A 57,671-nucleotide genomic window follows, 5' to 3' on the forward strand; every position below is an offset into this window, starting at 1 on the left:
TTGGTCTATATGAAGGATAAAATCTAGTATAAATTCCATTCTTTTATAGTTGATTTTTTGTAAAAAAGGAAATGATGGGGTATAATACGGACATAATTTGTCCAGAAAAAGAGGTAAAAGAATGGTTAAATGAGTATACGCCCTAGAGTATAGATATAATATCTATATGTTTGTTTGGTAATGTTTGTATAAAGAAAAGCTTTTTGTTATTGTCTTTGGGTTGTTGAGCAATCAAACTACTTAAAGTCAGAATTGCTAAAGTGGAGGCATTAAATCTCAGTATTTTAGGAGAGGAGAGCCCTCGGTATGACAATGAACTTCCTGGCAGACCTTTGTTAATGTTGTAACTGTAGTTCTTATTGAACTCTTTTTTGCATGAAGAGTGATTCGCGTTGCAATCCTGATGAGTGGTAGATTCTGATATCTGATGATTGGATTGATTGTATGATAAAGATGTGTCCATACTTCCCATTTCCGTTTGGAACTCTTGCAGTTCTTTATTAAAGACGGAATGGAGTACAGATATTAGAAAGATACCTAATAACATACAAAATATGTACTTCATCATAATGGTTACAAATGTAGAAACAATTTTTATGAGAAATATATATAAAAGCAAAATTAATAGTTATATGTAATATCATTGTATTTTAATAAAGGAATGACATGCATAAATCTTTTTTTGTCAAACAGTTAGGCTATTTGGTAACTATGTAGTATTTTTGTACCAAATTTTAAAGAATAGATAAAGATGGAATTGCCTAAAGACCCGATGATGTTGTTTAGTGTCATTAATATGAAACTACGTGATTGTTATTCTTCACTTGATGAACTTTGTGAAGATATGCAAGTGGATAAGACTGAACTTGTTAATGCATTAAAGGCTGTAGGATTTGAATATAGTCAGGAATATAATAAGTTTTGGTAATTTTATATTGGAGTTACTGAGTTGACACTAAATAATAGTCTATTTGATGAATATTTTGACAGATAATTATCATTTATAAGTTAATGTCCACTTTCTTAGATAGATATTGTATTAGAAGATAATTACAACTTTCTCTTCATATTTATGTCCCCATGGTGTTCATCAGAAACGATGGGGAGCTTTATAATAAGGCTCTATAAGTTAATAAATACAAAAGACTTTCTTTCAGATTTAACTTCGGCTTCTTTCTTCGTTCTAATCTAACAAAGCCCAGATGAACAGATGATAAACGAAAATAAGATCCGGGAAGCTTGTGCCTCCAATCGCGATAAAGGATTCAAGTTGCTAATGGATAACTTTCAGGAACCGATATATTATTATATCCGACGGATAGTAGTATCTCATGAAGATGCTGAGGATATACTACAGGAAGTCTTTATAAGAGTATTCCGTTACTTGGATCACTTTCGTAATGAAAGCTCATTGAGTACATGGATTTACAAGATTGCTACCAATGAATGTCTTCGTTTTCTTAATGCTCGCAAGGAAGGAGTGATTTCAGCGGAAGAAATACAAGAAGAACTGATTGGTAAATTGAAAGCCTCTGATTATGTAGATTATGAAAATGAATTGGCAGTAAAGTTTCAGGAGGCCATCTTAAGTTTACCGGAAAAGCAACGGCTTGTTTTCAACTTACGTTATTATGACGAATTGGAATATGAAGAAATTGCACGCATTCTAGGTAGTAAGGTGGAAACACTCAAGGTGAATTATCACTATGCAAAAGATAAAATAAAGGAATATATAATAAATAGATGATATCATGGATAAAGATTTTGACTTTGACAATATTGGTAAGCAGACTCCATATCATACTTCTGATAATTTCTTTGAGGAAGTTCAGCAGAAAGTCATGAAACAAACCGGCATTGTACGACGTCGGAAAAGACGTCGCTTGCAAATGGTTGTAGCTACAACATTTGCTGCAGCAGCTGTGTTGGCAGGATTGTTGTTTGTTCCATCATTCCTTCCTGTGGATTCTCCATTGTCAGATACAAATGTATTAGCTATTGATAATGTAACTCTTTCTATCGATCCGGTAGATAACTGGATTAAGAATCTTTCAGATGAGGAGTTGGAAGAGCTCGTCAGCTTCTCTGAGAATGATATATTTTTAAATTAAGTAAGTGAATCAATTAAAAAGTTAGAATTATGAAAAAATTTATGTATGTAGTATTAGCTATGCTGTTAATAGGAAGTCAACTTTCTCTCTCTGCGCAGAATAAAGACAACCAAGAGAAGAAACAACGTCCTACGCCTGAACAAATGATACAGATACAGACCAACCAAATGGTAAGAGCACTGATGCTGGATGATGCCACAGCTGCAAAATTTACTCCTATATATCAGAAATATGTGAAAGAACTGCGTGAATGTCGCATGATGAACATTAAACCTAGAGTGAAGAAAGATGCAACTCAAGATGCTGAGGCTAATAAAACTCCGAAGCCTGCAATGACTGATGCAGATATTGCAAAAATGTTGAAAGACCAATTTACGCAGAGTCGTAAGATGCTAGATATCCGCGAGAAATATTACAATGAATTTAGCAAAATACTTTCTCAGAAGCAGATATTGAAAATATATCAGCAGGAAAAGAGTAATGCAAGTAAATTCAAAAAAGAATTTGATCGTAGAAAAGGGCAGAAATCGGGACAAAAAACCGGTCAAGGAAATCGTCAGAAGCAACAAAAACAGCATGTTCAACGTCATTTACAGAAATAGGTTATTAGGTTTATTATAAATTACTTCTACTAGATCAACACAAGGTGAGCATAGGCAGACATATCTATTCTTTTCAGTTTTGTTTGATTACTATTTATGTGATATTACTGAATAGCGTGGATGTTCATGCTCAGTCCGGTAGGGAGAGTTTTGCCGGACGAGTGGTTGATACAGAAACACAACAACCGGTATCGTTTGCTACGGTCCGGTTGTTGTCATTTTCGGATAGTACGATGCTGGTAGGTGGTGCTACTGATGATAAAGGAATATTTAAACTGACTCCTTTCGAACACAAAACTACAAATGATTCAAAAGAGAAGGTAGATTCTCTGTTTCTACACGTTTCTTTTGTAGGATATAAAACCATTTATCGTACTATCCCTATTTCTTCTAAAATTTCAGTTTCCAATTTAGGGGATATTCATTTGTATCCCGAAGGGTTTATGTTGGGGGAAGCTGTGATTGTCGGACAAGCACCTATGGCTATAACCGAGGGTGATACAACTGTCTTTAACGCGTCTGCCTATCGCACTCCTGAAGGATCGATGTTGGAAGAACTGGTGAAACAACTACCAGGTGCGGAGATAGACGAGGATGGTAAGGTGCTGATTAATGGAAAAGAGGTGAAGAAGTTTCTGGTAGATGGTAAAGAATTCTTTTTCGATGATCCGCAAGCTGCACTCAAAAATCTGCCTGTTGAAATGATAGAGAAGCTGAAAGCCTATGAGCAGAAGTCTGACTTAGCACGTTTGACTGGAATAGATGATGGTGAGGAAGAAATGATTCTCGATCTCTCTGTGAAGAAGAATATGAAACAAGGTTGGAGAGAAAACTTCATGGCAGGAGTGGGGAGTAAGGATCGCTATGAGGTGGCTAACACACTAAACCGTTTTCGTGATAATTCTCAACTGACCATTATCGGAAATTTAAATAATACGAATAATCAAGGTTTTTCGGAACTTCAGAAAGAATCATCCAGTTCTAGTGGTAATGTTCGTGGTAAGAATGGTTTGACCACTTCCCGTTCATTAGGAGTCAATACTACTTATAACTGGAAGAATGTCGAGCTTCGATCAAATATCCAATATATGGGAACGGACCGCTCAGAGGATAGTCGGACGACTATAGATAATTTTCTTCGCCAAGATAAATCAATTACAAATGGTACGAATAGCTCCTATACGAAAAATCATAACTTGGTTGCCAATGCTTATATGGAATGGAAGATAGATACAGTTACCACTTTGATCTTTCGTCCACAATACAATTTCGCCAAGAACAACAGAGAGAATGTAGGTACTCAGGAAGGATGGGGAAATGATGTCTTATTGAATAAAAAAGAATCATCCGGAAGCACCAACAGTTCCCGTTATAATGTGGCAATGATGTTGCAGCTTAGCCGTAAACTCAGTCGTCAGGGAAGAAATATTGCTTTAAAGATAGATTATGGAACCAATGCTTCATCTACTGGTAGAAGAAATCTCTCTACTACACGATATTTTAAAAATAATACAAAAAAGATTCAGAATCAAAAGATAGAAGATGAGGCAGACGGATATAATTATCGATTACAGATGGTTTATGTGGAACCGTTGCTGTGGCTGCATTTTCTTCAATTCCGTTATAGTTATCAATATAAGGTGAACAATTCTGATCGTTTTGTCTACAACTGGGATAAGGAATTAGAAGATTTCACTCCCGATTATGATGAGGATGCGAGTAACTGTTTTGAGAATCAATATAGTAATCATTTGTTAAATCTCTCCGTACGTACCAATCGTAAGAGGTACGATTATAATGTTGGAGCAGATGTAGAGCCACAGAAGTCAGCCAGTCATTCTATTTTGAAGGATGCTCCGGAGAATCAGTTGGAAAGATCAGTCATCAATTTCTCTCCTACTGTTAATTTCCGCTATAAGTTCTCTAAGCGTACTCGTTTGCAGATTGTATATAGAGGAAAAAGTCGTCAGCCTAGTGTTCGTGATCTTCAACCGGTAGTCGATCAGACAAACCCTTTATATATACGTGTTGGAAATCCATCGTTAAAGCCTTCTTACACAAACACGCTTACGATGAGTTTTAATTCCTATAATACGAAAACCCGTCGCAATATGGCTGCTGTTCTTTTGGCAGAAAATACAATGAATAGTGTAACCAATCAGGTGACTTATGACGATGAAACAGGAGTACGGACTACAACCCCCGTCAATATGAATGGAAATTGGCGTGTTTCAGGATCTTTTTCTCTTAATAATCCTTTTAAGAATCGTATTTGGATCTTCCGTAACAATTCTAATTTCCAGTTTAGAAACCAGAATAGCTATACAACGATTAATAAAGAAGCACCTGTAAAAAGCTCCGTACAGCATCTCATGCTGCGAGAACGTTTGCAACTAACCTATCGTACCAAACAAATAGAAGTTTCTGCCAATGCCGGAATACGTTATAATAATTCTTATAATAATGTACGAGAGATGCGGACGGAAACTTATGATTATCAGATGGGGACTACTATGCAGCTCTATTTACCCTGGAATATGGAACTTTATAGTGACCTGAGTTATTTCATACGTGAAGGTTATGGTTACGAAGGACTTGCCCGAGAAAACTATATATGGAATTGTCAATTGACTAAAGCATTCCTGAAAAAGAAACAACTCCTGCTTCGTTTTAAAATCTATGATATTCTCCATCAGAATACTTCCCAGATACGTACGATTACTGCTACGTCTATCCGTGATGCAGATTATAATGCCTTAGGTTCTTACTTTATCGTGCATGCTATAGTACGTTTGAATCTGATGGGTAGGTAGATAGATTTTTCATCTTTTTAATTTAATGTAGAGTAATCGTTGTAGTAAACTCATCTAAAAAATAACTTTTCTCTGAAAACTTCGCTAGGTTTTGATTGTTCTATGTGTCACACGTATTATGTGATTTATCTATGTCGTGTGTGCTGAATAATGAAAAATATGCCGGATGTTTCAATATATAAAACAATTGAAAGATAATAAAAACTGGCGCGACATGAAACTGAAGTTGATTGATGCGCGACTTTACTTTGTCAGTATCTTTGTGGGACTACTGACAGGGCTTATTGCTGCACCTTATCACTATCTACTTCAATTATTCTTTGATTTCCGTCACGATTTCTTTGATTCTCATCCTAAATGGTATTGGTATATTCCTCTTTTCCTGATCATGTGGGGAATACTTATTTTTGTATCCTGGCTGGTGAGAAAAATGCCTTTGATCACAGGTGGAGGCATTCCTCAGACTCGTGGAGTAATTAACGGACGTGTTTCTTACAAACATCCTTTTATTGAATTGGTTTCTAAGTTTGTAGGAGGTATTCTTGCATTAAGTACCGGATTATCATTAGGGCGTGAAGGCCCCTCTGTACAGATCGGTTCTTATGTAGGATGTCTGGTTTCTAAATGGGGACATGTATTGGCAGGTGAACGTAAACAGTTATTAGCTGCCGGTGCAGGTGCCGGATTGGCTGCTGCTTTTTCTGCACCATTAGCCTCTTCGTTATTAGTTATTGAATCTATCGAACGATTTGATGCTCCTAAAACAGCTATTACTACTTTGTTGGCAGGAGTTGTGGCAGGAGGTGTAGCCAGTTGGATGTTTCCAATGAATGCCTATGCACATATAGATGCGATAGTACCGGCTTTGACATTCTGGGGACAAGTGAAGCTTTTCTTGTTGTTGGCTGCTGTTATTTCTATTGCCGGAAAATTATTCTCCTTAGTGACACTCTACTTTAAACGCATATATCCGGCTATCAAACATCCTGTCTATATGAAGATGTTATACCTTCTTTTTATCGCTTATTTAATTTCGATGACTGAAGTCAATTTGACAGGAGGAGGCGAACAGTTTCTACTTTCACAGGCGATGAATCCAGATACACAGATCTTATGGATTACGAGTATGATGATATTACATCTGGTCTTTAGCGTCTTATCTTTTTCTTCCGGTCTGCCCGGTGGAAACTTTATTCCGACATTAGTAACCGGAGGACTCATTGGACAGATTATAGCTCTTATTTTAGTACGCTATGGATTCATCAATTACGAGCATATAAGCTATATAATGCTGATTTGTATGTCCGCTTTTCTGGTTGCCGTCATTCGTACTCCACTGACTGCTATTGTATTGATTACTGAGATTACCAGTCATCTGGAAGTTTTTTACCCTTCAATAGTAGTGGGTGGGCTAACCTACTATTTTACTGAAATGTTGCAAATCAAACCTTTCAATGTGACGCTATATGATGATATGATTCATTCTCCCGTATTTCAGGCAGAAGCCCGTTATACTTTGTCTGTAGAGGTTATGAGTGGTTCTTATTTGGATGGGAAACTTGTTGATGAACTCCGTTTGCCGGAGCGATGCATCATTATCAATATTCATCGTGACCGAAAAAACTGGTCTCCTAAAGCACAGCGATTAATGCCGGGTGATCAGGTACAGATAGAAATGGATGCGCAAGATATAGAGAAACTTTATGAACCGCTAGTCAGTATGGCAAATATTTATTAGTGACTATATTTTTATAGTTATAATTTGAAGAGATTATTATGAATACACTTTGAACTTACATTCAACTCATTACTTGATACACTTGATCTTTAAATAGATACTACTAATAAACCTGCTTTTTAATCAATCTTCAAACCAAAATGCTTCCTCTACATCTTTAATATATTTCTCAATATTCTTATTTCCCTTTTTAGTAACCAAGAATGAGACAGTCAGATGTTCTCCCCATTTTGTCATCATCAAGTCCATCTTATGTGTATATTTCCCCATATATACGGATTTCTTGCTTTTAATGGGATAGGTAATCACGTATTGTGCGTTAAACGTTTCCTTCGCCTTTTCCAGTGGCCACATGGTTATTTTCTTTTTAATCTCTTGTATTTCTTCCTCTGTTATTTCTTTAAATGACATTGGGGTTACATTTAGCTTCTCCCTGAGCCTGCCAAACATATTTGTTGGCAATCTATCGATAGACTTGTTTGGTTTCATTCCCTTTCCTTTTATTATAGGTCTATCTCCACTACATTTGATAAACAATATACATTCTCCATCTTCATGTATCCACTGGGAGGCTATTATACCGCCTGCTGTCCACAATAACTCTTTTGGATTTGGAGGAGTAAAAAGGTTAAATGTTTCAGAGATAATGTATTGTGGAAGCACCTTGTAGGTTAAACCTATGCACTTCGTCTGCCTATCTAGTTCTCCTTTCTCCATATCAGAATCTTTAGGAGCAGGGTTACGTACTTCACCATTTAATATTTTTAGAATATTTTGCTTTGCAAAGTCACTCCTCATGTGGTAACGCGGAGTATTATATTTAAGATATAATCCATCTGACGTGATTGTATCTTTTTGTCCGTAAACAGGGATTAAGTATACAATGATGCATATCATTGATAATAATCTTCTTATATTATTCATGTTTATACATTGTTTTATGCGACCTTTTTGTGGCAAATCAATCTTCAAACCAAAATGCTTCCTCTACATCTTTAATATATTTCTCAATATTTTTATTTCCTTTTTTAGTAACTAAGAATGAGACAGTCAGATGTTCTCCCCATTTTGTCATCATCAAGTCCATCTTATGTGTATATTTCCCCATATATACGGATTTTTTGCTTTTAATGGGATAGGTAATCACGTATTGTGCGTTAAACGTTTCCTTCGCCTTTTCCGGTGGCCACATGTTTATTTTCTTTTTAATCTCTTGTATTTCTTCCTCTGTTATTTCTTTAAATGACATTGGGGTTACATTTAGCCTCTCCCTGAGCCTGCCAAACACATTTGTTGGCAATCTATCGATAGACTTGTTTGGTTTCATTCCCTTTCCTTTTATTATAGGTCTATCTCCACTACATTTGATAAATAATATACATTCTCCATCTTCATGTATCCATTGGGAGATTATTATACTACATGCCGTCCACAATAATTCTCTTGGATTTAACGGAGGTTCATTAAGATAAAAGGTTTCAGAAATAATATACTGCGGAAGCGCCTTGTAGGTTAAACCTATGAGTTTTGTCATTCGAGATAGTTCCCCTTTCTCCATATCAGAATCTTTAGGAGCAGGGTTACGTATTTCACCATTTAATATTTTTAGAATATTTTGCTTTGCAAAGTCACTCATGTGGTAACGTGGAGTATTATATTTAAGATATAATCCATCTGACGTGATTGTATCTTTTTGTCCGTAAACAGGGGCTAAGTATACAATGATGCATATCATTGATAATAATCTTTTTATATTATTCATGTTTATACATTTTTTTATGCGACCTTTTTGTTTCAAATCAATCTTCAAACCAAAAGCTTTTTCTACATCTTTGATATATTTTTCAATATTCTTATTTCCCTTTTAGTAACCAAGAATGAGACAGTCAGTCTTTCTCCCCATTTTATCATCATTAAGTCTAGTTTATGTATATATTTACCCATATATATGGATTTTTTGCTTTTAATGGGATAGGTAATCACATATTGTGCGTTAACCGTTTCCTTTGCCTTTTCCGGTGACCACATGTTTATTTTCTTTTTAATTTTTTGCATTTCCTTTTCTGTTGGATAATAGGTCAGGAAGGGACCTATTTTTAAGACATGCTTTATGTAGTTGAAATGAGCTTTTGGCAAATCGTTGATAGCCTTGTTGGGGCTTGGTGTAATTCCCCCACATTTTAAAAATAGTATGCATTCATCATCTTTGTGTATCCATTGGGAAGTTATTGCATTTCCTACTGTCTTAAGCAACTCTAATGGATTTGGTGGATAGCGAAGGCCAAATTGTTCAGAAATAATATACTGTGGGAGATGTTTGTAAGTTAAACCTATACGTTTTGTTTCTCTATCTAATTCTCCTCTTATCATATCTGAATCATTGGGAATAGAAACTTGGATGTCTTTATTCTTTATCAATTCTTTTATAGTTGGTTTAACACCACTTACTCGATAACATGCAGAATTATATTTCAGATATAATCCATCTGCTGTTAGTGTATCTCTTTGTCCGTATGCAGGAATTAAGTATGCGATGATGCATATTATTGATAATAATCTTCTTCTTATATTATTCATAACTTTAGAAAATGTTAAATTTTTATTGTATAGGACATTGGTGCTACGGATATAATTAACTTGTTATAAGATTACTTATATATAATACTTGTATCCAAAACTAAGAGCATCCAAGCTTCTAGTTGTAATAAATGCTTTTTTATTTATTAAATTAGCCATAGTAACTACTACTGCTTCCATAGTTACTGCTTCCATAGTTACTGCTACTATTGCTTCCATCACTACTGTTACCAACAGTAAAAGATTCTATCCAAGCGTCTTTCGGAACATTATATATCGCCTTTTGTTGCGGGTCATAAACCTGTATTGTTGGAATACCGTTTTTATCCCAAAAATCTTTTTGGTATATCGCTACATGCGTTGTACTTCCTACTATCAGCCCTGGAACTTTTTGGGATCAAACTGAACAACTAAATATTGTGTCTTACTATCTGTATAACTTGTATCACTACTATTATTGTAGTTATTATTAATATATTCTCTCATCTGATTAGTATCCAATCCTACACCATCTTTTCTTTTATTCAGATCCACGCCAGAACCAAAATAAGCTTCAGCATAGCTATTGGCATCAGATTCAGAGTAAGAACTACCACCACTCTCTATATATGCGATACATCTCCAAAAGCAGTCGTTACTATATCCTCCGACAATACTTCTTAAAAGCTCTCCATCAATAACCGACATTTCAGCCTGTATCAAATCAAAATCCAACCTTCTTAGTTTTCTTTCTTTTTTCATAATATTGATTTTTTAGCTCCAAAAACATTACCAGACACTTATGTCCGGCTTATTTTCAGTTGTTTATAGTTAACTTTATAAATGTTTTTATAATCGTGTTCAGTAAGTATCTTATTTGCCTATGCTCTATCCTGTAGCGATACTTCTAATTAAAATCTTCTGAAACCACGATAAACAAAGCATTTCGAAGAACGAAGTTTATCTTTTTGGTTATCTCTTGATGATAACAATAAACAAATGTAAACATTCTTTTTGAAATATCGTCAATCTGTTTGTGTGTTTAAAAACATAGTCTGAAAATTTCTTTTCTAGTTTAAAAGGGATATTTTTGCAATAAAAAAGATCATACAATGAAATTAATATCTTTTCCTCACGAATATCAGATGGATGCCAAGGATTGAGGACCGGCTTGTTTAAAAATTATTGTAAAGTATTACGGCAAATACTACTCCTTACAATATCTGCGTGATTTATGCGGCATTACTCGTGAAGGCGTTTCATTTCACGACATTAGCTATGCAACCGATAAAATCGGGCTGCGATCGATATCCGTCACCGCTTCTATTGATGAATTCCTTTTTAAGTTACCCCTTCCTTGTATTGCCCATTGGAATGATGACCATTTTATTGTTGTATATAAAACTTCAAAGACTAAAATATATGTTTCCGACCCAGCCAAAGGTCTGATTTCATATACCCACGATGAATTCAAAGCTAAATGGTATAAAAAAGATAAAACAGTTGGTATGCTGATGGCTTTGACTCCGATGGCGAATTTTCATCAGATAGAAGCCCATGAAAAGATCGAAAGATTCAAAAGTTTTGAAAACCTTCTAGGTTACTTTACTCCTTACAAAAAAGCTTTCGGAATTTTCTTTCTCATCATGCTTATTGCTACCATCCTGCAAACTTTTCTTTCTTTTATATCTAAAACGGTAACTGACACCGAAATTTGAACTCGAGACATTAATTTTGTCTACATGATATTAGCGGCTAATATTGCATTGATTGAGCATCGCCCTGTCCAATGTTTTTCGGGATTGGACACAAAGCAGTAACAATACCTAACTTGTATTAGGGATATACCTGATGACTAAAATAGCATGGTTGAGAAGCGTTTATTCAACGCTTCTCAACCATGCTATTTCTTCCTTCCATTTTGTTTCGTCCGGTGTTTCAAGTATAAGTGGCATATTATCGAATCTCGGATCTTTCATCAATTTCTCAAAGAATGGTTTACCAATCAGACCTTCGCCGATGCTGTCATGACGGTCTACATGAGTACCCAATCCTTTTTTTGAATCATTCAGGTGCATACCACGAAGATAATTAAAACCTACTACCTTATCAAATTCATCGAAAACTTTATCATAATCGGTCAGAAAGTCATATCCTGCGGTAAAAGTATGGCATGTATCCAGACAGATTCCGACGCGGCTTTTATCTTCTACATGGTCAATGATATACTTTAATTGCCAGAATTCATTTCCTAGATTACTGCCTTGACCAGCTGTGTTTTCAATAACAGCAGTTACTCCCTTGGTTTTTGCCAAGGCTAAATTGATACTTTCCGCAATACGTGATAAGCAGTCTTCTACAGAGATTTTTTTGAGATCACTGCCGGGATGAAAATTGAGTAATTTCAATCCGAGTTGTTCGCAACGTTGCATCTCGTCCAGAAAAGCTGCGCGGCTTTTCTCTAATCCTTCTTCTTCGGGATGTCCCAGATTGATGAGGTAGCTGTCATGTGGGAGGATATACTCCGGTTGGAAACCGAATTTTTCACAATTTTCTTTGAAAAGTCGGATACTTTCTTCAGTTAAAGGCTTACTCACCCATTGACGCTGGTTTTTTGTGAATAAGGCAAAAGCATTTGCTCCTATCTCATGTGCATTGATCGGAGCGAATTCCACACCACCGGACGCGCTGACATGCGCTCCTATTTTTTTATTTCCTATCATTTTTTTATCAATTAAGTTGGATTATAATAGTAACAAATTTCGTGCCGAATTGGTTATTATGATGGATGCCTGATCAATGCCTGAGTTTGATGGAGTTCATACATAAAATATGAATACTTATTGGTTATTCCGTGATTGATTATTTCTTCTTTCACAGGCTATTAATAAATAAATTCCTTTCTACTAAGACCAAACTTCCTTTTCTTTAATAGTAAACTTTTTCTTATCAAAGAACAATCTATAAACGCAAGTTCCGTTTATATAAACAAAACTTTTGATTATATAAACGGAACTTGCGTTTATACAACCAAAACTTACGTTTATAGTTTATATCAAATAGAAAATAACTTTTCTATTAAAGAAAAGGAAGTTTGGTCTTAGTAGAAAGGAATTTATCTATTAATACTTTAGCAGTCAAGTAATATAGCTAATAGATCATGGAAAATATCTATTTTGAGTAATGGTGATAGGTGATAGATCGGGTGATAGGTTTATAAAGCAACCTATCACCTCTGAATTGCCGATAAATAGGCTGATTCAGAAGGATGGTGATAGGTTGATAGAGAAAATGATGTTTTTTGTTAGGAGGGGATAGAAAGGAAAATAAATGGGAATTAACTTCAGGATTCCTGAATATAAAATGACCTCTATTACAAATTGTAGTAGAGGCCATTCTTTAAAGCTCTGAAAGAGAGTCTTTTATTTGGCTAGATCACCTATTTCTTCAAGATTCTGCTGAATATCTTCATCTGTAAGAGAATAGTTTATCAGATCTCCCGCAAGATACTTGTCGTATGATGCCATGTCAATCAGTCCATGGCCGGATAAGTTGAACAGGATTACTTTTTCTTCACCTTTTTCTTTGCAAGCATTTGCTTCACGGATAGCAGCAGCAATAGCATGGCAAGATTCCGGAGCAGGAATAATACCTTCTACTTGTGCAAACAGACAACCGGCTTCGAATGATTCCAATTGTTGAATATCAACAGCTTCCATCAATTTGTCTTTTAATAATTGAGAAACAATGACGCCTGCGCCATGATAACGAAGACCACCGGCGTGAATATGTGCCGGAGCAAAATTATGTCCTAAAGTGAACATAGGAAGTAGCGGAGTATATCCGGCTTCATCACCAAAATCATATTGGAATTTACCTCTGGTCAGCTTAGGGCAGGAAGCAGGTTCAGCAGCAACGAAACGCGTTTTCTTACCATCCAGTATATTATGACGCATGAATGGGAAAGAGATTCCTCCGAAATTGGAACCACCTCCGAAACATCCGATCACTACATCCGGATATTCGCCGGCCATTTCCATCTGTTTCTCAGCTTCCAGACCAATAATGGTTTGATGCAGTGTAACGTGGCTGAGTACGGATCCAAGTGTATATTTACAGTTGGGAGTTTGTTGAGCCAATTCAATAGCTTCTGAGATAGCAGTTCCTAATGACCCTTGGTAGTTAGGATGGGCAGTCAGAATATTTTTTCCGGCACGTGTAGACATAGATGGGGAAGGAGTAACTTGGGCTCCGAATGTCTGCATGATACTACGGCGATATGGTTTTTGTTCATAACTGATTTTAACCTGGTAAACGGCAGCTTCCAGGCCAAACACTTTTGCAGCATATGAAAGGGCTGCTCCCCATTGTCCGGCACCTGTCTCTGTGGTAATATTGGTTACACCTTCTTTTTTGCAATAATAAGCTTGTGCTAATGCTGAATTCAATTTATGAGAACCAATCGGGCTGACACTCTCATTTTTGAAATAAATATGTGCAGGAGTTCCAAGTGCTTTTTCCAGACCATAAGCACGTACAAGTGGAGTGCTACGATAATATTTATACATTTCACGTACTTCTTCTGGTATTTCAATCCATGCGTCAGTCTGGTTCAACTCTTGACGACACAACTCCTCTGCGAAGATAGGATACATATCTTCAGCTTTTAGCGGTTGTTTAGTTGCAGGGTGTAATGGTGGCATGGGTTTGTTTATCATGTCAGCCTGAATATTATACCAATAATGTGGAATTTCCTCTTCCGGCAGGATGTACCTCTTTTTTTTGTCACTCATAATATTGTGGTTTTTTAGTTTTCCGTTGCCAAATGTAGATAAAATTTTTAAGATGCAGATAATTATGTCAACAAAGAATCGGTTTTGTTTGTTATTTTAGTTAAGTTTGCACGACATAGAAAATAAAATGATATGAAGATCTATCATAAGTTTTTATTATATCAGAACAAATTGCTGAAACCTTATATACGTTTTCTCTTAGGGTTGGTAGAGGCATTGACATATTTGGCGTCACTTTTGCTGATAGCTGGAGTTGTTTATGAACATGGTTTTCCACTTTCAAACGGAGAAGTAGAACAGATTCAAGTTCTTTATAAGATTGTCTGGGTTGTATTCTTGGTAGATGTAACTTTACATATTTTATTAGAGTATAGAGACACAAGGAAGAAGTACCGAAGGTTGGCGTGGATTATGAGTTGGTTGCTATATCTGACTTTGATTCCGGTCATCTTTCATCGCCCCGAAGAAGAAGGGGCAATTCTACAATTATGGCAATTTCTGGATGGAAAGTTTTATCATCTGGTATTATTGTTGATTTTCTCTTTTTTGAATTTATCCAATGGGTTGGTTCGTTTGCTAGGACGGCGTACAAATCCTTCTTTGATTTTGGCTGTCAGTTTTTTGGCTATCATTTTGGTAGGTACAGGGCTGCTGATGCTTCCTCGTTGTACAGTAAATGGTATTACTTGGGTTGATTCTTTATTTACGGCTACCAGTGCAGTATGTGTGACAGGACTTGTTCCGGTAGATGTATCATCTACGTTTACTCCGGGAGGGTTTGTGGTTATTATCCTTCTTATCCAGGTTGGAGGATTGGGTGTAATGACACTGACCAGTTTCTTTGCCATGTTTTTTATGGGGAACACTTCTTTGTATAATCAGCTTGTAGTGCGTGATATGGTTAGCTCTAACTCAATAGGTTCTTTACTGTCTACCTTATTGTATATATTAGGATTTACGTTAGTCATTGAAGGAGTAGGGATGATATCCATCTTGTTTAGTATTCATGGTACATTGGGAATGGATTTTCAGGAAGAACTGGCTTTCTCTGCTTTTCATTCGATTTCTGCTTTCTGTAATGCCGGTTTTTCTACTTTACCGGGTAATCTGGGAAATCCGATGTTGATGACAAATCATAATTGGCTATATATTTCCGTTTCATTCCTGATTATTTTGGGAGGAATCGGTTTCCCGATTCTGGTTAATTTTAAACATATCATTATCTATCACTTAGGCCGTTTTTGGTATTTCTTGAAAACGCGTAAGTTTGCAAAATATAAGATGCATCATCTTTATAATCTTAACACAAAGATTGTTTTGATTATGACGTTCTTGTTACTTGTGTTCGGTACATTGGCTATTGCATTTTTCGAATGGAACGGTTCTTTTGCAGGGATGTCTGTTGCGGATAAATGGACACAAGCTTTTTTTAATGCGTCTTGTCCGCGAACAGCGGGATTTACCAGTGTCGATTTAGCTACGTTGAGTGTACAGTCTTTATTGGTTTATTTGGCTTTGATGTGGGTCGGAGGTGGAGCTCAATCTACTGCCGGTGGTGTGAAAGTGAATGCTTTTGCTGTAGTTGTATTAAATCTGGTGGCTGTTATAAAGGGATCGGAACGGGTAGAGGTATTTGGTCGGGAACTCTCTTATGATTCTATCCGTCGTTCCAATGCAACAGTGGTTATGTCGTTAGGAGTCTTGTTTCTCTTTATATTTATTTTAAGTATACTTGAGCCGGGAGTTTCGGTGATGGCATTGACTTTTGAATGTGTGTCCGCTCTTAGTACCGTTGGGTCCAGCTTGAATCTGACTCCCAATTTGTGTGATGCAAGTAAGTTATTGGTAGCTTTACTAATGTTTATCGGTCGGGTAGGGCTAATAACGTTAATGTTGGGAATTATCAAACAGAAGAAGAATACAAAATATCGTTATCCGAGTGATAACATCATAATAAACTAAAGGTATGAAATACATTATTATTGGTTTAGGAAATTATGGTCACGTGTTAGCTGAAGAATTGTCGGCATTGGGGCATGAAGTTATTGGTGCAGATATTAGCGAAAGTCGGGTAGATGCAATAAAGGATAAGATTGCTACAGCTTTTATCATTGATGCTACGGATGAACAAGCATTGTCTGTGCTTCCATTGAATAGTGTGGACATTGTTATCGTTGCAATCGGAGAAAATTTTGGAGCTTCCATACGTGTGGCAGCATTACTGAAACAGAAAAAAGTACCTCATATATATGCTCGTGCCATAGATGCGGTACATCGGTCAGTGCTTGAGGCTTTTAGTTTGGAGAAAATCCTTACTCCGGAAGAGGATGCTGCACGTAGCTTGGTGCAAGTACTCGATTTTGGAGCCAATATGGAAGCTTTTCGTATTGATGCGGAATATTATGTGGTGAAATTTACTGTTCCGGAAAAGTTTGTGGGATACTTTGTGAATGAATTGAATCTGGATGAGGAATTTCATTTGAAACTGATCGGGTTGAAACGTGCGGATAAAGTAACCAATTGTTTAGGTGTTTCTTTGATGGAACTTCATGTGAAAAATGAACTTCCGGCAGACGAGAAGGTACATGAAGGTGATGAATTAGTCTGCTACGGTAAATATCATGATTTTCAGGCTTTCTGGAAAGCTATCTGATGAATGTATGAGATGAGCATCTCAAGTATTACTGCATGCTCATCTCATACATTTAAGTATTATAGGATACGAAAATGAATGATGCTTATATAAGATGTTGATCCTATATGCACTGAAGACGAATACTAGTTGCTTTTATTCCACTAGCTTTAGCATTCAGTATTGTTTCTCCTGTTGTTTCTCCTGCTTGAACAATAACTGTCAGCATTCCACTAAATGCGTGCATTTTAGGAAAATGAAACAAATCCAGACAGGTTGCGTCTCCATTGGCAGCTGCACGGAACTTCCCTGCACCTTTTACAGAGAAGTTTATCAGTCGATTGTCGAGAGGACATAAGTTCCCATCTTTATCTACCACTTTCACAGTGACATAGGCAAGATCTTTGCCATTGGCTGTTAGTGTCTGACGATTGCTTATTAATTCCAGATGATGTGGTTTTCCGGCTGTGCGGATACTTTTTTCAGCGACAGCTTTTCCTGTTTCATCATAAGCGATTACTTTCACTTCTCCCGGTTCGTAAATTGCATTCATCCACATCAGACGGTAGCGTTTTTTTAGCGAACTATTATTTTTGCTTTGTTTGCCATAACTTTTGTTATTGATAAATAATTCGGCAGTAGGATAGTTGGTATATACAAATACGGGTGTTACTTCTCCTTCGCGTCCCGGCCACGTCCAATGAGGTAAGATATGAAGCGTTTCGGCTTTTTTGTTCCATATACTGCGATAAAGATAATAACGGTCTTTTGGCAGACTGGCGAGATCGATGATTCCGAACATGGAACTATGACTGGGCCATGACTCGGAGTCATAAGGTGAAGGTTCTCCCAAATAATCGAATCCTGTCCAAACAAATTGTCCAAGAGTCCAATGATTATCATCTGCCAATGCGAAATCTTCGTCGGGAATGTTCGAATGGAAACAAGCTTCTACATCGTAAGAAGAACACTGATGATCATCATACCTGGCTCCTTTCTTTTCTTCCACTGGAAATTTATATACTCCTCTTGAACTGACGGTAGAGGCTGTCTCACTTCCGAGAATTAGATTTTGGGGAAGTTTGTTGTATGCTTCTTTATAACGTCCGGTACGATAATTGAAACCGGGAATGTCAATCATGGCAGCAAAACCGTTGGAAAGGACACAACTAACCTGATCCATACCGCAGGTAACAGGACGGGTAGGGTCCTCCCGGTGGCAAATGTCTTGTAAGAACTTGGCAACTTTATATCCTTGAGGATTACATTGAGTAGGAACCTCGTTACCAATACTCCACATAACGACACAGGGATTGTTTCGGTAATTATGAAGCATATTTACCATATCCCGTTCTGCCCATTCATTGAAGAAACGGTGATAACCGTTCTCACATTTGGCGATATCCCATTCGTCAAAAGGTTCTATCATCATCATGAATCCCATTTCATCGCAAAGCTCAACGAGTTCGGGGGCAGGCATATTGTGAGAAGTACGGATAGCGTCACATCCCATATCTTTCAAGATCGTTAATTGGTGGCGAAGTGCTGCTACATTGATAGCCGATCCTAGTGGACCTAAGTCATGATGATTGCATACTCCTTGAAATTTGCGATGATTTCCGTTCAAGTAAAATCCCTTGTCCGCAACGTATTCAATCTTCCGGATACCGAATCGGGTAGTGTAAGCGTCTACCAATCTCCCGTTTACATAAATCTCAGAGACAGCTTTATAAAGTGCCGGACTTTCCGGAGACCAGAGTTGTGGAGCATTTACGATGAAGTTTTGTTCGAAGGGTTGTTCATTATTAATTAGGCTTTTATTTTCTTTTTGCGCTACCACTTTACCGTCTGGTGAGATAATCTTTGTTTCCATTTGTATTTCATCATTTCCGGCATTCTCAATTTTTGTTCTCAACCGTACGGAAGCAAACTCTTTGCTTATATGAGGAGTGGATAACTGAGTTCCCCAGACGGGTACGTGCACTTTTTCCGTAACGATGAGGTGCACGTTGCGGTAAAGCCCTGCTCCCGGATACCAGCGTGAAGACTGCGGACGGTTTTCCAGACGTACAGCCAACGTGTTGTTCTTTCCATCCTTATTTAAAAAAGAAGTAACGTTGCAATGAAAAGAGTTGTAACCGAAAGGCCAGAAACAAACCTCTTTACCATTAACATAAATATGTGCTTCGCTCATTGCTCCATCGAAAAGAAGATTGACTTCTTTATCGGCAGGAGCATCGAACCGGGTACGATACCATCCGATTCCTTGGTGTGGAAGCCCTCCGGTACGACCTGTTTTTATGGAAGCTTTCGTTTCCAGATTTTGTGTGATGGCTACATTCTGTAGGTCATTACTTCCATCGAAAGGTCCATAAATGGCCCAATCATGTGGAATAATGACTGATTCCCACTGAGAATCATTATAGTCAGTATGTCTAGCTTCGGGAAAATCTCCTTTGGTAAACATCCAGTTTTTTTCGAGTAAAGTTTCTGTGCGTTGAGCTTGCAACAGGCAAGTAACGCTTAGCAGGAATACAGTAAGTAACTGTTTTGTGTATTTCATAATCATTCTGTTTTCTTGATTACAAATGTAGGAAAAAAGTAAGTTATACTTGTAAATCTCCCCTTCTTTTTGTTCCTTTGCCTTATAAATTATAAATAAATAATTTGAAGATGAAAAAGTTTATTTATCTGCTTATGCTACCAATGCTTGTAGCGTTGGTAGCTTGCGGTGGTAAGAGTGGAAATGCGGATAAAAGTTCAAATATGGCGTTGCAGGATAGTGTGGATGCTCATGGAATACAACGTATGCAGGCTTCTAAAACAGAAGTCGATATCAAGTATAAGGATAAAGACTATAGCTCTTATGTTTACCGTACTCCTGATGAAAGTTTACCTCATGTAAAGAATGAAATGGGGGATACGTACGTTGATAATAAAATTGTGGTACGTTTGACACGCGGAGGTACAACTGTATTTGATAAGACATTTACGAAAAACGATTTTTCTTCTGTAGTAGATGCAGATTTCTTATCAAAATCAATGCTTGAGGGGATTGTATATGATAAGATTACTCCGCAAGGTTTTGTTTATGCGGCAAGTGTATGTTATCCGCAAACAGATTACTATATTCCACTTTCTATTACGATAACTGCTGATGGTAAAATGATCATTGAAAAGGTGGATTTACTAGAAGAAGATTATAGTGAAGAAGTACCCAAGAATTAGCCTTTTTGACAACTTAAGATTAAGAACTGCTTGCTGTGATGTATATAAAATATAAATTGCTATGTAGTTAGGCATCCGGATTCTTTTATTTAGGACTTTGATGATGAAAGTTAAAGAAATTAAAAAAGAATCTCTTCCCTTATTATTCCCAAATCTTTCCAGAATCTGTATCGTTATTTGCAGTATAAACCATTCAGGTATAGTATTAACACTAAAAAATAACGATTATGAAGAAAATTTTATCTTTGCTTGTGTTGGCTATTGTAGCCGTACAGTTTTCATTTGCCGGTGATGTGATAACAAAAGACATGAACCAGTTGCCGCTTCCGGCACGTAATTTTATTAATCAACATTTTACTAAGCCTCAGGTAGCACATATTAAGATTGATAAGGATATGTTGGAGGCTACGAAATATGAAGTTTTGTTGATGGATGGTACTGAAATCGATTTCGATAGTAAAGGGAATTGGGAAGAAGTAAGTGCGAAGAAAGGAAAGCTTCCTGAAAGTGTAATACCTGCATTTGCTGCTAATTATTTGAAAGCACACAATTTTGCTAACGAAGGTGTGCAGAAAGTAGAGCGTGACCGTAAGGGATATGAAATAGAATTGTCTACGGGCGTTTCTTTTAAGTTTGATAAGAGAGGAAGGTTCGTGAAAGCGGACGATTAAGCAAAAACAATAACCTAAACCGAGGATGTAATTATGTTGAGATTTAAATTTAGCGCATGGGCGATAGTATGTATGTTGGTTGCCTTTTCATTCTGTGCGTGTAGTGACGATGATGAGAATGATGATACACTCGTACCACCTTCCAATATTGTGGAAGCTTTAAAGCAATTATATCCGAGTGCCCAAAATATAGAATGGGAAATGAAAGGCGTTTATTATGTAGCCGACTGTTGGTTGAGTGGTGATGAATTGGATGTCTGGTTTGATGCAAATGCCAATTGGCTTATGACGGAAGTTGAATTAGATAACATTAACCAATTAGTACCCGCAGTCTATACAGCTTTTATAAACTCTAACTATAATTCTTGGGTAGTGACAGATGTGTATGTATTGACGTTCCCACAAAGTCCGATGGAATCTGTTGTTCAGGTAAAACAAGGAGAGCAACGCCATGCATTGTACTTTACTCAAGATGGTGGACTAGTTCATGATAAGGATATCAGTAATGGAGATAATACCAATTGGCCTCCGGCTTTACCCAGACAGTAATAAAAGTATATTGTATTGTTTGTATTAGGATGCTTTAAAATATAAATTGCGAAGCAAATAAAAAGTCCGAGCTTTTTCAGGTTCGGACTTTAAAATAAATAATAGCAGAATAGTCTTTGAGGAAGTCTCGATCAGGATGTTACACTAATCAAGCAAGAGCTGCAAAACCGGTTCCTATCAGATTTGCGTTATTCATATTGCTGATATGCACTTCTATGTCCTTCAATCCAAATTCATCGAGAAGCTCCTGTAGTTTTTCCATCACAAGAATATTATAATTTTTATCTTTCCTGTTTTCACTCCAAAAGAGACTACCTTCGGCAACCAGACAAATCTTTCGTGTATCTTCATTATATGATTTCAACAATAGGATCAGACCTGCGAGTGAGGCAGCAACTAATTGTGCAGATCTGTTATAAATCCAATGTGCTACTTGTACATATACTTCTTTGTGGATATCCGGATAATTCATGATAGCAGTCAGCTTTTGTGCATCGAACTTCTCCTCGAACTCATCCAAAGGAAACGTTGCCTTCAGAATATCTCCCAGATACATGCCGGACACCGCTTTTTCAAAACGTTGTTTTCCTAGGTTCCCGAAAATTGTATCGACTGTATCATCGACTGTAGTCAGGAATGGAGGGTAAAAATTACCTGATTCTAAATTTACTGGAATCAGCCCTTGTACATTATATGCAGGATTTAGTTTTTTTATCTTGTCAGCCGGAATAAAAGTCGCCATATTTGTACCTGTACCGACTATCAAGCCTATATAAGCGTCATAGCTGCTATCGGTAAGACCGGCAAATAAACTGGCTATGGTATCATTCAGTACTTTAATACCTGTAAATTTGATTTTATTTTTTTTATTCAGATAATCGAGAAGGGGTTTACCTATAAATTGTCCGATCATCTCTTTAATATCTACTCCTTTTGTCCAACGTAATAATTTTGCATCTCCTCCAAGTACAGACTCGGTAGGGTAAGAAAAACAATAGCCAATAGGCATTTCTTCTTCACGCTTTATTCCTACAATCATATCGCTTAACTCTCTGAACAGTTTTTCACGTGTAAATCCTGGTGATTTCATGATCGACATATCCTTTTTCCAGCCATTGTCGGGATGTATAGTTGGTGCTCCTTTACCGAAATCAACAATTGCTACTCTGTAGTTAGTTCCTCCCAAGTCGAGAACCAGCGCTTTTCCATTGATACCTTTGGCCTTAGGCGTGATAAACGTAGGAATACACTGTATTTCCATATTATCGGCATTTAATCCTTCTTCAACTTTTTCCCGGAATGAATGAGCTATCGTTTTGAGCTGATCATTATCCAACATAAAAATGTTTTTCTCCATGTGATTGATTTTTTAATGTATAGTTTATCCTTATTGATGAATAACAATCAAGAATCAAAATTTGATCAAACTGGTGCAAAAATGAACAAATCTATTATGCTCTGTTGTCAGTTATTTCAATTGTTATAATGAATATTAGGCATTTAGCCTTCCTTATCTGCGAAAGAAATTGTAACTTTGCCATAATTAAAAAAGAAAGTGATATGGAACAAACGGACAAATATATTCGTTTCGACTGGGCCATCAAAAGATTGCTTCGTCAGAAGGCTAATTTTGATGTATTAGAAGGTTTCCTCACCGTGCTTTTAGGCGAAGCGGTGACAATCATCGAAATACTGGAAAGTGAAAGTAACCAGCAAATGGCTGATGATAAATTCAACCGTGTGGATATCAAAGCCAAAAACGATAAGGATGAAATCATTATCATTGAGGTTCAGAACACACGCGAGCTTTACTATCTCGAGCGTATTCTTTATGGAGTGGCAAAAGCTATCACCGAACATATCTCGCTTGGTGCACGCTATTATGAAGTGAAAAAGATTTATTCAATTAGCATCTTATACTTTGATATTGGCAAAGGGGATGACTATTTGTACCACGGTCAGAACAACTTCATCGGAGTACACACGAGCGACCGCCTTGAAGTGACTACCAAAGAGAAAGATGCGCTGGTGCATAAACTCCCTGCCGAAGTCTTTCCCGAGTATTTCCTCATTCGGGTGAATGAGTTCAATAAAGTAGCTGTTACCCCTCTGGAAGAATGGGTAGAATATCTGAAAACAGGTTGTATCCGTTCTGACACTAAAGCTCCGGGACTAAAAGAAGCTCGTGAGAAACTTATATATTATAATATGTCAAAGGTGGAACGCCAGGCTTATGATGAACACTTAAGTGCTATCATGATACAAAATGATGTGTTGGACGGAGCGAAACTGGAAGGACGTACAGAAGGACGTGCAGAAGGACGTGCAGAAGGACGTGTTGAAGGACGTGTTGAAGGACGTGCAGAAGGAGTTCTGGAGGTTGCTCGTAACATGAAAAAGTTGGGACTTTCCACTGATATTATTATACAAAGTACCCAATTATCAGAAACAGAGATAGAGAGTTTATAAAGTAATATTAATTTAGTAGAATATCCTTCTTTTCTATTCCTTATTAATGAAAATAGAAAAGATGGATATTCTTAATTTATAGAACTTGTATATTCATTTATTCCCTTTCAGGCGTTTTGACTCATAACGGTATAATAATAACATGATCTTGGGATGTAGTGTTCAATAATTTGTTGAGTAAATAGTCTTGTCTCTCGAAGGGGCAAAGAATGTATATAATAAGGCAAGAATATATGTCAAACAGAGAATATATGTAATAATACAAAATCTTTGATTGTATTTAACTTGTGTAAGAACTCTGTAAACATTCTATCAGAACAAAACTATTCGTCTGTGTGTTAATAATCTCCCCAAATAGTTACTAATAGTAAGAAAGGACGTTTGTTATGGCACGAAAAAATGTAGAATTTGTGATGACACCGGGTGAAGTACATTGGGTAGGAGATGGTTTCAGGGTACATAATTTTATTCCCAGTCGCTTCCACTTGGAGAGAGAACGTATGGATCCATTTATCCTGTTGGACTATAATTCAGAGTATGAGTTTGCACCGGCTCCTGAACCTATGGGCGTGGGAGTGCATCCGCACAGAGGTTTTGAAACTGTTACTATTGCCTATAAAGGTAAAGTAGAACATCACGATAGCTATGGAGGAGGGGGCGTTATCGGTGAGGGAGATGTGCAATGGATGACTGCTGCCAGCGGAGTACTTCATAAAGAATTCCATGAGAAAGAATGGAGTGAGCAAGGTGGGTTATTTCAAATGGTACAACTTTGGATAAATCTTCCGGCAAGGTTTAAGATGGGACGCCCACGTTATCAGGCTATTCATAATTCCGATATGGTAAAAGTGGAGTTACCGGGAAATGCTGGTTTCGTAGAAGTAGTAGCCGGAGAATATGAAGGGAAAAAAGGACCTGCGAGTACATTCAGTCCGGTAAATCTAATGAATGCCCGGTTGAATAAGGGTGGAAAGGCGGAGTTTACTTTTCCGGCAAATTATAATACTGCATTATTGGTGATTAAAGGGGTATCTTTATTAATGAGAATGAAGAAGCTCCTGTAGATCATTTTGTTCTTTTCGAGAATAAGGGAGAAAGCTTTGAGATTGAAGCGATCGAAGAGGCTGTGGTGCTTGTGATGAGTGGAGAACCTCTGAATGAACCTATTGTAGCGCATGGACCTTTTGTGATGAATACCAAGCGTGAAATTATACAAGCTTTTGATGATTTTAATCAGGGAAAGTTTGGGTATCTAAAAGATTAATTTTTATAAAATCCTGTCTGAAAGAAATAGATAGAATAAAGTAGGTGAAAGGAAAATTCGGCTTGACTGTATTATCTATTCACTTTATTATTTTAATTGATTTTATATATTATCTTTGTGAATCAATCAAAACTAGACGTTATGAATATAAGAAAGTATCTTTGGGTAATAAGTCTGACATTCGGGTTATACTCTTGTGAAAAATCGGACACTATCATTGGATCCGGAGCCGAACATGAAACAGAACAATTTGTAATTGAGGACAAAGATCCCGCCGAAGCCTACTATCGGGAATATATAGGAGGTATTAATGAAGAATGTAATGCACTCGGATATGGATATGATGTGACAGGCGAATATCTGTCTCCACAATCTATAAGGAAGCAAGTATTGGATATTGCAGGTTATAAAGAAATCGAGCCTGAACGGATAACTGAGGGAACTGCTTCTCATGGTTATGCTGAATACCACTATGGAAGTACTTTTTCTGATTATTTAAAAGATATAATGAGCAGTTCGGGGGTAACAGATAGCTTTAGGCATGAGGATGAAACCAGTATATTAAATACTTATCTATATTTTGTCGGAAATTTTGCCAATCACCAATATCTCCAGAGTCAGTATTCCCATTCCGATCAGTACTCTTTCGCAAGTATGGAGATCCTGCAACAGAGTAAGCATATTCATATAAACGATCAAGTTAGCAGCATGTTGGAATTCTTATCTAAAGACTTTCTGGAAGATTTGGATAAATATTCGGCTGATAAGATAGTAGAAATGTATGGAACTCACGTGCTAATGGATATCTGTCTTGGTGGACGATATAAATTAATATATAGATCAGCAATAGAGGAGAAAGAGTATTTTACAAATAAGGCGTATATTATAAAACGTGAATTCAATACACTTTTATCAAAGATTGGCTTTTTGATACTAACAAGCAATATACAGACTGATGAAGAATTTAATCTCAATAAGCAAAACAAAGATCTATATGTACAATTGTATCTAGAGGATGGAATCATGTCTTTTAAGTATGATTTGGAGGATGGTATACCTACATACGAAGATATCCGGAAATGGGGAGATGAAACACTAGGCGTAGAGACACAACTTACCCGAATAAATTGGGCAGAAAGCTATCCTCTTTATGAATTTATACCTGATCCAGTGAAGAAAAATGATATAAAGTCTGCGGTAGAATCCTATATAAGGATGTCTAAAGACAAACTATAGATCACCATTAGGGTATTATCAATTAGCGTGTAGTGTTTTTACAAAAAATAATGTCTAACTGATTAAGTAATAAATTACATTTGCTGATAATCTTTGGCTAAACCTCCTTCACTCGTTTCCTTGTAAAGTGAAGGCAGATCATGACCGGTCTGTTTCATGACTTGTACTACTTTGTCGAACGATACGCGGTGCATTCCGTCAGTAAAAGCAGAGTAAAGATTTGCGTCTAATGCTCGGGCAGCAGCATAAGCATTTCGTTCGATACAAGGAATTTGTACTAAACCGCATACGGGATCGCAGGTCATTCCTAAATGATGTTCCAGTCCCATTTCTGCTGCATACTCGATTTGTGCGGGACTTCCTCCAAATAACTGATTGGCGGCTGCGGACGCCATTGCGCAGGCAACACCGACTTCTCCCTGACAACCGACTTCAGCCCCGGAGATTGAAGCATTGAATTTGACGATATTCCCAACCAGTCCTGCGGTGGCAAGTGCACGTAGAATACGCATATCACTGAATTCACGACTTTTCTGCAAATGATAAAGTACGGCCGGCATTACACCGCAAGAACCACAGGTAGGAGCTGTCACTATTTTACCTCCGGAAGCATTCTCCTCGCTAACTGCTAAGGCATAGGCAAATACGAGACCTCGTGATTGAAGGGATTGTTTGAATCCGGTAGCACGTATATAATAGGTTGAGGCTTTTCTCCGTAAGTTCAGTGGACCGGGTAATACACCTTCTGCTTCTAGGCCACGGTGAATGGCATCTTTCATGGTGTTCCATACTTCCGCCAGATAATCCCATATATCTTTGTCCTCACATTCCTTTACGTATTCCCAATAACTTTTTCCGGTACGTTCACACCACCCCAATATTTCAGTCATATTGTTCATACCGTAAACTTCGGGGCTTTCGATAGTCGGACTGTTATTATTCTCAGCCAATGCCCCTCCTCCGATGCTGTAAACTGTCCAATTCTCCAGAGTTCTGTTTTGGGAATCTATTGCAGAAAAGGTCATTCCATTGGGATGGAATGGCAAAAAGACTTTTGGCTGCCAAACAATTTCTACGGGAGCAGTGGGCTGTAGTGTATCTATAATAGCTACATCTGTCATGTGACCTTTTCCGGTGGCAGCTAGACTACCATAGAGTGTTACTTTAAAAGACGTTGCGTCCGGATGACGTTCCAAAAACATTTCAGCTGCTTTACGAGGTCCCATCGTATGGCTGCTGGAAGGACCTGTCCCTATTCTATATAGTTCTTTGATTGATTTCATACATTAAGATGCATAATTAATACCATTTCTTCTTTCGGAAGTACAAATATACAACAATACCGATAATAAACATAAGAACCCAAGCAAATAAATATCCATATCGCCAATCAAGTTCCGGCATCCATTTGTAGTTCATTCCCCATACTCCCACTAAAAAGGTGAGAGGTATGAAAATGGTAGATACCACAGTCAGACGTTTCATGATATCATTCATGCGCAGGTCATTATTTGAGATGTAAAGATCGACTAATGAAGACAATGTTTCCCGACAGATTTCAATAGTTTGCAGTACGAATTGTAAGTGGTCGTTTACATCATTATAAAAAGCGCGGTTTATTTTATGAATGAGTAAATTATCTGCCCGTAAGAGTTTTACATATTGTGCCTTTAGCGGGAGAATCGCTTTTTTCATCAACATATATTGTCGACGAAGAGATTGTATCTGAATACCGATGTCATCTCCATTTGTGATGGTTAGTAGCTCTTCTTCTAAATCTTCCAACGAATCGTCGATAGAAGAAATAGTGGAAATGTAGTTACCCATAACGCTGTTTAATAGGACACTGAGCAGGTAGTCACTTTGGCGACTACGTATTTTTAATACATCATTGCGTAAAGCAGAACTAACATCATCAAAAAAATCTGTTTCTTTTTCGAGGAAAGTGAGCACATAATTATTTCCTAAGACGAGGCAAACTTGTTGTTGAAGTAGCCCGTCCAATTCGTTTTCGTCTTTATGTTCATTGGGGTAGAACAACTTAGCAATTAGAACAATATGCTTTTCATATTCTTCTATTTTGGTCGGATGATCTGCATTCAATATATCTTGCAGGACGAGGAAATCTATTTCGAAATGACTGCAAATTTCACGGATTGTTTCTGTATTTTTCATTCCGTGTACTTGTAGCCAGTTTATTTTCTCGTTATCTAATGTATTCTTGACGGATTGAAAAGTGTCACCGGAAACTTCTTGCATTTCAGTGGCATTATACGTGCAGAGATGAATATGGGTAGGGGTAACGCTATCTCCAGTGTAAATAAGCTTTTCGCTTAACAGGTTATTCTTCATGCTTTATTCTCTTTTTAGAAAACCACAAACAAAAGTAGTGGTTTTCTAAATGAGAACAAGTAATTTATAGGATTTGTTTACAGATAATTATTCGAAATCGACAACAGTAATTCCTGCTCCTCCGAATTGGACGTGTTCGTCTGCATAATGACGTACTCCTGGTACGGTGGATAAATATTGTCGGATGAGTGTACGAAGGATTCCCGTTCCTGTTCCATGAAGAATACGAACACGACCCATGCCTACTAATATCGCATCGTCAATAAAATAGGTGACAGCCTGTAAAGCTTCATCTCCTCTCATTCCACGAACATCGATATCTTGCTTGAAACTGAGTTTCTTTTCATACATTTGATCATGTGTTTGTGTACTGACAAATGTACTTTTTGCAATTCCTTCTGTTTGCGGAGTAGCTTTGGAACGTTCTAATCGTTCTAATTTTATAGTGGTCTTTATGCTTCCAAAAGCGACGACTGCATTTTTGCCGTTGATTTCCATTACCTGTCCGATACTGGTTTGACCTTTGATTTTTACATTCTCGCCGACTGTGATAGGAACTATTTTAGGAGTTGCGGATGGAGAAGAAACTGTTTTAAGATCATTTTTCTTATTCTTCTTTCGCTCCTGTTTCTCTTTTAGCTTTTCCATCTTCTGTGCAATCTTTTCTTCCTGCTCTTTAGAAGAGAGCGAGTCTAGAGAAGTACGGAAATTCGTTAGTTCCTGCCGTACCAGACGAGTCTTTTCTTTTTCAGCCTGTGCTTCTTTTATTGTACGGATCGTATTTTCAATGCGGGCATTTGATTCCTGTAGCAGCCGTTCAGCCTCTTCTTTTGCTTGACGGATAATCTCTTTACGTGATTTCTGCAATTCTTCCATTTCTGTCTGATAACGGGCAATTGTTTCTTCCATGTGCTTCTCCCGTTGGCGTATTGTCTGGCGTTTGCCTTCCCAATAACGTTTATCTCGTACGATATCCTGAAGATATTTATCCGCATTAATATATTCGCTTCCCACAATCTCCGAAGCATCTGCAATGACATCTTCCGGCAAACCGATTTTTCGGGCAATTTCAACAGCGAAAGAACTTCCCGGATTTCCAATTTGCAGTTGGAATAAAGCTTGCATTAAATGGCGGTCATATAACATTGCCCCGTTGACTACTCCTTCATGGTCTTCGGCGAAATGTTTCAGATTCTGATAATGAGTAGTAATTACACCGAATGTTCTTTTCTGATTGAAACGTTTGAGTACAGCTTCCGCAATAGCTCCTCCGATTTGCGGCTCTGTACCTCCTCCGAATTCATCGATCAGAATCAGACTACGTTCATTGCAACTTTTCATCATGATTTTCATATTGGTCAGATGAGAGGAGTAAGTACTCAGGTCATCTTCGATAGACTGTTCGTCACCAATATCAATAAAAATACTGCTAAACATCCCTGTGTGGCTGCGTTCGTGCATTGGAACCAACATTCCGCATTGGAGCATATACTGTAATAATCCAACCGTTTTCAAACATACGGATTTACCTCCGGCATTCGGACCAGAAATAATAAGGATACGTTGTTTCTGATTGAGTTCTATATCCAGAGGAACTACCTTTTTACCATGTTTGGCTAATGAAATCTGTAGTAATGGATGTACAGCCATTGTCCAATCCAGTAATTGTTCATTCTCTAACGCAGGTTTTAAACTATTGGTTTGTATTGCAAAATGGCTTTTAGCACGAATGAAATCAATTTCTGCCAGAAATTCATACGATTGAAGAATTTCCGGAATGGAAGGACGTAATATGTTGGAGAACTCAATCAAGATATGAATGATTTCACGTCGTTCATCTCCTTCTAGTTCACGAATACGATTATTAGCTTCTACTACTTCTGCCGGTTCAATAAATACAGTCTTTCCACTGGCAGACTCATCATGTACGATTCCCTTGATTTTTCGTTTAAGTCCGGGTGCTACAGGGATTACCAAACGTCCGTCACGCATTGTGGGAGTCACGTCTTTATCTACATAGCCTTCGGATTGCGCAGTGCGAAGGATACTGTTCAGCGAACGTGAAATACTTCCCATTGTACTGGCAAGTTCTCTACGAATACGTGCTAACTCAGTGGAAGCATTATCTTTAATTTTGCCGTATTTATTAAGAATACCGTCTATCTTTCCGATAAGTTGTGGGAATACGGCGATATCTCCTGCTAGCTTTTTCAGGCTAGGATAGGGGCAATCATTTTCTTCTTCATTTTGTTGTAAAAAGCGCACAATATCCCTGATCGTTTCCAAAGAACGGCGAAGATCAAACAATTCTTGTTCGTCTAAATACATACCTTCTATCCGTACCCGTTTTAGTGAAGGTCGGACATCGAAAAAAAACTGATCAGGAAATCCGTCTTCTTCCTGAATGATGCGCACAAATTCAGTTACCTGATTTAATTTCTCTTCTACTTCATTGTATTGATCAGAAAAAGTCATTTCTGACACTCGCTCTTCGCCTAAAGTACTGAGACACTTCTCTTTCAATAACTGTCTTATTTGGTCGAATCCTATTTTTTGCTCAAAATTCTGAGGATATATCATATTTTTCTTACTTGTAATAGGCTGCAAAAATACGATTAATTCGCGAAAAAAATATCAGAATGTTTGCAGATTTAAAAATGATTCGTACCTTTGCACCGCTTTCAGAGGAAAGCACTTTTGATAAAGTAGTTTTGGAGAGGTGGCAGAGTGGTCGATTGCGGCGGTCTTGAAAACCGTTGTACTGCGAGGTACCCGGGGTTCGAATCCCTGTCTCTCCGCAATAAACGCTGAAAATCAGCAAATTGCAAAACAAACACCCAGTTTTACACCCAAGAATGTAAAATTGGGTGTTTTTGTATTATTTAAGATGAAATGCATCTTTACTCAGAAAAAAAGTGTCTGAATAAAACAAAGCCAACTAAAAGAACAATCAAGTTATGCTCTTTTAGTTGGCTTTTATATCAGTTTAATTGCCTAACTGCAGCAATGTATCAATCCAATATGTGTTCCGGAATGGATGTAGTACTTAATACTCCTGTAATTTGATAATTTGTATTGGGAGCAGTCAGCTTCATAGTAAAGTCTACTGGTGCAGGGCTTTTTGTATGGGCGTTATCAAAAAGTTCCTCCCATTTCACACCCAAAAATGCTTGAATAACACTGAATATCTGATTATTACCTATTATTTGAAAGTCGTAAGATGTTGCCGTGTCATTGTCTTCTCCATCGGTTTGGAATGTTAAACGCAATCCGGGTATGTCGTGCAGTTGTTCTTTCGAATCGGGGGTGATGAAGAACTCGTAACTGCCTTTCATTGTTGGTCGGTCATATAATGTCCCATGGAGATTGTCTTTAGCGAAGATATAGGACTCTTTAGCAGGATTGTTTATGAAAAATAGAATTGTGTTGGCTTTTAATAGAGGATGATTACTTTCGGCTATCATGTATGACAAATAGCAATCTGTCACTTTCACTTCAACGGTTTCCACATCCTTGGTAATATTGTCGGTAATGGTCAGTGTTGTACTTCCCTTCTGCATACCATACAAATTGATGTGTCCTTTTCTGTCATCCTCCTTATCGTTGTATTTTGAGTAAATGGCATTCAATATATTTTCATCCTCTATTGCCAAACTAATATCGCCACTACCGTTTATTATAGGAATAGAAGTAGCATTGCGCTCCAATCGTACTTCATAGTATATTTTCTCAAGACTGAACGGAGCAAATGTTTCATTTTCATTATTATCATCGCTGCAAGCCATAGCAAACAGACACATGATGAAAAGAATCGGGTTGATAAGTTTATTCATCATGGTTATGTGTTATTGTTTCTTTATCGTAAATTCCAGTTTCTGAAGTCCTTTCTTATAGACATTGGCAAGGATGAGGGCGTAACGGAGTTCTTCGCCCGGCTTCATGGATTGGGTGATATGGGCAAACTCACTTTCAGGAATGACCTCCTTGAACATCGGACCGGATGATTCGTTGCGCACCAGCCGTATTTCATCCGTAAGCGGTGACAATACAAATGAATAGATTGCCATATAGGGTATTTTATTGAATTTTAGCCAATTCGGATCTGCCTTATCAAGAATACACTTTAACCAAATGCGGGCATTATCATAAGACGGAAGGCTGTGACCGTCGGCATAGGAAATTTCTCCATTCTCATTGACAATGATTTCCTTTTCTATGGCATATTTGTTAAAGGGGCACATATCATAGTACTCAATGTCTTCCTCTGAATTGATTTCTTTATCTACAGGTATCTCCGGCTTTGTGACAATACGGTCTTGAAGGATTCTCAACAGCGAATAGGTACGGTCTGGAGCATCCATGGGAGGATTGGCGAGAATGGTTCTCTCTACCGAAAGGTAATATTCATGTCCTCTTTCGTATGTAAACCATTTAATACTATTAAAGCCAAGTGGCTCCCATACTCCGGGATTGTCTTCAGACATAACAAGCATACACTCTACAGGAGTATCACTGCCCCATGGTATGTACGTACCTGTTTCGGCAGAAACGGACATCTTGATTTCATTGACAACATTTTTTGGCTCATCATCGCTGCAACCCACTACAAGGAAGGCAGTGATTAAAAAAAATGGAATAATAAACTTATTCATATTCGTATAATTCCCTATTGGCTCTATTGGGCTATTAATTTTATATTGAAAAAACGTGAGCCAACTATGCCACGTCTAAGTGAAGGTCGTAGGAAACCTCTGATACAGATGTAACAATAGCAGCCCACGCTATATGCGTGAAAACCACTATGCTATCTCTTGTATCAGTTTGAAAGTTTCCTACGTTTTCACCTACAAGATAAACATAACGCTTCTTCTTTTTCTTATGTCATGGAGAGGGTTAGCCCAATCCGAATACAAAATTAGTTATTTTATTGATGTTTTGCGATATAGAGAACAGAATTTATAACCTAAATCCTCTATTTTTTCTTGGCTCTTCTGTTTTTCGCAATCCTTCCTGTAGCTTCTCCCATTGTTCCCTGAACCATTCGCCTATCGGCTGTCTGTTTATGGTCAGTATCAGTTTGCTATCATCGGTTGGATTCTTTTCCACCTTGAAAATATCATTCTTGATTTCAAATCTTCGCCAATGCTCTTCAGAATAAATCCTACCATTGCACCTAATAGCTTCCTTTTTTGTCAAAAGACTGTTTATCATATCTTTGGTAAATCCGATGGCATAACATAGTCTTTCCATCCTCAACATTTCTTTGAGTAATGGAAACCAGTTGAACGCTTTTTCAAGAATGGTATTCAATCGTGATATTTCCTTGTCTTTGGTTTCAAGCTCTTGATTATGTATTCCTTGTAGGTTACGAATCTGCTTGCCGTGCTGTTCCTGCATTTGTTGCATCTTGGCTTTTAATTCATCAATACCCTTGTCACGCTTGGTAATTTCATGACGTAAATTCTCATTGGTTTGTTCCAAATCTTTCAATTTTCCGCTTCCGAAAAGAGAACCGACACCGCTTGCTATGGCAGTAGCTGCATCAGTGGCTGCGCTTTTGAGTTTGTCGGTGCGTATTTCCGATTTTACCTGTTTGAGTTCTTGCTCAGCAAGAGTTACCTGCTGCTTCTTGTGCCTTTGGGTTTCCTCTATACGTTGCAGTTCGGCTTTCTGTTTCTTTATGATGAAATCGTTACGTTCCAGATGTTCCTTGCCTGTTTCGGTTTTAGATTGTCCTCGTTCCATCAGGAGAATGTCAGAAGCCAAACTTTGCATTTCGGTCATATCCTCGTCATTGAGTTTACAGCTCTTTCCTGTATCGTGGTTCATCCAATCGAAAACGATATGAGCGTGATAATTCGGCTTGAACCACTTTCCATCAATTTGGAAACTCTCCCTATCTTCAGCTTCGGGTTGTCCGCTCAGCCAATGTCCTTCATCTTTGTGCAGGAAGATTTGCAGCGGAGTAATACCCCAGCGTTGTTTGCACTCCTCGCCAAATTTATGCACATCTGCCAATGTAGTGTCTGCTCTGATGAGCAACACCCCCTCACGGATAGGTGAACACCCTGCCACCTTGATGATTTTTCCGTTCTTGCCTTTGCGTTCACGTTCTTTCTCCTGCATGGCACGACCTGTCTTTTCCTTGACCATCCGTTTGATGTTGTCGTAATGTGTCCGCAATTCGGTAGTGCCGAAGTCAGGATTTACCCACTGCTCGTTATCGGTGGAAAGTTTGGAAACGACATAGATTCTGGACTCTCCGATGTTGCGCATGTACTCGGCAGTCCTTCGGTTGTGTGCCTCGCTCGATGCGATGTTGCAAGGCTTGATATGTATGCTTGATTTTGTTGCCATAGTTTTTTGTTTATGTTAGATTACTTTGTTCGCTTTCGCAGAGGGATTCTTAGGGGTGCGACCCATAAGCGGAGTTTCCAAAGAGAGGGTCACTCTTTGGTCTGGGTTCTCAGGGGAGAAACGCCCTGAGTGGGTTATTAGGGCAAAGCCCTAATCCCCTCGGGAGAGCCCACAACTACGAAAGCGAAGCGTGTAGTTATAGTGGGCTATAACCGAAAGCCGTTTTTCTTTTTCGGGGGCCGGCTGTGCGTCTCCTTTGCAGACTGGGCTTGCCTCTTTCTTTCAGTCTGTTTCTGTAAGTATTCGTTCAAGTCCTTGCATCCGCTGTAGGTCTGCGAAGCGTCACGGATGTATAAGTCCCTGCCGTATTCCACACGTATTTGTTGGAGTGCTTCCATCCCTGCACGGTCATTGTCAAAGAAACAATGGATGCGCTCGTAGTTCCCCAAAGGGTAGAGGGCTTTGGAAACATTGGCTACGGAGTTCAGCACCATGTAATCTTGCCTATCCAGTTCGGGATATTTCGAACAACTCTCCAATCTCAAAGTAAGGAATGAAAGATAGTCCATAAACCCCTCAAACACATAACACGTTTCCCTCGCTGTTCCCGGCTGTTTGATATGGGAAATCTCTTTCGGTGCGATACAGCCTTTAAAATATCGGTTGCGGATTTCATACCCACCCGACACGTTGGGAAAGGCAATGGCGAAATACCGTTTGCCGTGATGGGAGAAATGCGCTTCACTGCATTCTCTTTTTGCCAGTGCAATGTTTATCCCCCTTTCCTGCAAATAGGTGAGCAGGGCAGGAGAAGAAAGCGGTACAATCTCCAGTTGTTGGAAACTTGGCTCGGAAGATGATTGCTTGCCAAAAGAAAAAGACACGGGATGAATACGGGGTGTCTGTTCTTCGATTCTTTGCAGGAGATATGGCACATGGTCGGAACAATAAAGTTCCTGTGCCAGTGCGATGATATTCCCACCCTTGCCGAGTGCAAAATCATACCATTGGTTACGTTCAGTATTCACCTTGAACGAGGCTTCCGTTTCTTCCCTTAGCGGTGACTTATACCACAGGTTTATCCCCTGCTGTTTGACCGGAGAAAAGCCCAGACTGTGCAGATAATCTGCTATCTTGATTTGTTTCGCTGTCTGTATATCCATAAAACGATTGGTTTAATGATAATTGAATTGGTTTATTTCTCTTTTCGCCCGTACCTCTTTATGAAGTACGATCTATAATCACTTCACTTTATTCTCGTATATATAGGGTACGGTAATAAAGTGAAGCGGTTTTGCCACATTCCGCAACCACTTCGCTTTATTTCTGATATATAGACCCTCGGAATAAAGTGAAGCGATTGCAAGGTGTAGGCTAATAGTGGAAGTCGGGCATGAACGTGTACTTTCTGCCGTTCTCCTGCACTATCATCCGTTTGTTTCGAAGCATGGTGATGAGCGGTACCGCCTTTTGATGGTTCAGCTTTACACCTACTGACATATAGCTTTTGATTAAAGCATTTTCCAGTTCCTTGTAGCCGTATTCCTCTTTCAGTCCGAAAACAGCTTCCAATGCGATTCGGTGCTGCTGTTCGGTGATATGCCTGTAAGGGTCGAACTTTTCTTCTTCGGGTCTTCCCGGTTTCTTGGTTTCCGGCTTGTAACCTTCCAACAGTTCGGGCAGGGCATTGTCATTGATACGGAATGAAAAAGGCTCGAAGTCCATTGCCCGTATGTGCATGGCTGAAACATTGCTTATATCTCCATTGCTCTTGTCCTTTTCCACAAGGAGGACGGTTTCCGCCTTGTTGTTCAGTTCCGTGCCGATATGTCCCCTTGCGTTCTCATCGCCCTTGTTTTGGTGGAGTATCGTGTGGATATGTATCTGCCTGTCATCCGTCCACTGCATCAGCTTGGATATGATACGTGTCGATTCACCGGGACTGTTGATGTCATATACCATGTCACGTATGCCGTCTATGATTACAAGGGCTATGTCAGGCGTATTGTAGATAGCCTGTTCGACAATCCTGATACGCTGTTCGGGCGTGTATTTCCTCAAAGCGAGAAATTCAAGATTTTCATTGTCCCTGTCATCGGGAAGCCCCGCCATCCGTAAAATACGTTTCATGACTTTCAGACAATGATAAGGGCTTTGTTCCGTGTCCACATAAAGGATTTTCCGTTTGTCTTCCGGAAGTTCCGCCACATATCGTAATACGGTGCCGTTCTTCAATGCGGCGGCTACGATAGCCGACACATTGAACGTCTTTTTACTTTTGGCTTTGCCGATGGATGCGCTGAAATTGCCCAATGTCCCAATGACAGAACCATGTACTTTGAGGATTTCAGGTGCTTTCTCATAACTTTTCGACAGGCTCAAACGTGAGGCTTGCCAAAGGATAATGGCTTCTTCTGCCGATATGTCTTTAGTCTCTTTAATATAGTCCATAGCCATGCCTCCCGTTATTTTCGTCCTCCTGTTTTCTTCCCGGCCAGTTCAAGGGCAAGCTCCACATCTACGATAATCTTGCGTCCTATCTGGGTGATTGCCTTGTCAATCTTTCCGCTTTTCTTGATGCGGTTGGCGGTGGGCAGGCTGCACCCGAACAGTTTGGCAATGCCCAGTATTCCGTACACATACTTCCTTTCTGTGTCCGTAACGGGCTGTGGTTGCATTTCCGTTTGACCGGAAGCGTGTTTGCTTAAGAATATGAACTCTTCGCCTGTCATCTGCCAGACGGGTTTTGATAATAACTCTTGAAGATTTGTCATCGTCCAATCTATTTAGTCGTTAAACAATCAGCCCTGCGCACTGGCTGTTATTTCTGTTCTCGAACGATGCAAAATTAGGTAGGTTTATAAGTGGTAAGGATGTGGTTAGTGTAAATGGAATATTTTATTATTTCTTTGAATATCAGGCAATAAAAATACCACTCAAAAATTAATTTGAGTGGTAAAAGTGGTTATTTCGTAATATGTCAGGGGATATCACGGATTATCGGAATATTGCGTCCATTTCTTTGGCGAACTTCTGGTTGCTGTCACTTGGGAAATCGGAAACAGGTTCCTTGTATTTTGACTTGTAATAGTTCTCTTCAATATCCAGCATTTTGAGGATATTCTTTTTCCAATTCTCCCTGTCTAGTTTGGGCAGTTGTTCACCCATCAGGAATATCAGGTAGCAGACACGTATTTTCTCTCTCGTTTTTATTTTCAGCTTGCATTTGCCGGGGTGCAGATTCATACAAGCATAGAAATCATATTCGGAAATATTCTCGAATTGTTCTCCTACGCAGGTCGTGTAAACGTGCGAAAGCAACTCCATGTCGAAATATTCGTGTTGTTCCTCTTTGGGTGCTTCTTCTTGCATATCGGGTTCGCTTGGCTTGGTTAGCTCTTCCGGTTTATCTTTAGCTGCGGGAATATATTTTGCTAATATTTCCATAAAATGGAAACTCAATTTATAAATATCTCCGCAGCAGTTCTCTATATATTGGAAAGCCTCTTTTCTTGCTTGCTTTTGCAATTCATAAAGCCTGTCCAGTTCTTCTTTTTCTTTCTCATATTCAGCCTTGCAGCGTTCATATTCCTTTTCGGCTTGCTTTTCTTCTTCTGCCGTATGTTCCCTGTAACCAATAGAATCATATCTGTTATATGCCTCGTTCAAAGGCTTGTTTAGTCTTTGTGTAATCTCCAGTTGTTCCTCTATATCAATATTATATCTATCAGCGAAATGGTAGCACACACGAGAAATTATCTCATCATCAAGCAATGGATATTTTTCGTAAAGCATCATGTTTTTCTCTATCTCGGCTCTTAGACTGTCGAGAATCAGAGTGTACTGTTCTTTCTGCTTGTCAAGTACCAATTCAAGGATAGCGGCTTCAAAAGCTTTTGTGTCATTGTATTGCTTGTAGAAGTTCGTGATGAATTTCTGCTTGTCAAAGGAAAAAGTATGGCTTACAATAAAGTCGCTATATATTCGGTTGAGTTCGCCATATTGGGGAATCATAATCAGTATTTCTCCTGCCATATACGCTTGGTTTATGAATTCTTGTCTTTATCAAGAAAGGAAGCCAGTTCCTCTTCCACTTCTTCTATACTTGGCAGAGCCGATTTTAAGTTTTCAGGTATAGCCTTGCTCAGTTGGTAATCGCTGATGCCTATCGGCTGGTCATAGCCTGTCAATGCGTATTGTGCTACAACTTCGTCTTTTCCCTTGCACAGCAACAACCCGATAGTCTTGTTGTCGTTCTCTCCCCTCAGTTTATCATCCACCACATTGATGTAGAAGTTCAGTTGCCCTGCATACTCCGGTTTGAATGGGGTAGCCTTTAATTCTACCACGATATATGCGTGCAGTGGAATAGAATATAGTATCAGGTCTGCATAGAAATCGCTGTTTCCGACTTGGAAATGTTTCTGTCGTGCAACGAAAGCAAAGCCATTGCCCATTTCCAGCAAGTAACGGGTAACGTGCTTAACCAACTGTTCTTCTATGTCCCTTTCGTCTGCTTTCTCTTTAGTTCCAGCCAAATCAAAGATGTACGGGTCTTTCAACAGGTAATTGGCGAGGTCGCTTTGTGGTGCAGGAAGCGTAGTGGTGAAATTGTTTACCTTATTATTGCTGATTTGTCTGCTGTACAGGTTGGTTTCAATTTGTATTTTAAGAACATTGCTGCTCCAGCCCATTTCCACAGACTGCTTCATGTACCAATAGCTTATACCTAACGGTAGCGAACTGTCAAGTATAGCCATTTGGCTTGCCCAGTTTATTTTGGCAACAGGAGAGGTCAGGAAAACTTTTTCTATCCCCCTAATCTCTATCCTGTAAATGGCAGAAACTGTTTTTTCTACGTCCTGAATTTGCGCAGTAGCCTCCTGCGTAAATTTTAAAGACTGGTAATCAGCGGATTGTATTTGCGCAGTAAGTTCCTGCATAAATTGTCCGTTGTTTAGTTTCAAGACTTCATTTGTAACATTCTGTACGCTTGGAACAGATAGCCTTACATCCGTATCAATGAAACTTCGTAGCACGTTCAAGGGATATGACCGTGCGAATTGGCACATATAAGTAAGGTTACGTTCCGAATAGCCTTTCTTTTCAGGATAATTGAATCGGATAGCTTTTGCCAGTTGCTTGATGATTTTGCTTCCCCAGCCTTGTAAGTTCTGATGATACAGGATATAGTTGCCTATTTTCCAATAATGGAATAGCATTTGCGCATTGGCTGCGGTAATTAGCCTGACTTGCGCCTGTTCTATTTCCGAACCGACAGCATGAACAAATGCGTCAAAGTTCGTTCTTTCTATATGGTGTTCTTTGTTGTTTTCCATGTTTCAATGTCTATTGTTGTCGCAAATATAATTCAAATAGCGGATAATCCATGAAACTGTTTGATACTTTTATAGTTGATTAAATTTGTTCATGGCGTTCGCCTTAATATCATCCGCTATGTCAATGTAGGGTTTCATAGCCTTGTAGTCGCTGTGTCCCGTCCATTTCATGACCACCTGTGCCGGGATTCCAAGAGCCAGCGCATTGCAGATGAATGTCCTTCTTCCGGCATGGGTGCTTAACAAAGCGTACTTGGGTGTGACTTCATCTATACGTTCATTCCCTTTGTAGTAGGTTTCCCGTACAGGCTCGTTGATTTCCGCCAGCTCACCCAGTTCTTTCAGATAATCATTCATCTTCTGATTGCTGATGACGGGCAATGCCATGTGATTCTCGAAATGAACATCCTTGTATTTTTCAAGAATGGCTTTGCTGTGGTCGTTCAGTTCGATTATCAGGCTGTCCGCTGTCTTGACTGTGGTGACTTCAATGTGGTCGGGTTTCACATCGCTTCTTTTCAGATTGCGAACATCCGAATATCGTAAACTCGTAAAACAGCAGAACAAGAAAACATCCCTGACACGTTCCAAATACTGCTTGTCATGCGGTATCTGATAATCTTTCAATTTGTTCAGTTCTTCCCACGTCAGGAATATTACCTTTTTAGAAGTGGTTTTCAATTTGGGTTTGAATGTATCGTATGCAATGTTCTGATGGTGTCCTTTCTTGAAACTCCAGCGCAGAAACCATTTGAGGAATCCCATCTGTTTGCCGATGGTGCTGTTTCTCATGTCTTTCTTGTCACGCAAGAAATTGACATATTCGTTCAATCCGAACTCATTGAAATATTCAAAGGTTACATCTTCTTTGAACTCTTTGAGGTGATTTTTCACTGCTGCAAATTTTTCGTATGTGGATGCCGTCCAATTATTCTGATTGCCACACTCCTTTACAAACTCATCGAACACTTCCCAAAAGCTGACAGGGGCTTCTTCCGTCTGTTCTTCACTTGTATTTTTCATCCGTAAGTTGAACGCATCTTTTAACTGTTGCGTGGTAGGCATGGTTTCCTGTACCTCAAATTCCTTGAACACGTTTTGCATTTCGGCATAGTATTTCAGCAAGTCCGCATTGATTTCGGATGCGCTTTGCTTTAGTTTGTTGGTGCATCCGTTCTTTACCCGTTGTTTGTCGGCATCCCATTTGGCTACGTCAATCCGGTAGCCTGTTGTAAACTCGATACGTTGGCTTGCGTATATGACACGCATACGGATAGGCACGTTCTCTACGATTGGCACACCGTTCTTCTTCCGGCTCTCCAATGCAAAAATGATGTTACGTTTGATATTCATAATTGGGTGCGTTTGAAATTCTACACCCAAATATACACCCAAAAATTGAGATAGCAAAAGACATTTAGAAAAATTTAGATTTACTCTGTATCGTGGATAGTGTATGATTATCAGCGATTTGTGATTTTATGATATTTTCTGAAAGCGTAGGTTCGAGAGCCTGTCTCTCCGCTGGAAAGAATTGCAAAACAAAGAAAATCCCTGTAAATTAATACTTTACGGGGATTTTTATTTTTGGTGCATAGCAAAAATAAGCATATCAAAGCATTCTTTCGGTGTACTATTCGGTGTACCTGATCTCCTTCAATGTCAGGTACACCTATTAAGTAAATAATTCATTGTTTATCAGTGTTTTGCATCTTGACTTGTTGCTCTTGGAATTTTAGTTTTGTGATTAAAAAACAAGTAAGATGGAAAGAACAACATTTTGTCTATTGTTCTACATTCGTAGGACGAAATTGAATCGGAACGGTGAGGCTCCGATAATGATGAGAATTACAGTGAATGGAGTTCGGGTTGATGCTTCAGTGAAGAAAACAATTCTTCCGGAATTCTGGAGTGTGGCAAAAGGAAAGGCCCTGGAAAAGAAGCGTGAGTACAAGGAACTGAATCTGTATCTTGATTCTATCCGTTTGAGGATAATGAAAATTCAGCGTGAACTGGAAATAGAAGGTGTAGCGGTTTCTGCCGGCAGTGTGCTGGACCGTTTTTTGGGTAAGAATGCTCCCGTACAGCGTACCCTGTTTGAGGTTTTCCGTGAACATAATGATAAATGCGCCCGATTGTCCGGTACGGACATGGCGCCTGCAACCGTGCAGCGTTATGAGACATCCTTGAAGCATACTCAGGATTTTGTCTGGGAGACATATCATAAGAAAGATATTCTTTTGGATGAAGTTTCCCGCCAGTTTGTTGAGGATTACGAGTTCTGGCTTAAGACCTCGAAAAAGTGTTGTCATAATACAGCCACCAAGTATCTGAAGAACTTCAAGAAGATTATCCGTATCGCTTTGGCCAAGGGATGGATGAAGAATGATCCGTTTTTGGAAATCAGGTTCTCGTTGGATAAGGTGGAGCCGGACTTCTTGGAAGATTCGGAAATCCGAAAACTGATTTCAAAGGAGATTGATATTCCGCGGCTGGGTCAGGTACGGGACATTTTTGTGTTCTGTTGCTTCACCGGTCTGGCCTTCTCGGATATTCACGGATTGGGAAAGGAGCATATCGTGGAGGACTCGAACGGTGTCAGATGGATACGCAAGGGAAGGCAGAAGACCAAAATCATGTGTAACATCCCATTGATGGAAGTTCCGTTAAAAATATTGGAGAAGTATTCCACCAATGAATATTGCAGGAAACATGGTGTGCTTTTTCCGGTGCTTTGTAATCAAAAAATGAATGCCTATCTCAAGGAACTGGCTGATATTTGTGGCATAAAAAAAACATTGACCACCCATGTTGCGCGTCATACTTTTGCCACTTTTGCTTTGGCCAATGGTGTTTCGATAGAGAGCGTTGCTAAAATGCTGGGGCATACCAATGTTCAGATGACCCGTCATTATGCGCGTGTGCTGGACCGTACAGTGATACGTGAAATGTCACAGATAAAGATGGATTTTCATTTTTCCATGTAAGGAGAGGGTGTTTGGAATGAGCAAAGGCAGACATGAGGTTCGGATGCCTGCTCTTTCAGGAATGGCCGGAGATTGCTTCCGGCCTTTTTTATTTCATTCTGGCGTTTTCTGTCTTTTTTTGGCGGTTGCTCAACGGTTGAGTAACCAATGGTCTTGTAATATCTCCGTAATATTGCGCCATAACAATAAAAACAAGGTCATTATGAATAATAGAAGAACTGCACCTGGTGGGCAGATGACCCACATGCTCAGTACCATACTCGCCAAAGTAACTAACATTGAAAAGTTACTGGCTCCTGCCATACATAACTTGCCCGACAGCGAGATACTGGATTCAAAAGGCGTGCGCCTGCTTACCAAGATGTCCGACAGGACACTTCTTAGACGCCGCAATGACGGTTCGTTGCCTTTCCACCGTGACAAGGGGAAAATTTACTACCGCCGTTCGGACGTGCTGCGTGCCATGCTGCTGGAAAAAGAAGAACACTCTAAAAATAAAAGGTTATGAGAAAGATGATTAAGGTTGAAAGCGGCTCGTTCGCCGCACTCGTGAGAAGTTACAAGAAGTCCCTCAACATGTTGGCCGTGCTGCAACATATCTGCGAGGATAACTGTGTAGAACTCTCCATGCTGCCCGATGAGGTTTGTGAGCTGATAAACCTCGATCCGGCAGAGATTGAGAAGCAGCGTTTGAGCGGACGGCTGCGTTTTGCGGAAGAGGAGAACGGGACCAGGCATTATTCGATTGTGGATATAATCAGTCTGAAGGATTCCATTGACTGGAAGGTTATTAACAGACAGGTGGAAAGCCTTTCCTTTGAGGAAGAGGAATGACGGAGTGCCCTTCTTCCCATTACAGACAAGAGTATGGCCGGCAGACCGGATTTATCCGGGTGTCGGCCATACCTTTGTCATTTTCTGAAAAGCGGCTCTTTACGGCAAACTTAGGATGTTTTTTTCAGTCCGTTTGACGGGGCGGCAATTTCCATTGAGGGTACATGCCTTGCCTTCCGTGGCAGGTCCGGTGCATCGTCACTTTCGCCTGTCTCTTTCTGTCCTTTCCTTTCCGTTCCGTCATCCGTTCCGCTTTCATGCCCGCCTGCCGGTTTTATGGTAAGCTGTATTTTCCGGTTCAGCGTGGCAAGTTCCTCATTCAGCCGCTTGATTTCCGCATCCTTGGGCCATGAAGCCGCCACAATCTCCTGAAGGACCGGGATGTCCTTCGACAGCTCCGCGTTTTCCTGCTCCCGTTTCTTTATCATGGCGGGAATGCGTTCCAGCGCATTGATGAAGTTCATGACGGCCAGTTTCGGGTCTTTGGCTATATAACCGTTGTTGTAGGTATATTTGATACCGTCCAGCCCCTCGACCATGAACTTGTTCTGCAAGGTCTGTGTGTTCCCGTCACAAATCCTCTCGGTACGGACAAGGATGCGGAAATCGGACAGGGTCCCGATTTTCATATAGTCATCCTCCGTCCGGGCATTCCGGTTGATTGCGGCAAGCCGGTTGCCGAGTATCTCCACGTTGTCCGAATCCACACCGTCCAGTTTCAGGGGATTGGGACGGAGTCCGGTTTCCGTATCTGCGGGCATTACCTTGTTGAAATATTCCCAGTCTCTGGTAAAACGCCCGATAAAGGTGTTGTTTTTTTCTATTCCCGAAGTCCTTTCATTCAGCTTGCCTTTCGCGTTTCCCTTGTTACGGTGGAATGCCTGTCTCTCGCTTTCGAGGACCGCCAGTTTCTTGTCCAGCTTCGCCTTTTCCAGCAGGTCGTCGTTGCCCGAAAGGATGGCCACGTATTCGCTGAAACTGCCGCCTCCGTTTTCGTCAATCGCCCCCTCGTCAATGGTACGGGCGGCCAGATTACGGCTTTTGAGCTGGTTGATGAACACCTGCTTGTTTTGCAGCAGGTTGAACTTGTAGCTGTCCAGTGACTTCTCCACCGCATAGATGTAGCAGTCCACCTTATTGCCGGCGTACTGCTTGGCGATGATATTGCCTTTTCTTACCGCCCGCCCGTTGCGCTGTTCCAGGTCGGACGGCCTTCAGGGTATGTCCAGATGATGGATGGCCACGGCCCGTTCCTGTGCGTTGACACCCGTTCCCAGTTTCTGTGTGGAACCGAAAAGGAAACGGATGCGCCCGGAGTTCATATCCTTGAACAGTTCCTTGCGTGCGTTGTCGCTGTTTGCTTCCTGAATGAACTTTATCTGCTTTTCCGGGATATTATGGTCTTCCACGAGCTTGCGCCTGATTTCACTGTAGATGTTCCACTGGTCCGGCTTATAAGTGCTCAGGTCCGAGAATACGAACTGTGTGCCTTTCTGGTCGAGATATTTGTAGTAATACTCTGCAATCTTGGCCGCGCAATGGGACGCCTTGTTTCCCGGACTGTCACCGTACTGTTGGTCTATCAGCCGCATGTCAAGCGACATCTTGTTCGAGTAGTTGGTGGCGATCAGCATCTGTGCCTTCTCCTCCGCTTCGGATAGAGGCTCCCTGTCTATGTAGGTCGCATCCCCGGTTTCGGCGAACTTTATCAGTTTTTGAATGAAAACCTCCTGCTGGGGAGTGGGCGGTATGTGATAGAGTTGCTCGTTGAGTTCCGGCCTGTCAACCCCCACGTCTTCAGCGGTCTTGTAATCGGTTATCTCCGCATAGAAATTGGCGAGTTCCGGCACCTTGATAAAATAGCGGAAACGCTCTTTCTGCACCACCTGGTTGGTCACTGAAAATTCAAAGTCCGTGCTTTTCTTCGCATAGACTGCGGCCCAGCCGTCAAAGCAGGTAATCCCCTGCCGTTCCATTTCCTTCGGACGGAGATACTTGAAAAGGAGATAGAGTTCGGTCAGGCTGTTGGAGATGGTCGTGCCGGAGAGGAAAGTGGCCCCCAAATCCCTGCCTGTGCGCTCCTGGATGGTACGGATGGCGAAAAGCATGTTCATAGCCTTCATGCTTCCCTCGGGATTGCCCAGGCCGGAAACCCTCGCATGGCGTGTGTTGAACATCAGGTTCTTGAAATTGTGCGATTCGTCAACGAAGAGGTGGTCGATGCCCATCTGTCTGAAATCTGTAACATCATCCGTCCGGTCCTTTATATCCTGCTCCAGCTTTTCAAGTTTGGCTTCCAGGTTCTCCTTTCTTCTTTCCAGCCCTTTCTTTATCCAGCCGGTCACTTCATTGCCCTGCTGCTCGAATACGGCAAGGTTCTCTTCGATACTCTCTATTTCCTGCGTATATATTTCCTGCTGTATTTCGGGGGACTGGGGTATTTTCCCGAACTGGTCGTGTGTCAGGATGATGCAGTCCCAGTTGTTGTTCTTGATGTCATGGAATATTCCGACGCGTTTCTCCGGCGTAAAGTCCTCCTTGCCCGGATACAGCACTCTGGCATTCGGATAGGCCCTCCTGAACGTGTCAGCTATGTCATGCACATTGCTTTTGAGTCCGATAATCATCGGCTTGTTCGCCAGTCCGAGACGTTTCATCTCAAAGGCGGCTATACACATGATAAGGGTTTTGCCCGTACCTACCTGATGGTCGATTATCCCGCCTCCGTTCATCTTCAGCATCCATACGGCATTTTTCTGGCTGTCGTACAGGGACGGTATGCCCAGCCCTTTCAGGTCAAGGAACGGGAAGCTTTGCAGGGAACCGTCGTAATCGGGACGTACATAGCAGTTGAACTTGCGGTTGTACATGTCTGCAAGGTTCTGCTTGAATTCGGGCAGCTGTTCATTCAGCCAGCCGGTGAAGGCGGAGCGTATCTCGTTGATTTTGGTGTCGGCAAGCTGGATGGCCTCCGCATCACGTACCTTAATGTCATTGCCCTCCTTGTCCTGAATGGTCTTGGTTATGTCGGGTACGGTGTTGTGCAGCGCATGTTTCAGCAGGTCGTTTCCGTAATAGCCTCTTTTTTCCCCTTTCACATAATATCTGTCGGTGATGTTCGCGTTGGTGCTCTCGAAGCTCACGCTGAACTCGTCGATGGATTCCGTATAGTGGATATGGGCCTTTGTCTCGAAGAGGTATCCGGCGAATTCCTCATATACGGGCATGGGTATCCACCGTTCTCCCAGGTTGAAGTCAAGCTGTTCAAAACTTATGGGCTCCGGTATGGCTTTTCGAAGGGCCTCCAATGATTTTCTGCTCGCGCCGTCATCGGGATAGTCTCTCAGGTGGTTCTCTATCCATTCTGCTTTGGCAATCACATTGCCCGCTATGAAACGGTCCTTGATTTCATGGCTCTTCATCATGGGATTGTAGAAGATGCGCTCTTCCAGCTGTTCGAGCAGTTCCTGCCTGCCGATGTCGCAGAGATTCTCCATATATTCCAGATTGACCTCGCCGAACTTGTTCAGGGATGCCGCAAGGGCTTCCTGCGGTGTATCCACATGTGTCACCTCGTTGGCGTTGAACGATACGGGCACGGTGAATATGTCCGCCTTCTGTATCTTCCCGTTGACGGAACGCTCCAATGAGAGCATTTCCCGTCCTCCTGCATCCAACAGCAGGAACTTGGCGTTGTCCTTTCCGTTCAGCTCCCTGAACATGCGCTGGAAACGGTCATACTGCCGGTTCAGCTCCTCCCTTAGTTCCGGCTGTTCGGTTTCCGTTTCGGCTTCCGCATTGTAGAGATTGTGGTAGGCTTCACGGAGCGGGATATAGTAGGCGGCCCGGTATTGTTGTGTGACAGTCAGCCTGAGCGGATGGAACTGTACTTCGGGAGTACCCAATCCCTGCAAATATCCGTATTGCTCACCGGCTTTCACGAGAGAGCCGTTCTTGTATTCGGGGCGTATTTCTCCGGTAAACGGACGTGGTTCCATTTCTTTTTTCCGTTCTTCCTCGAACCGTAGTCTGCGTTCCTGCCATTTCGCTTCCGCTGCCGCCTGTTCCCCGGTCATTTCTTCTTGTGAGACGGCTTCATCATACATGTTCTCTTGCGAGAACAGGTTGAACATTTCCGGTTCGTTTCCTTTTCTTTTGCGGGATGCCGATGGTGTCCGGCCCGGTGATGGCCGGTTTTCCATCATCTGTACCTCCGCTTCCTCCTCGTTCGCATAGGCGGCAAACAGATTAAGCATGGGTTCATAAGGCTTGGTGGAAAGGAGACTTTCTTCCTGCATCTCCTGCCGGTGCTCCACTGCTGTTGTTTCCGGTGCGACTTCCGGTCTGGTTTTCAGGGCAGTGGAAACGGTGGGGCGGGATAGGTTTTCTTCATAAAGTTTCCGGTCAAGATGGTTCCCCACATCTTGTGCCAATAACTGCCTGAGATGTTCGGCAATGGCTCCGATACCCCCTTCATGGGTAAAATTCATGGCCGGTTGTCCGTACATGTTTTTACCCATGGATACGGAAGTATGGATGATATGGTCCAAATCGGCATAGCTGTTGTTAATATTGATGCTGCCCGATATAAGACGGGTTTCAATAAAGTCCGTTCCTTTTCGGTCAGTTCCGATTTTCGGGTATTCTTCTGCAATACGATCAGGTCGCTGCCTACTTCCGTACCCACATCGGTAAACAGATTGTCCGGCAGACGGATGGTAGAAACGAGATTGGCATGATTTACCAGCCACTCCCTGACGGGACGGTTCTGTGGCGAGTCCATGACACCCGAAGTCGTGATATAGGCCAGTATCCCGCCTTCACGCAGCGTATCCATGCCTTTGAGAAAGAAATAGTTGTGTACGGCAGCGAGTGAGGATTTGCGCACTGGGTCGTCACTCCGGTCAAAGTCCCGGTCATAAATCCTGGTATTCCCAAACGGGATATTGGAAGAAACAACATCGAAGTAGCCGTTATAATAAGGCTGTATGGACTGGAAACCCTCTATGTTCACCTTGCTTTCCGGATAGAGGGATGAGAGTATCCTTCCCGTCAGCCTGTCCTTCTCGAAGCAATGGATTTCGGGGACATCTTTCAGAGTGCTGATGAACATGCCCGTTCCGGCGGAAGGGTCAAGAAAACGTTCCGGGCGGATTTCCGGTATCAGCAGGGCTTCCTGCATGGCCGTTACCACCGGCTCGGGTGTGTAAAAGGCTGTGAGGACGGAATTCTTAAGACTTTGGACGTATGACTTGTATTCTTTCTCGTCTTTGGAATACTCACGCAGAAGTTCATGCAGCAGCCGGACCTGGGGAAACAGTTCTTTGTCCGACCTTCATTTTTCTATGTCCGTATCTTTCTCCGCCGGATTCAGGATGCACTTCAGTCCTCCGAAACCCGAATAACCGTTCAAGACCTTGCGTCCCTGTTCCGTAAGACAGAACTCCGGACGCATGAATATCAGTTCAAGTGCGGCTATGTTGTCCGCCAGATGTTGTCGTCTGTTATACGCCATATTGTTCTATATAAGATTGTATGAAACCTGTAAGTTCAACGGTAAGTGTATGACAGGCCGGGGATGATTCAAACCTGTCGTCTATGGAATATTTGCCGAATACCGCCTCTGCGGGTGACAATACCTTCAGGCAGAAATCCGTCCGTCTTTCGGGCCGTACTTCGGGAAACCACTCCGATACGACCTCGAAAACCGTATCGAACCGGGAAAAGCGCAAGTCCTGATAGAGAACGGCGTCAGCCTGTTCCAAAGCCTGTCTGACGGATAGGCCGTCACGTATGGCATGTTCGTAAGCCTCTGCGGCACTGTCCGCACGCTCCCGGATGAATGCCTTGTCATCGGCCATGTGCGGATGGCTTTCTCTCAAATAAAAAAGGAGAGCTGACTTGAAGCAGGACAGTTCTCCGTTGTTGTCATGTTGTGTAATCATCATCTGTTGTCATTGGATTTTGAATGGGGAAATAATTTGTGACATACCCGGTAACCTGAGAGGAAACCGGGTATATGGATTTGGTAAACGTTCCGCCTGCTGCCGGATTACGAGAACGAGAGGCTGTTCTTTCTGGCCTGCGGTCTGGGAGATACGACATGGCGGGCCGTCTGCTTTGTTTCTTGTTTCCTGTCGTTTTTGGGGTTTTCAACCACCGGTTTGTATTCACGGGCATTGCGTCCTATGAGCAGGTTGTTGCTCTTGTTGCTGAAACGCACATCATCCGAGAACAGCTGTCTGGTCTTGGGATTGCGCATGTTCTCAATGAATACCATTCCGTGATTCTCCAGTATCTTTTTCTGTTCGGGGGTTATCTTGGCTCCCAGAATCGTATCGCTGACCTTCAGCTGTTTGTCGGACTGTTTGAATGCGATGTCCCTTATGGTCGGATCAACATAGGCCACACCGGAAAGCATGGTGTCGTTCTTGCGCTGTATGTCATTGATTGGGACTTCGCCACCAGAAGCGAGTATCTGCTTCTGCTTGTCGTCCAGTCTTTTCCCATAAATGTAGTCCGGGATTTTGATGGCATCCACGGGCATGGTGATGATGCGGTTGGTGGACTCGTGGAAACTGACATAGCATTTGCATACATTTCCGGTAAGCGTGTCCTTCATTTCCTTGATTCCTCCCAACGTACCCGTTTCGGCCAGTTTGTCCTTCTCTTCATCCGTGAATACGTCTTTATAGACCGGCAAATCATATTGGGGCTTGTCCAGACGGGTGAGTGTCTTGAGTTCCACTTTGCCGTCCGCACCCTTCACACACATGAAACAGGCTTCGCCCAAATCTTTCTTTTCTCCGTTTATCTCTTTGCTGATGGGTAGGGCGGTAGAAGTAATCCTGCCTTTGAGAAGTTCTCCCATGCAATGGTTGTTGAACAGAGTCTCCTTGTCAAGGCCGAGTGCGTTCAGATCTTTCCACGGCAGCTGGTGCTCATCAAACTTATACCGCCGGGCCAGTTTGGCGATACGCCCCTCGTCGTTGAGTTCACAGTTCTCCACCATCTTCTTGCCGTCCGGTCCGGGGTCTTCTCCTTTCCGGATCTGGATGACCGCGTTCAGCGTTTTGTCCAAAACGGCAAGTGGTACAAGGAAGAAACTGAAGCTTGTAGGATTTTGATACTGGTTCTTGAAGTTCGTGAAGAACAGTTCCAGAGGTGTGGTACGGTCCAGTTTGAGGAAGCTGTTGCTGTTCTTCTTGTCGGGTGGTACAACTTCGATGTTGCCGTCCTGTTCGTTCATCCTGGAGATGACTGCGGTCTTGTTCGTTCTCTTGTCAAGGACTGCCATTACATGCTCGTCCTGACTCTGTTCTTGTTGCTCTTGCTTTTTCTTAGCCATAAAATTAATAGTTTAAGTGATACAATAATTAATCAATACCGGGTAAACTTTAGCCCGTCAATGCGAATATAGAGGATTAATTGATAAGGAATTACGTTTTTAAGACTGCTGGAAATAAATGGCGGGAATTGGCGTGGAATGGCTAGACATGATTGTATATGATAAATTATTTTTAATTGATTTGATTGCATTGAAAAGATAAATCGTCCGAAAGATTGTCCAGAAAGAAGTACTTTGTTAGATAACAGTGATTTAGTTAATTTATTTTACACGATGGTGCAGCCATTGCCTATTATTGTGAAGGTGCTAATTCGCTATTATCATATAAATGAAAATGGAAAAGCTTTTATTCTAGTTTGGAGAAGTATGAGCTTCTTTAGCATAAGATATAAATAAGTGAAATTCAGTGATGGGAGTTGTAGTCGCTATTTTTTTATTTATTACATCCATTGGTTAATACTAATGACTGTCGTTCGGAAAGATAAGAAATTATGTTTGAATTGATTGAAAATATAATAATTCTGGAAGACTTTTATAATCTCTTCATTTATAAGAGGTTTGAAAGAGAGGCAAAAGTTGAGGTAACGAATAGGTAATCTGTCTATTTCTGCGTTTTGCTGTGAGTTGCTATCAATGTTACTCATCTTAATACAAAGGTCATTTAAATTCGTTAAAAATTAAGTATTACCTAGTGAAATTTTATTTCATATCAGTATTTTGGGTTGGTTTTGTCATAAAATAATCTGTCTCTTTCGCCAAGTGAAAGAAAATCACTATATTTGTGGGCAAATAATAAATTTTGTTAATATGGGAACAGACATAAACCGCCTGAAAGTTGTTTTAGCTGAAAAGAAGAGGACAAATAAATGACTATGTGAGCAATTGAACGTCAATCCATCCCACAGTTTCAAAATGGTGCACGAATAGTTCACAACCAGACCTTGAAACCTTAGTTAAAATATCACGTCTATTAGATGTGGATTTGGACGATTTAGTGAATAAGAAATTCATAACTTCTCAGCAATAAATCAAGTGTCTGAGTTATGATAAAAAGTCTAAAATGAGAAATAAACGTATTGAATATATAATAGATGAAATACTTGATCAGTATGCGTATGCTGACGAGTCTACTCGACCATGGATTATAGGATTCAGTGGAGGAAAAGATTCGACTGTATTATTAATGCTTGTATGGATAGCACTCGAAAAATTGAAAGAGCTACCAGGGCCGTTCCAGCTTCGCAGACCAATATACGTAGTATGCAATGATACAATGGTTGAAAATCCTATAATTGCATCGTATGTTGACCAAGTTCTCGAACAGATAGAAAAGAAAGCAAGGGAAGAAGACTTACCTATTTTTGTCAGGAAGACTACACCTCGATTGGAGGATTCATTTTGGGTGAATGTTATCGGAAAGGGCTATCCTGTCCCTAATACAGCATTTAGATGGTGTACTGAGAAAATGAAAATTAAGCCTACAGCTCGTTTTATAATAGAGCAAGTTGACGAGTGTGGTGAAGCTATAATTTTAATTGGAACAAGAAAAGCAGAAAGTGCGACTCGTGCTCGCTCCATTAAAAAACATGAAATTCATGGCAAGCGGCTCACAAATCATACACTATTGGCAAATACATATGTCTATGCACCAATTAAAGAATTGTTGTTAGAGGAAGTCTGGTATATAATAAACACTATTCCTTCCCCTTGGGGATTTGATAACAAAATTTTGTTTAATATTTATGTTGATGCGAGTGCGGACGATTACGAATGTCCAACGGTTGTAACAGACAAGAGCCATGGATCTTGCGGTCAAAGTCGTTTCGGATGTTGGACTTGTACGGTTGTAAAGGATGATAAGTCCATGCGTTCACTTATTAAGAATGGGCGAGAATGGATGCAACCGCTTTATGATTTTAGGTTGAGATTAGACAAAGAACGAAATATTATTGAGAACCGATTCCCTTTGCGACGTGATGGAAGAAGAGCAGTAAACGATATGGGACCTTATACATTTACATATAGGGCGAAAATGTTGGAAGGTTTGCTGAATGTTCAACATGAGTTGCAACAGCATAATCCAGAAATGAAGCTCATTACTGATCAGGAATTGATTGCAATTCAAGTGAATTGGTATCGAGATTTTAACTTTGCACATCAAGTATCAGAAATCTATAACAAAATCTATAATTCCTCATTAGATATGGAAGAGGGCAAAATAAAAAATAAATTGGAAGCAGACTTGATGCGAGAAATTTGCCAAGAAAACATTGAAGAAGGCGAATTGATTGAGCAACTTCTTATGCTTCAGAAAAGCAAGTCACTCATGCAACGGCGCCGTGGCTTAAAAACGGAAATTGAGTCTCGTTTAGAGGAATTCGTAAATAAAAAGAAATCATGACGATACGCGAAATAGAACTTGATAATTTCCGAATTTATAAAGGAAAGAATAGAATTGAACTTTTTCCAGATGGGAATAGGAATCTGGTTATCGTCAGTGGTAATAATGGTTTCGGTAAAACAACTTTTCTCATGTCATTAGTTTGGTGCCTATATGGTAAGAACATGGGAAAAGTCGATGAACTATACCGTAAAGAAATTGACGAAAAAGGAGGTTATAGCAAGTACATCGGAAACAGTCTCAACTTTGCTGCACAGAAAGAAGGTGAAACCCGATTTTCTGTGTCCGTAACATTTACAGATGTAGAAATCCCTGATACTCCTTGTACTGAAATAACAATTGTTCGTTCATATGATAGCGCAACGAATTATGATGACGAGTTAGAAATTTTGATTGATGGTCGAAAGAACGATCTGTTCACAGGGTCAAAAGAGGAAATCACAAAAGAAGAGGAGATATTTATCCGAGATTATATACTCCCAATAGAAATTGCAAAATTCTTTTTCTTTGATGCTGAAAAGATTGTTTCGTTTGCTCAGATCAACACACCAGAACAACGTAGGGATTTAAGTCTTGCGTATTCTCAAGTTCTTGGGATACAAAAATATGAGGATTTGAAAAATGAATTAGTCAGAATTCAGGATGACTATAGAAAAGCATCTGCCAAACCACAAGAGAAACGTGAGTTTAATGCATTAATTGCGGATATTGATTTCAAAGAAAGCGAAATAGATCGATTGTCCGAAGAAATTACCAATTTGGAAGATGACAGAGTAATCAAACGTCATAATTCGGCTGAACTTCAATCAAAATTGATTAGGGAAGGTGACATGATGTCAGAAGATGAATTGGTGAGATTAAAAGAACGAAAGACGGAGCTTGATACAGTATTAAGGGAAGCAGATGACAGTCTTAAAGATTTATACAGCCTTATTCCATTTGGTTTGGCAGGAGGGCTTATGGCTGAACTTTCTTCCCAATTAGAAACGGAAAAAGCATATAAGCAGAATAAACTCCAACTGGAAGGGGTCAATGATAAAACTGATGTCATACTTGGTGATATGAGGAAGCAAAGAGAAAACTGCCTTTCCCCATTGATATAAAAGCTCGGAATTTCTACGAATCTCAAATCAGGCAACTCATCAAAAAGCATTTTTACAATGTTTCAGATGAAAGTAAGTTTGAACACTTCTGTACATTGCATGATTTTAGCCAAGGACAAGTCGAAGAGTTTATGCGTATCATTATGAAAATCAAAGAGAGTAAATCTTCTTTTGAAAATCTAATCAATAAATATACGAAAGCTAAAGCCGAATTATACACGATTGAGAAAAACATTCGCGAGGCTGAGAAAAAGGCAGAAAGTGATTATGTTCAAAATTTGAGGACACGAAAAGAAAATATCGACCGTCAAATAGATTCTATCGGAGAAGAAATCGGGAAAAAGCAAAGCGAAATAGAGACACTTAAAGACCAAGTGATTGCTCATAAAAAACAAAAGGAAATTCTCTCAAAAAAAATAAATGTTTCGGATCAAAATCGTGCGGTTGATAACGAGGCTACACGCCTTATTCACACAATACAAAAATTCCTTATTCGTTTTAAGGAAGAAAAGAAAAAGGCTCTTGCAAAGAAATTGGAAGCAAAACTTCAATCTTATTTGCATAAGACCAATCTTGTTAAGAAAGTAATTGTTGACATCAATGGCAACGGTGATGATGTTGACATTTGTCTATTTGGATATGATGATAAAAAAATTGACAATAGTATTCTTTCCATGGGTGAACGCCAAATGTTTGCATCTGCACTTTTAAGTGCTTTGGTTGATGAAACAGAAATAGAGTTTCCTGTTTTCATAGATAGCCCAATGCAGAAATTTGACCCGCAACATACAAAGAATGTACTCACGAAGTTCTATCCAAATGTTTCAAAGCAAGTGATTCTCTTTCCTCTTCTTAAAAAAGAATTGACGGAAGAAGAATATCAATATATTCAACCGATTGTAAATAAATCCTATTTGATAAACAATGAGAAGGATGGTTCGCACTTTGTTGAAGTGAAACCAGAGAATCTTTTCGAGGAATATAATAATAGCGGATATGCAAATTAATATCAAAACATCTGGCGAAAATCAAGCCATTGTAACTCAATTAACAAAAAAACTTACTGGAGGTACAAAAGAAAACGTGATAGCTCGTATTGCATTAGGCTATTCTCTGTCTACAGGTAAACGCTTTACCCAACAGGAATTTTCTGCGTACGATTCACAAGGCAAAGAATACAAAGACCATATTCTGTTTGATGGACAGTATAGAGATTTTTATATTGCCTTAATTTGTCAGGCATATGGAATAACTAAAAATGACGAGCTTATTCCTAAATATATAAAGCTACATATTGACCATGGATTAGAAAAGATAAATTATCTGTTTGAAAATAATCCACAATATACTTTCTTCGATTTCTTAACTGAATACTTCAGAAAGGGAATTGATATGATTGAGGATACCCCAGAAAGCTTCGATTGTGTTGAGAATCGAAATCAGCATATCACAAAAAGCTCTTTTTCAGGACCAATTCAAATAAAAGTAGGCTATAATATTTCAACAGGCGAAAATATATACTGTTGTTTCAACGACTCCACTCGTTACAATAATCAACATATTGCTGTAGCAGGAAAGTCTGGCTCTGGTAAGACTCAATTCGCACTAGAGTTTCTTCGTCAACTATATAAGCAGACACAAGGTCAAGTCAATTTCCTGTTCCTTGATTTTAAGGGATTGAGTGAGGATGACAAAATTAAAATGAGCGACTTTTTTACAGAAACTCATACAGAATGTATAAATGCACCTCACACACCATTTCCTTTGAACCCCATTTCGTTCATTGATAATGTTAACGAAAAGAATAAACTGGTAGGTATAAATAAGTTTGTTGACATTATTGCTAAATACTCCAATATCGGCAAGAAGCAACAACAAACACTAAAAGATGCTACCAAAGAAGCGTTTATTCAGCATAAAGATGGCAAACATCCTTCATTGAAGGAAATTTATGATTTGGTAATTGAGTCGGTCGGTGATAACCGTGATACTCTTACTGAAATTATGGAACGTCTTAGTGAATATGAACTCTTCGCGTCAAGAGTTAATGACCCAAGTATCTTCCTAAATAACAATTATTATTTTTCTCTATCAGGTGAGCTCGATAGTACAGTTCGATTCACATCAATCTTTCTCATTATAAACTACATCTTCAATGTATTTACGAATATGGGCGGTACAGAAGTCGTTGATGGCAATCGAAGTATGCGTTACGTGTTAATGATTGATGAGGCTCACGATTTGTTCCGCGAAAAGAAGTCTTTGGAGATTTTAGAAGTCTTGCTTAG

General features: G+C 40.0%; 49 protein-coding genes, 1 tRNA gene and 2 pseudogenes (1 of these 52 running past the window's edge). 25 read left to right on the plus strand and 27 right to left on the minus strand.

The features are described from left to right. Positions 1-142: 142 nt before the first annotated feature. Positions 143-568 carry a DUF8440 family protein gene (locus EJF25_RS21650; protein ID WP_125042689.1) on the minus strand — a complete coding sequence of 142 codons (426 nt, stop codon included), beginning with the start codon at positions 566-568 and terminating at the stop codon, positions 143-145. Between the two features lie 183 nt (positions 569-751). On the opposite strand from EJF25_RS21650, the gene EJF25_RS21655 reads away from it, so the two are divergent. From EJF25_RS21655 to EJF25_RS21680, 6 genes are all read left to right on the plus strand, one after another. Then, entirely contained in the window at positions 752-928 is a 177-nt protein-coding gene (locus EJF25_RS21655) for a DUF4250 domain-containing protein (RefSeq protein WP_125041069.1), read from the plus strand. A 282-nt stretch (positions 929-1,210) separates the two neighbouring features. Next, positions 1,211-1,747 carry an RNA polymerase sigma factor gene (locus EJF25_RS21660; protein ID WP_125041068.1) on the plus strand — a complete coding sequence of 179 codons (537 nt, stop codon included), beginning with the start codon at positions 1,211-1,213 and terminating at the stop codon, positions 1,745-1,747. 4 nt (positions 1,748-1,751) lie between these two features. Continuing rightward, positions 1,752-2,111, plus strand: coding sequence for a hypothetical protein (locus tag EJF25_RS21665; protein WP_125041067.1), 360 nt, complete (start codon positions 1,752-1,754; stop codon positions 2,109-2,111). 29 nt (positions 2,112-2,140) lie between these two features. Next, the gene (locus EJF25_RS21670) at positions 2,141-2,713 is read left to right on the plus strand and encodes a DUF4890 domain-containing protein (protein WP_370685717.1); all 573 of its coding nucleotides are present in this window, start codon (positions 2,141-2,143) and stop codon (positions 2,711-2,713) included. Between the two features lie 44 nt (positions 2,714-2,757). Next, positions 2,758-5,526, plus strand: a complete 2,769-nt coding sequence (locus EJF25_RS21675; RefSeq protein ID WP_125042690.1) for an outer membrane beta-barrel protein — start codon at positions 2,758-2,760, stop codon at positions 5,524-5,526. Between the two features lie 166 nt (positions 5,527-5,692). After that, positions 5,693-7,264: a ClC family H(+)/Cl(-) exchange transporter gene (locus EJF25_RS21680; RefSeq protein WP_125042691.1), complete on the plus strand. Its 1,572-nt coding sequence runs from the start codon at positions 5,693-5,695 to the stop codon at positions 7,262-7,264. A 123-nt stretch (positions 7,265-7,387) separates the two neighbouring features. Here EJF25_RS21680 and EJF25_RS21685 read toward each other — a convergent pair whose 3' ends face one another. The 5 genes from EJF25_RS21685 to EJF25_RS21700 all read right to left on the minus strand — a co-directional run bounded on the left by EJF25_RS21685 (position 7,388) and on the right by EJF25_RS21700 (position 10,582). Beyond that, positions 7,388-8,188 carry a hypothetical protein gene (locus EJF25_RS21685; protein ID WP_125042692.1) on the minus strand — a complete coding sequence of 267 codons (801 nt, stop codon included), beginning with the start codon at positions 8,186-8,188 and terminating at the stop codon, positions 7,388-7,390. A gap of 37 nt (positions 8,189-8,225) precedes the next feature. Beyond that, entirely contained in the window at positions 8,226-9,026 is an 801-nt protein-coding gene (locus EJF25_RS21690; protein WP_125042693.1) for a hypothetical protein, read from the minus strand. A gap of 62 nt (positions 9,027-9,088) precedes the next feature. Continuing rightward, on the minus strand, positions 9,089-9,841 hold the full coding sequence (locus EJF25_RS21695; RefSeq protein ID WP_125042694.1) for a hypothetical protein: 753 nt from the start codon (positions 9,839-9,841) through the stop codon (positions 9,089-9,091). A gap of 75 nt (positions 9,842-9,916) precedes the next feature. Beyond that, positions 9,917-10,060 carry a hypothetical protein gene (locus EJF25_RS24975; RefSeq protein ID WP_160119437.1) on the minus strand — a complete coding sequence of 48 codons (144 nt, stop codon included), beginning with the start codon at positions 10,058-10,060 and terminating at the stop codon, positions 9,917-9,919. A gap of 156 nt (positions 10,061-10,216) precedes the next feature. Continuing rightward, entirely contained in the window at positions 10,217-10,582 is a 366-nt protein-coding gene (locus EJF25_RS21700; RefSeq protein WP_125042695.1) for a hypothetical protein, read from the minus strand. A 461-nt stretch (positions 10,583-11,043) separates the two neighbouring features. On the opposite strand from EJF25_RS21700, the gene EJF25_RS26830 reads away from it, so the two are divergent. After that, positions 11,044-11,538 (plus strand): cysteine peptidase family C39 domain-containing protein, encoded by a 495-nt coding sequence (locus EJF25_RS26830; protein ID WP_502697246.1) that lies wholly within the window; start codon positions 11,044-11,046, stop codon positions 11,536-11,538. A 162-nt stretch (positions 11,539-11,700) separates the two neighbouring features. Here the strand turns inward: EJF25_RS26830 and nfo are convergent, their stop codons facing one another. Further along, complete coding sequence (gene nfo / locus EJF25_RS21710; protein WP_125042696.1) at positions 11,701-12,543, minus strand: deoxyribonuclease IV; 843 nt, start codon at positions 12,541-12,543, stop codon at positions 11,701-11,703. Between the two features lie 699 nt (positions 12,544-13,242). Next, the gene (locus EJF25_RS21715) at positions 13,243-14,613 is read right to left on the minus strand and encodes a TrpB-like pyridoxal phosphate-dependent enzyme (protein WP_125042697.1); all 1,371 of its coding nucleotides are present in this window, start codon (positions 14,611-14,613) and stop codon (positions 13,243-13,245) included. A 132-nt stretch (positions 14,614-14,745) separates the two neighbouring features. Here EJF25_RS21715 and EJF25_RS21720 point away from each other — a divergent pair, with 132 nt between their 5' ends. Together EJF25_RS21720 and EJF25_RS21725 are read left to right on the plus strand one after the other, a co-directional pair. Beyond that, a complete protein-coding gene (locus tag EJF25_RS21720) occupies positions 14,746-16,575 on the plus strand; it encodes a TrkH family potassium uptake protein (RefSeq protein WP_125042698.1) in 1,830 nt (609 codons plus the stop codon). 4 nt (positions 16,576-16,579) lie between these two features. After that, positions 16,580-17,266 (plus strand): potassium channel family protein, encoded by a 687-nt coding sequence (locus tag EJF25_RS21725; RefSeq protein WP_125042699.1) that lies wholly within the window; start codon positions 16,580-16,582, stop codon positions 17,264-17,266. 103 nt (positions 17,267-17,369) lie between these two features. On the opposite strand, the gene EJF25_RS21730 is transcribed toward EJF25_RS21725, so the two are convergent. Continuing rightward, positions 17,370-19,814 carry a glycoside hydrolase family 2 TIM barrel-domain containing protein gene (locus EJF25_RS21730; RefSeq protein ID WP_125042700.1) on the minus strand — a complete coding sequence of 815 codons (2,445 nt, stop codon included), beginning with the start codon at positions 19,812-19,814 and terminating at the stop codon, positions 17,370-17,372. A gap of 104 nt (positions 19,815-19,918) precedes the next feature. Here EJF25_RS21730 and EJF25_RS21735 point away from each other — a divergent pair, with 104 nt between their 5' ends. The 3 genes from EJF25_RS21735 to EJF25_RS21745 all read left to right on the plus strand — a co-directional run bounded on the left by EJF25_RS21735 (position 19,919) and on the right by EJF25_RS21745 (position 21,693). Then, entirely contained in the window at positions 19,919-20,473 is a 555-nt protein-coding gene (locus EJF25_RS21735; RefSeq protein WP_125042701.1) for a DUF4738 domain-containing protein, read from the plus strand. 227 nt (positions 20,474-20,700) lie between these two features. Then, positions 20,701-21,144, plus strand: a complete 444-nt coding sequence (locus tag EJF25_RS21740) for a PepSY-like domain-containing protein (protein WP_125042702.1) — start codon at positions 20,701-20,703, stop codon at positions 21,142-21,144. Positions 21,145-21,177: 33 nt separating this feature from the next. Continuing rightward, positions 21,178-21,693, plus strand: a complete 516-nt coding sequence (locus EJF25_RS21745; RefSeq protein WP_125042703.1) for a PepSY-like domain-containing protein — start codon at positions 21,178-21,180, stop codon at positions 21,691-21,693. Between the two features lie 148 nt (positions 21,694-21,841). Here EJF25_RS21745 and EJF25_RS21750 read toward each other — a convergent pair whose 3' ends face one another. Continuing rightward, on the minus strand, positions 21,842-23,050 hold the full coding sequence (locus tag EJF25_RS21750; RefSeq protein ID WP_125042704.1) for a hexokinase family protein: 1,209 nt from the start codon (positions 23,048-23,050) through the stop codon (positions 21,842-21,844). Positions 23,051-23,253: 203 nt separating this feature from the next. Between EJF25_RS21750 and EJF25_RS21755 the strand changes: the two genes are divergently transcribed. The 4 genes from EJF25_RS21755 (at position 23,254) to EJF25_RS21765 (ending at position 26,662) form a co-directional block, all read left to right on the plus strand. Further along, positions 23,254-24,162, plus strand: coding sequence for an Rpn family recombination-promoting nuclease/putative transposase (locus tag EJF25_RS21755; RefSeq protein ID WP_125042705.1), 909 nt, complete (start codon positions 23,254-23,256; stop codon positions 24,160-24,162). A gap of 386 nt (positions 24,163-24,548) precedes the next feature. Next, on the plus strand, positions 24,549-25,226 hold the full coding sequence (locus tag EJF25_RS21760) for a pirin family protein (RefSeq protein WP_306308340.1): 678 nt from the start codon (positions 24,549-24,551) through the stop codon (positions 25,224-25,226). Continuing rightward, positions 25,199-25,426: a pirin-like C-terminal cupin domain-containing protein gene (locus EJF25_RS26395; RefSeq protein WP_306308341.1), complete on the plus strand. Its 228-nt coding sequence runs from the start codon at positions 25,199-25,201 to the stop codon at positions 25,424-25,426. The genes EJF25_RS21760 and EJF25_RS26395 overlap by 28 nt, the downstream gene beginning before the upstream one ends. A 141-nt stretch (positions 25,427-25,567) precedes the next feature. Beyond that, complete coding sequence (locus EJF25_RS21765; RefSeq protein ID WP_125042706.1) at positions 25,568-26,662, plus strand: MAC/perforin domain-containing protein; 1,095 nt, start codon at positions 25,568-25,570, stop codon at positions 26,660-26,662. A 74-nt stretch (positions 26,663-26,736) separates the two neighbouring features. On the opposite strand, the gene EJF25_RS21770 is transcribed toward EJF25_RS21765, so the two are convergent. The 3 genes from EJF25_RS21770 to EJF25_RS21780 all read right to left on the minus strand — a co-directional run bounded on the left by EJF25_RS21770 (position 26,737) and on the right by EJF25_RS21780 (position 31,594). Further along, the gene (locus tag EJF25_RS21770) at positions 26,737-27,945 is read right to left on the minus strand and encodes an L-serine ammonia-lyase (RefSeq protein ID WP_125042707.1); all 1,209 of its coding nucleotides are present in this window, start codon (positions 27,943-27,945) and stop codon (positions 26,737-26,739) included. A 16-nt stretch (positions 27,946-27,961) separates the two neighbouring features. Further along, positions 27,962-29,014, minus strand: a complete 1,053-nt coding sequence (gene corA / locus EJF25_RS21775) for a magnesium/cobalt transporter CorA (protein WP_125042708.1) — start codon at positions 29,012-29,014, stop codon at positions 27,962-27,964. Positions 29,015-29,101: 87 nt separating this feature from the next. Next, positions 29,102-31,594, minus strand: coding sequence for an endonuclease MutS2 (locus tag EJF25_RS21780; RefSeq protein WP_125042709.1), 2,493 nt, complete (start codon positions 31,592-31,594; stop codon positions 29,102-29,104). Between the two features lie 133 nt (positions 31,595-31,727). Here EJF25_RS21780 and EJF25_RS21785 point away from each other — a divergent pair. Further along, positions 31,728-31,812, plus strand: a tRNA-Ser gene (locus EJF25_RS21785). Between the two features lie 213 nt (positions 31,813-32,025). Here the strand turns inward: EJF25_RS21785 and EJF25_RS21790 are convergent. The 9 genes from EJF25_RS21790 to EJF25_RS21835 all read right to left on the minus strand — a co-directional run bounded on the left by EJF25_RS21790 (position 32,026) and on the right by EJF25_RS21835 (position 42,063). Then, entirely contained in the window at positions 32,026-32,850 is an 825-nt protein-coding gene (locus EJF25_RS21790) for a hypothetical protein (protein ID WP_125042710.1), read from the minus strand. A 9-nt stretch (positions 32,851-32,859) separates the two neighbouring features. Continuing rightward, positions 32,860-33,666 (minus strand): DUF4377 domain-containing protein, encoded by an 807-nt coding sequence (locus EJF25_RS21795; RefSeq protein WP_125042711.1) that lies wholly within the window; start codon positions 33,664-33,666, stop codon positions 32,860-32,862. 304 nt (positions 33,667-33,970) lie between these two features. Further along, entirely contained in the window at positions 33,971-35,371 is a 1,401-nt protein-coding gene (locus EJF25_RS21805) for a coiled-coil domain-containing protein (RefSeq protein WP_125042712.1), read from the minus strand. 206 nt (positions 35,372-35,577) lie between these two features. Further along, on the minus strand, positions 35,578-36,534 hold the full coding sequence (locus EJF25_RS21810; RefSeq protein WP_117689207.1) for a DUF8464 domain-containing protein: 957 nt from the start codon (positions 36,532-36,534) through the stop codon (positions 35,578-35,580). Between the two features lie 211 nt (positions 36,535-36,745). Beyond that, positions 36,746-37,822, minus strand: coding sequence for an AAA family ATPase (locus tag EJF25_RS21815; RefSeq protein ID WP_125042727.1), 1,077 nt, complete (start codon positions 37,820-37,822; stop codon positions 36,746-36,748). 14 nt (positions 37,823-37,836) lie between these two features. Then, on the minus strand, positions 37,837-38,145 hold the full coding sequence (locus EJF25_RS21820) for a DUF3853 family protein (protein WP_009121544.1): 309 nt from the start codon (positions 38,143-38,145) through the stop codon (positions 37,837-37,839). 223 nt (positions 38,146-38,368) lie between these two features. Further along, entirely contained in the window at positions 38,369-39,406 is a 1,038-nt protein-coding gene (locus EJF25_RS21825) for a hypothetical protein (protein WP_125042713.1), read from the minus strand. Positions 39,407-39,417: 11 nt separating this feature from the next. Further along, positions 39,418-40,710, minus strand: a complete 1,293-nt coding sequence (locus EJF25_RS21830) for a PDDEXK nuclease domain-containing protein (RefSeq protein WP_125042714.1) — start codon at positions 40,708-40,710, stop codon at positions 39,418-39,420. 69 nt (positions 40,711-40,779) lie between these two features. Next, positions 40,780-42,063: a site-specific integrase gene (locus EJF25_RS21835; RefSeq protein WP_118773625.1), complete on the minus strand. Its 1,284-nt coding sequence runs from the start codon at positions 42,061-42,063 to the stop codon at positions 40,780-40,782. A gap of 410 nt (positions 42,064-42,473) precedes the next feature. Between EJF25_RS21835 and EJF25_RS21840 the strand changes: the two genes are divergently transcribed. The 3 genes from EJF25_RS21840 to EJF25_RS21850 all read left to right on the plus strand — a co-directional run bounded on the left by EJF25_RS21840 (position 42,474) and on the right by EJF25_RS21850 (position 44,531). Then, positions 42,474-43,697 carry a site-specific integrase gene (locus EJF25_RS21840; protein WP_125042715.1) on the plus strand — a complete coding sequence of 408 codons (1,224 nt, stop codon included), beginning with the start codon at positions 42,474-42,476 and terminating at the stop codon, positions 43,695-43,697. Between the two features lie 202 nt (positions 43,698-43,899). After that, positions 43,900-44,205: a helix-turn-helix domain-containing protein gene (locus EJF25_RS21845; protein ID WP_005651667.1), complete on the plus strand. Its 306-nt coding sequence runs from the start codon at positions 43,900-43,902 to the stop codon at positions 44,203-44,205. Further along, a complete protein-coding gene (locus EJF25_RS21850) occupies positions 44,202-44,531 on the plus strand; it encodes a hypothetical protein (RefSeq protein ID WP_125042716.1) in 330 nt (109 codons plus the stop codon). Before EJF25_RS21845 ends, EJF25_RS21850 begins: the two co-directional genes overlap by 4 nt. 110 nt (positions 44,532-44,641) lie before the next feature. Here EJF25_RS21850 and EJF25_RS26835 read toward each other — a convergent pair. The 5 genes and pseudogenes from EJF25_RS26835 to EJF25_RS21875 form a co-directional block, all read right to left on the minus strand. After that, positions 44,642-48,292 (minus strand): annotated as a pseudogene (locus EJF25_RS26835) (helicase-like domain-containing protein); the annotation flags it as partial. 725 nt (positions 48,293-49,017) lie between these two features. Beyond that, the gene (locus tag EJF25_RS26840) at positions 49,018-49,725 is read right to left on the minus strand and encodes an N-6 DNA methylase (protein WP_496109599.1); all 708 of its coding nucleotides are present in this window, start codon (positions 49,723-49,725) and stop codon (positions 49,018-49,020) included. A 141-nt stretch (positions 49,726-49,866) separates the two neighbouring features. Beyond that, the gene (locus EJF25_RS25195; protein ID WP_008647065.1) at positions 49,867-50,046 is read right to left on the minus strand and encodes a hypothetical protein; all 180 of its coding nucleotides are present in this window, start codon (positions 50,044-50,046) and stop codon (positions 49,867-49,869) included. Beyond that, on the minus strand, positions 50,036-50,479 hold the full coding sequence (locus EJF25_RS21870; protein ID WP_125042718.1) for a DUF1896 domain-containing protein: 444 nt from the start codon (positions 50,477-50,479) through the stop codon (positions 50,036-50,038). The genes EJF25_RS25195 and EJF25_RS21870 overlap by 11 nt, the downstream gene beginning before the upstream one ends. A gap of 104 nt (positions 50,480-50,583) precedes the next feature. Further along, positions 50,584-51,879: a DUF3945 domain-containing protein gene (locus tag EJF25_RS21875; protein WP_125042719.1), complete on the minus strand. Its 1,296-nt coding sequence runs from the start codon at positions 51,877-51,879 to the stop codon at positions 50,584-50,586. An 807-nt stretch (positions 51,880-52,686) separates the two neighbouring features. Here EJF25_RS21875 and EJF25_RS21885 point away from each other — a divergent pair. The 5 genes and pseudogenes from EJF25_RS21885 to EJF25_RS21900 all read left to right on the plus strand — a co-directional run. Next, positions 52,687-52,906, plus strand: a pseudogene (locus tag EJF25_RS21885) (helix-turn-helix domain-containing protein). Positions 52,907-52,939: 33 nt separating this feature from the next. Continuing rightward, complete coding sequence (dndC, locus tag EJF25_RS21890; protein WP_125042720.1) at positions 52,940-54,280, plus strand: DNA phosphorothioation system sulfurtransferase DndC; 1,341 nt, start codon at positions 52,940-52,942, stop codon at positions 54,278-54,280. Continuing rightward, positions 54,277-55,383 (plus strand): AAA family ATPase, encoded by a 1,107-nt coding sequence (locus EJF25_RS25935; RefSeq protein ID WP_235016891.1) that lies wholly within the window; start codon positions 54,277-54,279, stop codon positions 55,381-55,383. Before dndC ends, EJF25_RS25935 begins: the two co-directional genes overlap by 4 nt. Before the next feature lie 143 nt (positions 55,384-55,526). After that, positions 55,527-56,390 carry an AAA family ATPase gene (locus EJF25_RS25940; RefSeq protein WP_235016892.1) on the plus strand — a complete coding sequence of 288 codons (864 nt, stop codon included), beginning with the start codon at positions 55,527-55,529 and terminating at the stop codon, positions 56,388-56,390. Beyond that, positions 56,380-57,671 carry the 5' portion of a DndE family protein gene (locus tag EJF25_RS21900; RefSeq protein ID WP_125042721.1) on the plus strand. The gene runs 289 nt beyond the window's last position, so only the first 1,292 of its 1,581 coding nucleotides appear in the window; its start codon is at positions 56,380-56,382; its stop codon lies off the right edge, out of view. The genes EJF25_RS25940 and EJF25_RS21900 overlap by 11 nt, the downstream gene beginning before the upstream one ends.

The organism is Bacteroides faecalis (assembly GCF_003865075.1).
Lineage (GTDB): Bacteria > Bacteroidota > Bacteroidia > Bacteroidales > Bacteroidaceae > Bacteroides > Bacteroides faecalis.

Coding starts and splice junctions, on each gene's coding strand:
- EJF25_RS21650 (WP_125042689.1), bottom strand. CDS start 568: ATGATGAAGTACATATTTTGTATGTTATTAGGTATCTTTCTAATATCT.
- EJF25_RS21655 (WP_125041069.1), top strand. CDS start 752: ATGGAATTGCCTAAAGACCCGATGATGTTGTTTAGTGTCATTAATATG.
- EJF25_RS21660 (WP_125041068.1), top strand. CDS start 1,211: ATGATAAACGAAAATAAGATCCGGGAAGCTTGTGCCTCCAATCGCGAT.
- EJF25_RS21665 (WP_125041067.1), top strand. CDS start 1,752: ATGGATAAAGATTTTGACTTTGACAATATTGGTAAGCAGACTCCATAT.
- EJF25_RS21670 (WP_370685717.1), top strand. CDS start 2,141: ATGAAAAAATTTATGTATGTAGTATTAGCTATGCTGTTAATAGGAAGT.
- EJF25_RS21680 (WP_125042691.1), top strand. CDS start 5,693: ATGTTTCAATATATAAAACAATTGAAAGATAATAAAAACTGGCGCGAC.
- EJF25_RS21685 (WP_125042692.1), bottom strand. CDS start 8,188: ATGAATAATATAAGAAGATTATTATCAATGATATGCATCATTGTATAC.
- EJF25_RS21690 (WP_125042693.1), bottom strand. CDS start 9,026: ATGAATAATATAAAAAGATTATTATCAATGATATGCATCATTGTATAC.
- EJF25_RS21695 (WP_125042694.1), bottom strand. CDS start 9,841: ATGAATAATATAAGAAGAAGATTATTATCAATAATATGCATCATCGCA.
- EJF25_RS24975 (WP_160119437.1), bottom strand. CDS start 10,060: ATGGAAGCAATAGTAGCAGTAACTATGGAAGCAGTAACTATGGAAGCA.
- EJF25_RS21700 (WP_125042695.1), bottom strand. CDS start 10,582: ATGAAAAAAGAAAGAAAACTAAGAAGGTTGGATTTTGATTTGATACAG.
- nfo (WP_125042696.1), bottom strand. CDS start 12,543: ATGATAGGAAATAAAAAAATAGGAGCGCATGTCAGCGCGTCCGGTGGT.
- EJF25_RS21715 (WP_125042697.1), bottom strand. CDS start 14,613: ATGAGTGACAAAAAAAAGAGGTACATCCTGCCGGAAGAGGAAATTCCA.
- EJF25_RS21720 (WP_125042698.1), top strand. CDS start 14,746: ATGAAGATCTATCATAAGTTTTTATTATATCAGAACAAATTGCTGAAA.
- EJF25_RS21725 (WP_125042699.1), top strand. CDS start 16,580: ATGAAATACATTATTATTGGTTTAGGAAATTATGGTCACGTGTTAGCT.
- EJF25_RS21730 (WP_125042700.1), bottom strand. CDS start 19,814: ATGATTATGAAATACACAAAACAGTTACTTACTGTATTCCTGCTAAGC.
- EJF25_RS21735 (WP_125042701.1), top strand. CDS start 19,919: ATGAAAAAGTTTATTTATCTGCTTATGCTACCAATGCTTGTAGCGTTG.
- EJF25_RS21740 (WP_125042702.1), top strand. CDS start 20,701: ATGAAGAAAATTTTATCTTTGCTTGTGTTGGCTATTGTAGCCGTACAG.
- EJF25_RS21745 (WP_125042703.1), top strand. CDS start 21,178: ATGTTGAGATTTAAATTTAGCGCATGGGCGATAGTATGTATGTTGGTT.
- EJF25_RS21750 (WP_125042704.1), bottom strand. CDS start 23,050: ATGGAGAAAAACATTTTTATGTTGGATAATGATCAGCTCAAAACGATA.
- EJF25_RS21755 (WP_125042705.1), top strand. CDS start 23,254: ATGGAACAAACGGACAAATATATTCGTTTCGACTGGGCCATCAAAAGA.
- EJF25_RS21760 (WP_306308340.1), top strand. CDS start 24,549: ATGGCACGAAAAAATGTAGAATTTGTGATGACACCGGGTGAAGTACAT.
- EJF25_RS21765 (WP_125042706.1), top strand. CDS start 25,568: ATGAATATAAGAAAGTATCTTTGGGTAATAAGTCTGACATTCGGGTTA.
- EJF25_RS21770 (WP_125042707.1), bottom strand. CDS start 27,945: ATGAAATCAATCAAAGAACTATATAGAATAGGGACAGGTCCTTCCAGC.
- corA (WP_125042708.1), bottom strand. CDS start 29,014: ATGAAGAATAACCTGTTAAGCGAAAAGCTTATTTACACTGGAGATAGC.
- EJF25_RS21780 (WP_125042709.1), bottom strand. CDS start 31,594: ATGATATATCCTCAGAATTTTGAGCAAAAAATAGGATTCGACCAAATA.
- EJF25_RS21790 (WP_125042710.1), bottom strand. CDS start 32,850: ATGATGAATAAACTTATCAACCCGATTCTTTTCATCATGTGTCTGTTT.
- EJF25_RS21795 (WP_125042711.1), bottom strand. CDS start 33,666: ATGAATAAGTTTATTATTCCATTTTTTTTAATCACTGCCTTCCTTGTA.
- EJF25_RS21805 (WP_125042712.1), bottom strand. CDS start 35,371: ATGGCAACAAAATCAAGCATACATATCAAGCCTTGCAACATCGCATCG.
- EJF25_RS21810 (WP_117689207.1), bottom strand. CDS start 36,534: ATGGATATACAGACAGCGAAACAAATCAAGATAGCAGATTATCTGCAC.
- EJF25_RS21815 (WP_125042727.1), bottom strand. CDS start 37,822: ATGGACTATATTAAAGAGACTAAAGACATATCGGCAGAAGAAGCCATT.
- EJF25_RS21820 (WP_009121544.1), bottom strand. CDS start 38,145: ATGACAAATCTTCAAGAGTTATTATCAAAACCCGTCTGGCAGATGACA.
- EJF25_RS21825 (WP_125042713.1), bottom strand. CDS start 39,406: ATGGCAGGAGAAATACTGATTATGATTCCCCAATATGGCGAACTCAAC.
- EJF25_RS21830 (WP_125042714.1), bottom strand. CDS start 40,710: ATGGAAAACAACAAAGAACACCATATAGAAAGAACGAACTTTGACGCA.
- EJF25_RS21835 (WP_118773625.1), bottom strand. CDS start 42,063: ATGAATATCAAACGTAACATCATTTTTGCATTGGAGAGCCGGAAGAAG.
- EJF25_RS21840 (WP_125042715.1), top strand. CDS start 42,474: ATGGAAAGAACAACATTTTGTCTATTGTTCTACATTCGTAGGACGAAA.
- EJF25_RS21845 (WP_005651667.1), top strand. CDS start 43,900: ATGAATAATAGAAGAACTGCACCTGGTGGGCAGATGACCCACATGCTC.
- EJF25_RS21850 (WP_125042716.1), top strand. CDS start 44,202: ATGAGAAAGATGATTAAGGTTGAAAGCGGCTCGTTCGCCGCACTCGTG.
- EJF25_RS25195 (WP_008647065.1), bottom strand. CDS start 50,046: ATGGCGTATAACAGACGACAACATCTGGCGGACAACATAGCCGCACTT.
- EJF25_RS21870 (WP_125042718.1), bottom strand. CDS start 50,479: ATGATGATTACACAACATGACAACAACGGAGAACTGTCCTGCTTCAAG.
- EJF25_RS21875 (WP_125042719.1), bottom strand. CDS start 51,879: ATGGCTAAGAAAAAGCAAGAGCAACAAGAACAGAGTCAGGACGAGCAT.
- dndC (WP_125042720.1), top strand. CDS start 52,940: ATGAGAAATAAACGTATTGAATATATAATAGATGAAATACTTGATCAG.
- EJF25_RS25935 (WP_235016891.1), top strand. CDS start 54,277: ATGACGATACGCGAAATAGAACTTGATAATTTCCGAATTTATAAAGGA.
- EJF25_RS25940 (WP_235016892.1), top strand. CDS start 55,527: ATGAAAATCAAAGAGAGTAAATCTTCTTTTGAAAATCTAATCAATAAA.